We start from the raw sequence: 44,477 nt of genomic DNA on the forward strand, positions 1-44,477 counted from the left end.
TCGTCTCTTAAAATAGGACTGTACGCGGAATTTAAACATTCACCTGATTTTGGGGTTGCAAAAACGTGATTAAATGAATATTTTTCATCATTCTTATGTTATTAAACGGTCATCAAGTCGTTTTTTTGCGTAAATTTGTAGTTCAGGATCTTTCATTACCCACCAAGTATCCCTACATTTAAGTCCGTGCAATTCCATTTTTTGAATGGTTTTGGTAGTTAATACTCAATGTTAATCGCACCGCCGAAGCGGTAGATTTTGAATGAACGTATTATTGATAATTGCGACGACATTACTGGCTTACCTGCTGGGTTCCATTCCAACTGCGGTTTGGTATGGAGAGGGTTTTTTTGGGTTAGATATCCGCAAATACGGCAGTGGGAACGCCGGTGCCACCAACACCTTCCGGGTGCTGGGCAAACGGGCCGGAACGGTTGTGATGCTGATCGACGTGCTGAAAGGCTATACGGCGACCATCCTTTCTTCGCTGCTGTGGTATTTCGACGTCATCGGAACCCACGAAATTCTGACCTTCAAGCTGGTTTTTGGTCTTGTGGCCGTCATCGGACACTGTTTCCCGATCTGGGCTGATTTTAAAGGCGGTAAAGGTGTTGCTTCGCTGCTGGGCATGGTGCTGGCCATTCACCCGGAGGTAGCCGCCGTCTGCATCGGTATTTTTCTGGTGGTCGTAATTGCGTCGCAGTATGTTTCGCTGGGCTCCATGATGGCCGCGCTGGCATTCCCGGTTTTGCTGCTGCTCCAGGCTTTCGGCCAGAAAGAACATCCGTTGTTGATTGTTTTCGGGGTTGTGGTGTTTCTGTTTGTGGTGTTGACGCACCAGAAAAACATCACCCGTTTGCTGAATGGCCAGGAAAACCGGACCCAGTTGATTAAATTCCGGAAGAAAGAAGACGACGAATAAGTTTCAGGATATTGCGATTGCAGGACGCCCCGAAGTGATTAACTTCGGGGCGTTGTTTTTTATAGCTTTTTCTTCGCCCAGCCGGCGAAAAACCGTTAATTCTATGTTATCGACCTATTTTGCTGACCATAAAGAGCGGTTTCTGAACGAACTCCTCGACCTGCTCCGGATTCCGTCCGTGAGCGCCGACTCCCAATTCAAACCGGACATGCGCCGGACAGCCGAGTTTGTCAAAGAAAAACTGACCGCGGCCGGTCTCGACAAGGCCGCCCTCTACGAAACCGCCGGGCATCCGGTGGTGTACGCCGAAAAACTGATCGACGAATCGCTGCCGACGGTATTGGTGTACGGCCACTACGACGTGCAGCCCGCCGACCCGTACGAACTCTGGTACACCCCGCCTTTCGAGCCGACGATCCGCAACGAGCGCATCTACGCCCGGGGCGCCTGCGACGACAAAGGCCAGTTTTACATGCACGTGAAAGCCCTCGAAGCCATGCTGGCAACCGACGGATTGCCCTGCAACGTGAAGGTCATGATCGAGGGCGAGGAAGAAATCGGCTCCGAACACCTGGGGCAGTTTGTGACTGAACACCGCGATATGCTGAAATGCGACGTCATCCTGATTTCGGACACCAGCATCATTGCGAACGACGTGCCGTCGATCGAAGCCGGTTTGCGGGGATTGTCGTACGTCGAAGTCGAGGTGGTCGGACCCAACCGCGACCTGCATTCGGGCGTTTATGGCGGGGCCGTACACAATCCGGTCAACGTGCTTTGCCAGCTGATCGCGTCGCTGCACGACGAAAAAGGTCGCATCACGATCCCCGGTTTTTACGATAAGGTCGACGAACTGAGCGCCGACGAACGGGCTGCCCTGGCCGAAGCACCGTTCGACGAAGAAGAATACAAACGGGATCTGAACCTGAAGGCGGTTTTCGGCGAAGAAGGCTACTCGACCCCCGAACGGGCTTCGATCCGGCCCACGCTCGACGTCAACGGCATCTGGGGAGGGTATACCGGCGAAGGCGCAAAAACCGTCCTGCCGAGCAAAGCGCAGGCCAAAATCAGCATGCGGCTGGTCCCCCGTCAGGACCCCGACGAAATTACGGCGCTGTTTACCAACCACTTTAAAGCCATCGCTCCGCCGACCGTCACCGTAACCGTAACGCCCCACCACGGCGGGCAACCGTACGTAACGCCTACGGATTCGGTGGAATTTGAAGCGGCCCGGCGCGCCTTCCGCGAAGCCTGGGGCAAAGAGGCCATTCCCACCCGGGGTGGTGGCAGCATTCCGATTGTCGCGCTGTTTGAAAAAGAGTTGGGTGTCAAATCCATTCTGATGGGTTTTGGGCTGGACATCGACGCCCTGCATTCGCCGAACGAAAGCTACGGTTTGTTCAATTTCTACAAGGGAATCGAAACCATTCCGTATTTCTATAAACATTACGCGGACTTGAAAAAAACCGTGGTGGACGCCTGACGGTTCTTTTCGCCGACTACCACAACGCAGAATGGCGGGAAGCTGGTCTGGATTTACCAATCCAGACCAACCCTGCTTCAGGATTTGTAATCCGAAACGCCCAAACAGCGTACTAACCGGAGGTTTTACTGCATGATGAACCGTTTCTCACTGCCTTTTCTCCTCTTCCTTTGTTCCCTCGGTGCGCTGGCGCAGGATGTGCCCGACACGTTGGTGATCCGCCAGTCGATGCCCGTTCAGACCCAATACCCGCGCCGGGAATTTCTGCCGAAGGGACACCTTTTCGAGCCGATTCTGCTCGACCCTCTCGAAGCGCAAACGAGCGTCAGTGTGCTGCCCGGCTACTGGATGGATGGCAAAAAATACAACGGTTCTCTTGTTCCCTTCACGTTTGGATTGCGAAAACCGATCATCCGCTGGTATAAATCCGCCGAACGAAGCAGCGAACTTTCGTTCGATGTGGCCTCGTTCACGCAGTTCGAAGTATACCACGATCCGGTTCAGAACAAACAGCGCCGTCAGTTGATGAACACGGATTACCGGCTGAGTTTCCTGTATAACCTCAAAATCCGGCAGCACAGCTGGCGGTTTCGGCTCTACCACCTGTCGTCGCACCTCGGCGACGATTACCTGTTTCGGAATCAGATCAACTATTACCTGCCGAATCCGGTCAATTACGAACTGGTGGATGTAACCTACAACCACGAACGGCAGGGATTGCGAAAATATATTGGGGTCGGCATCGGCCTGCGAAAACCGGAAGAGCGCAAGCGACTCAGCGCCGAAGCCGGTTTTTTCTACCGAAAACCGTCGCAGGCTTTCGCCCGACTAGCCGGTGGCATCGACCTGAAAGTCTGGCAACAAACCGATTTCCGGCCCGGCATCAAAGCCGGTATTGGCCTGGAACTGGGCCGTACGGCCAACAACTTCACCTTCCTGCTCGAAAGTTATACGGGTTTCCGGCCCTACAGTGTGTATGAGAGCCAGAAAACCCGCTGGTTTGGAATCGGTGTGTACTTTAATCCAATTTAAAGTTTTCGGTATTAATACAGTCCCATTGCAAGATCGTTTTAGATTCGGTTTATGACCTTTGCTTCTGTTTTGTAAATTCGAAACCATGGGCTGTTTTTTAATGGACAGAGGAACCGGTCAGGCCAGTCGAGCGAACCCCAACTGATTTTGCCCATCATGGCGGCTATTTTCCAGCCCACCCAGAATTTCCGGTTCCAATTCCTTTAAAGCCTGCTCAAATGCTTCCAGAAACGCCTGGATATGCTGGTCTTGATGGGCAACCATGAGGTACAGCGCGGATGAAGCCAAAATTCCTTTTTCCAGCATTTTAGCGATGAACCTGGTCTTCACCAACCCAGAATGCTGCCCCAACTGAAACTGAAGCGAAGGTGACACAGGCATCCCACCGACCAGCAAACCGCAGCCCGGATAGCGCGCGGCAATCGTTTCCAGCGCTTCTTTCCAGGCCACTCCCTTGTTCCAAACGGTTTCGTGGGCATTCAGCGCCTTCATTTTTTTGAGCACCGCGAGTGCCGCAGCCGTACCAACGCCGTCGGTCCAGTAACTGGAAGAGATGAAGCTTGCATCGGCTTTCTGCATGATGTCGTCGCGGCCAATCACCACCCCGAACGGAAAACCGTTGCTCATGGCTTTGGCGTACACCGCCAGATCAGGCTCTACACCGAGTTTGGACAGCGCCCCCGGAAAACCGTAGCGTAAACCGCTGGTCACCTCGTCGACCACGAAGACGGCGCCTGATTCCCGGCAGCGGGCTGCGACGCGGTTTAAAAAATCATCCTGCGGATATTGCGAGCGCATCGGTTCCATCACCACTCCGGCCAGGTTATTTCCGAGTTTATTCAAAGCCGCTTCAAAGGATTCGAAATCATTGTACCGAAAAGGAACCGAGGTTCCGCGAAGCTCCCGGGGCACCCCTTTGGGTTCCAGACCCGGTAACAGGTGCCCATCCAGCGCCGTATCATCGCTCAGGTTGGCAGCCAGGTACCAGTCGTGCCAGCCGTGATAGCCACAAAACGCGATACCGCTTTTACCCGTGGCCGCCCGCGCGATTCGTACCGCCTGAACCAGGGCATCACCTCCTCCCCGGGCATAGCGTACTTTTCCCGCCCAGGGGTGCAGTTCCAGCAGGAGGTCGGCCAACTCGACTTCCTGCGGATTGACCAGTGAGGAGTAGGAGCCTAACAGTACTCTTCGTTGTACCGCTGCATTGACATCCGGATCCGCATAACCCAGCAGAACCGCCCCAATTCCGCCGGCAAAATCAAGGTAACGCCGACCGGCCATATCCCACACCTCGCAACCCGATGACTTGGAAAAATAAGCAGGCCACTGGTGCTGATCAAACATTTCGGCCCGCTTGGAAAGGAGCCCGGTTCCGCCGGAAATCACTTCGCGCGCGTGTTTCCACAACGCTGGCCCCGTTTCTTCCTGCGGTACGGCTGCTTGGGGAAGATGCGGTTTCAGTAACCGAAGGGCATTGTTCAAAAATAGATCGCTGACATCCTGTTGGGTCAAACCGGCATCCTCACAGGCTTCCCGGAGGGTCAGCAGCGACTCGATGCCTACCAGGGTCATTTCACTTGTCGTCGGCGGTCGGTGTTTGGGATCAATTAGCTCGGGGTGGAGCCAGAAGAAATAGGCGCCCGTCGTAACACATCTGCCCCGCAGCTCGCTGACGGGAAAATCAGATCCCCAAAGCACGCGTCGTGGCCCCAGAATGCGCAGTGCGGCAGCGAATGACTCTGATTCGGTTACGGCGGAGGTATCAATTACCACGTTGTCGAGATCCACCACCGAATACAACCCGCTGCGGGCGTTGCGGTAGTTGAAACTGCGGCCAACATGGGCCAGGATCAGTTTTACATTGGGGTACGTTCGGCAAAGCCGTCTTACTTCCCGCTGGTTGTCCGGGTCCTCCATGGCTCCGTCCCGGACAATATGCAGCAAGAGAACCCCGTTGATTTCATGGAGCAATTCCCAAAGCCATTCGGGGACATACTCCGTCAGGGAAGCGTTCATGGTATCGGGGCGGCTGGCATAGCAATGGTACACCTTGACCCCGCAAAACAACCCGCTCCGTAGATCACGGGCGACCTGTTCGGGTGCATCCTGCGGAGAGACCACCATCAGGGCCCGGCTCAGTGCAGTCCCGTTTTCCTTCACTTCGGTGCCAACCCAGCTATTCATTGCCGGACGAGCGGCATTTTTATGGGGCATTCCAAAATAAAGACCGTAGATCGTCTTTACCGGCATATATTGAAGAAGAGCGTCCCGGTGTTGTTGACAAGCTAAAACCCCGGTGTCTTTGAGAAACGGAAACGTGTCCGGAGCAAAGTGAGCAGGATGATACGGATGGGTGTGAATGTCATAAATTTCGTCGGGCATAAAGCCTTGTAACGAAGACACACTTAATTGATGGTCGGTAGCAGTGAGTTCAGAATTGTATTTCATAATTTTTACAAGGCTGATTCCTTTTGATCGTTTTGTTGGACCGTGATGGATTCCGGGGTCGGTTGTATTCTGTATAATAGAAAGGCGCACAACGCCAGCAGTACGGCACCCGTTTGAAATACCGTAGACAGGTCAACCTGGGCATCCCGCAGCGCACCGCCGGCATACAGTCCGATGCCTCCGATAATGCAGCTGAAGAAGTTCAATATCCCGTAGGCGGTTGCCCGGTAGCGCTCATCGGTGATCAGGCACAGAATGGGCATCATGTTGCCGTCGGTGAAGATGCGTGTAAACGAATACAGCATAAAGCAGCCAATGGCCACCGACAGGATGGAGGTATGACTAGCCAGAAAAATCGCGGGAGCCGCCAGGCATAAACCGACTACCGGCACTAAAATTCGCCCTCGGGGGTTTTTACGGGCCCAGCGGTCCGCCAGGATACCGCCCGTGATCACGCCAAGGAGCGAGGCCGCGTGAAAATAGCCGGTTGAGTAGACACCCGCCATGGTTTGGGAAAGGTTGAAGTTTTCTTTAAAATAAGTAGGGAGCCATCCTACGATCATCCATCCGATGATTCCAAGCAGACTCCAGCAGGTTAAAGCAAGAATAAAACCACGACGCCCCAGGAGGTCTTTGACGGCCGCCCGAAACTGTACCTTTTCGGGTTGCTGAAGGCCCTGGGCTAGGGTTGACGGTTGTTTTGGCGCATCTTTAAGCGAAAAGAGAAGAATCACCGCGTATCCGATTCCGATCATCCCGAAAATGAAAAAGGGATAGTTCCAGCTATGATCGGTGGCCAGCCAGCCACCGACAAAGCCCATGCTTTGACCGACCATAATACCGGCCATGTGAATCCCGTTAGCCAGCGAGCGGGTGGAGCCTCGGTGGTAATCCATGATCAGTGCGACGGCCGCCGGGGCATAACACGACTCGCTGATGCCCATCAGGGCCCGGGTGACCAGCAGCGATTCGAAACTGGTGGCGTAGGACGTAAGCCAGGTTACCGCCGACCAGACAAAAAGGCTTCCAATAATGACCCGGCTCCGGCTAAACCGGTCGGCCAGGAAGCCCGCAAACGGACTCAGGATTCCGTAGATCCACAGGAATACCGCGGTTAGCAAACCAAACTGGGCATCGGTCATCGGAATGGCTTCCACGAGCGAGCTGCGCATGGTGGTAAGCATCATTCTGTCCAGATAATTCAAGGCCCCCACCACGCAGAGCAGGGCAACGATCAGCCAGGGATAGAGTTTATGAACTTTCAAGGGTAAAAGGGTAAAGACGAATTGTCTATTTTAAACGTATCGAGCGAGGCATCTGTCCGCCGGTTCAATCGACGAAAACATCACCTTGATTTGCTATTTCGTCAAAGAATCAACTAATTAGCGCCAACCATGATGGTCAATCACCGCTGGCATGTCGCTTCCTTGTAAAAGTATAAATTGCGACCGTGCCGGTCTTATACTTCTTTATTTAATACTGATACAATTTTTCGATCAACCAGGAACCTCACCGAAGGTTGAGGCCATGGTTTACCATTGACGGTTTAGGGGCTTGGGGTAAAAAAGATGTAAGGTTTTGCCCCCCTCTCTCAACTGAAAACTGACCACCGTAAACTGAAAACCGCAACCCGTAAACCGCCCCCCAATGATCGACGTCCGGCACCTGAGCAAACGCTACCCAAATCACACCGCCGTTGACGACGTTTCGTTCACCGTGCAGGAGCAGGAAACGCTGGTGTTGCTGGGCACGAGCGGTTCGGGCAAGACCACCACCCTGAAAATGATCAATCGTCTGATCGAACCGACCACCGGGTCGGTGGAAATCAACGGCGTTGACACCCGCCGGCAGGTGCCGCACGAATTAAGCCGCAGTATTGGCTACGTCGTTCAGGAAACCGGGTTATTTCCGCATTATACCGTTCGCGAGAATATTGCTATTGTGCCCCGGCTGCTCCACTGGGACAAAAACCGCATTCAAAACCGGACGCTCGAACTGCTGGCGATGCTGCGACTGCCCGAAAAAATCCTTACGGCCTATCCCGACCAGTTGAGCGGAGGACAACGCCAACGCGTCGGGCTGGCCCGGGCGCTGGCCGCACATCCTCCCATTCTGCTCATGGATGAACCGCTGGGAGCACTCGACCCCATCACCCGGGCCGAGATTCGGCAGGAGTTCCGGAATCTGGACGAGTTACGTCAAAAAACCGTTATCCTGGTCACTCACGATATCCGGGAGGCCCTTGAACTGGGCGACCGGATTGCCGTGATGGACGACGGGAAAATCCGGCAGATCGGGACACCGAAAGAGTTAGTGCTAAAACCGGCCCATGCGTTTGTGCAGCGTTTTTTGGGCGATCAGTGGCTGGCGTTGCAGCTGCAGGTCGTCACCATCGGCGATCTGGAAGCCCATCTCCCTGACGAACCGGCAGAAATTGAGGACCGTGTTCTACCGCGCGAAACCAGCTTGCACGACGCCCTGGCTCACCTGACCAAAACCGGGTCGGTCCGTTTGCCGGGAGCAGAAAGGTCGATCCGCATCCGGCCGGCCGGTCTCTGGACAGCCTTTCATCAATTCGTTCGACAGGCATCTTTCTGACCGGCCGATGGCTTTTAAAACCGCCCTTTTGACCGGATTATAAAAGCCGGACAACTTTCGTGTCCGCACGATTTTTTCGGCTTGACTTCGTTTCGTAAAAAGGGTACCTTGTCTATCATTTCAACTAGCCCCCATCGCCAGAACGCATTCGTATACCTGGCCGTTTCCCTGCTTTTCGACGCAGCTTATTTCTCATAAAATACTGAATTACTGAGCCAGGCCTATCTTATAGCTCTATACGCTTAGTTTTTCAAGTATTGGTCGAAAGTGCCTCTGTAGTCTCCGTTCATATCTGCTGGCGTACGAAGTAGTATTTTGAAAATCCAATCCTGCTATGAGATGAAAAACATATCCGTTCTTCTGATTTTACTACTGCATTTTTTTATCGCGAACGCGCAGATCAGCCACTATATACTTTGTCATGAAAACCCGCTTCAGCAAGGCAGTTTTGGCGCTGGTTTTACGAACCCCGATACCCTTGATGCCTCATTAAAACAGCAATTAATCAGGTGGGATCAGAATGAGGATTTCCAGCGAACGATGGTTGTTCTACAGGAACCTTCTACCGTGACAAGTCTGGCAACCTGGACTATCATGGATCTAGGATACCAAAAGAAGAATTTTATCCTCGATTCCGATTTGCAATTGCCCATTGCCATCGGCGGCAAGCGGTTTGGCCTCAATCATGTCCAGGTCATTCCCCGGTTTCAGGTACGAATTTTCCAGGACGACATCCAGGTGCCTTTTGGGCCCAAAGGTGATTATTCGCTCCCGGTCCGAACGCCCAGCGCCATGCCCGGAATTGCTTATTACCGCTCTTTTCGCCAGTGGTGGAAGAATGTCAATGCGCCCCGCTGGTTTACCGGACTGTACGTATTTCATCATTCCAACGGCCAGGATGGTTCCGAAATCGATACGGTTCGACGGCCCGGCGAGGTAAACATCTACAACGGCAATTTTTCTGAAAATGTAATTGCTGAATTCATTGTCGGTGGCAAATGGACGCTGGGCCGAACCGACCTCCTGATTTCACCGGAAAACCGGGCGCTGCGAAATGCTGCCAAACCGGGTGATTTGCTCTATTTTAAAACGCAAAAAAAATGGGATTTATACTGGCGAATAGGGTATGAATGGCATCCAAAATCATTATCGAATTCGGTTTTTGATTCATTGGGTATGTACGGGAGGCACCGGATTAATGTACGCGTGGGCCTTATCCGAATCCGAAATTTAATGGAATACATAAAAGGCACTGACACGTTTTGTATGCTAAAGCCGGAAACGGCTTTTGAGCAATTCCGGGTTACGTTGAACATGAATTATATCGCCGACACACGCTATAACCGGGGTAATACTTTTTCCCTGGATCGAATTGCGCAATTCAATCTGAAGCGCCGACTGAATCTGTGGGCTTCATTTTATTACATTCTTGGCAAATCAAAACATTCGGCCTTGTTTGCCCAGGCCGGGTATTTTGGATCGGATACTTATAACATCTATTTCAACCAGAGTATGTGGCACGTCAAAGCCGGTTTTTCATTTGCCTTTTTCGACCAGCATTACGAACCATTGATCACGAATTAACCCATCATCCCCATGGCTAAAAGCAAGTTTCGTTTCGAAAATTCAAAACCTGTTACTTTTGTACAGGCTACCACTACCGATTTTTTTCTATGCAATAGCCTGGAAGAGAAGAAAAAGTATATTTACTTCAAACGAGGGCCGTTTGGTACCGGCAATTTTCAGTGTGGCACTGAAAAAACCAGAATGCTGAAAGACGGACTAAAATGGGATCAAACCGGGCAGATCTGCGATAGCGGAGAAGCCGTTTGGAAGGTAGAAGCGACCTAACAGAATTCATGCAGGATTTTTTCGATTTCGTGGTTCAGCAACGCGGCAAACTGGTCGAGCAAACCCTGACACACCTTGGTCTGACGTTTCTGTCGCTTTGTCTCGCCCTGCTGATCGGGCTTCCGGCCGGAATTCTGATCACGTATCGGCCCAGAATCGCGGTAATCGTTCTGGCGGTTATCGGCGTTTTTCAAACCGTGCCGAGCATTGCGCTGCTGGGCTTTCTGATTCCGGTCTTGGGGATTGGTGTCGGTCCGGCGTTGGTGGCGCTGTTTCTGTACGCCCTGTTGCCCATCGTCCGCAACACCTATGTGGGCATTCAGGAAGTCAGCCCGGCGCTGAAGGAAACCGCCCGGGGCATGGGGATGACGCCCCGTCAGGTGCTGATGAGCCTGGAGTTACCCCTGGCCTTACCGGTTATTTTTGCCGGCATTCGCACGGCCACGGTAATTAATGTTGGCGTTGCCACGCTGGCGGCTTACATTGCTGCGGGCGGTCTGGGCGAGTTTATTTTCGGCGGTATTGCGCTCAACAACACGAACATGGTCTTGGCGGGGGCCATTCCTGCCGCCCTGCTCGCCCTGCTGTTCGATTTCCTGCTGGCGCGGCTGCAACAGTTGCGGGGGCTTCGACTCCGCCGGGTAGCCGCGGTTTTTCTGCTCCTGCTGCCTTTCCTGTCCGCTTTTTACTGGTTACCTACTGACCCGAAAGCAAAACTGGTAGCGGGTTTTGCCCACGAGTTTTACGGCCGGTCCGATGGGTATCCCGGCCTGATTCGGGCCTACGGTTTGCAGGTAAGGCCCCGGCTCATCGACCAGAATCTCATGTACGAAGCGGTTTTTCGCCAGCAGGTCGATCTCATCAGTGGGTATTCGACCGACGGACGAATCCGGGCCTTTCAACTGCGGGTTCTGGAGGATGACCAAAAAGCGTTTCCGCCCTACGAAGCCGCTCTGGTTGCCCGGCAGGCTATTCTGGACCACTATCCGGAACTAACACAGACCCTCAATCTGCTCGCCGGACGGCTTTCCGACGCAGCCATGACGGACCTCAACTACCGCGCGGATTACCTTCACGAGTCGCCGAAGGAGGTAGCCCGGCGGTTTTTGCAGCAACACCGGCTCTTACGCCCGCCCACCGCTGCGAAACGGCGGGGGCAGGTCGTGATCGGCACCAAAATTTTCACGGAACAATACATTCTGGCCGAAATCCTCCGGCAATTGATTGAAAACCGGACCTCATTGCAGGTGATTACCAAAACCGGTCTGGGCGGCACCAAAATCTGCTTCGATGCACTGAACGCCGGCCAAATTGATCTCTATCCCGAATACACCGGCACCGGTCTGCTGGTGATTCTGCAACCCCCACCGGCGCAGGCCGACTCGCTCAAAGCCAATCGGCAGGCGGTTTATCAGTATGTCCGTCGTGAATTTCAGAACCGGTATCAGTTGCGCTGGCTAACACCCCTGGGATTTAACAATACGTACGCGCTGATGATGCGCCAGGCGCAGGCCAATCAGCTCGGCATCCAGTCTATTTCGGATTTGAAACGCTACCTGGATCAATGACCCTTAAAACCCATCGAAATCGGGCGCTTTCTGGATCCGGTAAGCCTTCAGCCATTGTTTCAGGAATGCATTATCCTGAAACGTTGCCATATCATTTTTGAGGTTCTTAAGGCTTCGTTTCAAATTCTGCACATCGGTTTTGAAACTATGTTCCAGGCTGAGGGAGGATGCGACGAAATACAGCGGTTTTCCGCTCACCGCCGAAAGCTGCGATTGCAGATCGTATAATTGCTCATCCAGTTCCTGCGCCTGTTGTTTCAGAATTTTGTTGTAATACTTCAGCTGCTCCTCGGCCAGTTTTTCGAGGTGGTCCTGATCGATTCGGTTATATTCCAGTTGCAACCGCAGCAACCCCAGTAAATCACTCTTTTCGTAGGCTTCCGTAATCCGGTGCATCACTTCCGTTTTGCGCTGTTTTTCGGCTTCAACAGGCTCGCGGTCGGGGTGAAAAGCTTTCACCAGATCCATATAAACCGCCCGGACGGCTTTCGTGATGCTGCGCTCCTCCAGCTGCTTCCGGGTCTCGCGGTCCTGCTGTTTGGCCGTTTTGGGGCGTTGAGCCCGGTGTTCTTTGGTCTGCCGCTGGGCTTCTTCGCAGGCCTTCTGCTGCTCTTCGAGCTTTTTCCGCAACTGCTCCTGCAATTTTTCGGGTGAGCTTCCCTCCGCATCCTCGAACTCAATCCCGAACATTGCGCTATAGAGTTGCCTCATGGCATCCGAAGCGTTCTGATCCGCTTCGGCGTTGGTGCTGTCAAAACCGCCGGGGTCGTATTTATCATACACCGGTTTCAGTTCATCCAGCCCGTGTTCGGAAATGAGATCGAACGCCAGGTTCAGGATCAAATCGGCCAGCTTTTTGCGTTCATTGGCTTTGAACAAACCGGATTCGTAGGCCCGGTCGAAAAGCCGAACCAAGGCTGCCCTCTGCTGGTGGTATTCCGTCTGCAACGGATTCAGTTCCGTTCGGATACGGTCCTGAATCCGGCTTATAACCACCCGGTAGTCGGCCAGTTCTTTCTCCAGTGTTTCGATTTTCCGAATCAGGCGGTTAAACTCTTTCTGCGGTTTTGATAATGTGTAGTTGTCACTTCCGATTCGAATAAGTTGGGGGGGTGAGTCAGGCATAGAGATGGCAGGGCATTGAATACGGCAAAAATACAACTAGAATTGAGGTAATAAATTTATTTTCAAAGCCTACTGCCTATTTATATTCCGGATAGCCGTTCCATAATCCAGCCCCTGCCACCCCGGCGATAAAAGGGGCCGGACCAGGGCGTTAAAATCATTTTGGCAGCGCTACAAAATGTCCAATTTCTACTTATTTTTGTTTCGTTCCCTGGTTTTAGCCCGCGGCCCGTCTGAACGGTGTTACTAAGCACTCTCTTCCCGTTACAGGCCACGGTATGCGCCTTTTCTTATCTCATTCCGGACACAATGAACGATTCCCGTTTTACGCATAAGAACATAAACCGGTTCTCGCTGTTTATTGTACTAATTCCCATGGCGGTCTACCTGGCGGTCCTGATTCCCTCCTTAGTTAATTTTCCTTATTACGACGACTATTTCTGGTACAATAAAGTATTTCTACGGGCGCAGGGCCGGTCGTTTATCGATCAGCTGGTTTTAAGCACGCACCAGGAAAGCGATCACCGGATCATTTTCCTGAAAGGAACGGGTTTGCTGCTGGCTGCATTGGGGCCTTTTGATTTCAGGGTACCCATCGTGCTCAGCAATGGTCTGTTTTTTCTCTTCACGGCCCATCTGACGTTTAGCCTATACCGTGTTACCCGCAACTGGGTATTCATAATTCCCATTGCGTTTCTGCTCTATCAGTTTTTGCCGTATACCGTCGCATTTTCCTACGGGATACACGATCAGGCCGTGATACTGTTTTTCTATATCGCCTTCTTTTACGTCTGGAAAACGGATCGACTGGCCGTAGGGCTAACCGGTCTGGCCGCCATTTTGTGTGTCCTGAGCAGCACGAATGGCCTGATTCTGCCGCCCATCCTGGCGGTCATCTACGGGCTGACCCACCGTTTTCGGCTAGCCATTGGCTATGGGCTGCTGACGGTTCTGTCTTTTGGGGCGTATTTTCACAACTATCAATGGAACGTGGGTACCATCGCGAGTGTCCCTATTCAGGATCGAATCGTTGCGTCCTATCTGTTTCTGGCCGAAATCATGGGCTCTTACGCGAATAACAACCTGGCTTTCGGACGGGTCATGGCACAAGCGGTGGGTTCGCTGATCATTGGGTTTACGGGCTGGTTATTGTGGCGATTGATCACGCAAATTGACTGGAAACGGTGGTATCTCCCGCCGGTTTCGTCCCAATCAGCCGATGCCAGGCGCCACCTTCTGCTGACGGCGGTTTCCATGCTCGGTTTTATCCTGTTGACGGGATTGCTGATTATTTACAATCGCTACAGCGGGATCGATCGGCAGAATAACATTGTGGCGCATTACCGGCAGTATTCCTCGTTTGCGCTTTCGTTTTGCTACCTGGCCGGACTGTTGTTTGCGCGGGAACGCACATGGAAAAGATCGTATGTGTTGGGGAGTATTTTACTGGCGGTTCTCAGCAATCTGGCTACGTATGCATACATTCATCACGACCTTCGTTCCTATACGCTGTCCTTACAAGCCGACACCTACAACTGGCAAACCAATCGCTCGATACTTTTTTTGCCCCCGATTATCGGTGAGCAGGCCTGGCAGACGCTGACCAACGAAATGGAAGTTTCCTATGACTGCCATATACTCGCCCCGCCCCCGGCGATTCAAGAAGCTCGTAGTGTTTCCGGGGTTTTACCCGCCACCGTCTGCCCGGTTTTCGATGGCCTGCTGGTCACGGTGAACGAACCCGACCAACGGTTGTCGTACTTGCGAACCGCCTTCCTGGTTCTTCGTAACGCCCAAACCAGTTATTATCTTCCCTACATCAATCCCCTCCATACGCTCCGGGTAGCCCTGCGAAAACTGGCGTTGATGAATCCGGTCGGTCATGCACTGATCAGCCGCTCCATCCCTGATTTCGTGTTGCCGCCCGGTCGTTACGAAGCCTTTTTACTCGATGACGATCAGCATACGATTCAGCCGCTCAGTACGTCCATAACGATTCCTGAAAATTAATCCGGGAGCCAACCGGTTTCAGCGCCCGCGATCAGGATTTATACTTGAAGCCCGACTGAAAAATCCGATCCCAAAAATCGGAACTCACCCCATACCCGTGCGCCGGATCGGAATAATGATGTAGCATGTGGTGCTTTTTGATGTTCTTCATCAGGGCACTTTTAAAATTGTAATGATGAATGGCGTAATGCATCATATCATAGATCAAATAACCCGTAATGAACCCCGTGAAGAAACCGTAATTGTACGTTGCGGGCAGTAGCCAGTCAAATAGGAAATAAAACGCAGTAGCCAGCGGAATACTGGCCGAGGGCGGCATGACCAATCGTTTGGCATCGTTGGGATAATCGTGATGCACCCCGTGGAAAATGAAATGCAGACGTTTGCCCATCCTGTTTTTCGGTTCATAATGAAACACAAACCGGTGCAAGACGTATTCCGTCAGTGTCCAGATGAACAGACCCGCAGCAAAAAGCTCGGGAAACCGCCAACCCAGTCCAACAACGAATAACCCCTGGTACGTTAGAAACAAAATGATCGGAATGTAAAGAACCAGCGGTACCCAGAAATGAACTTTTGAAAACACTTCCAGGAAATCACTTTCAAACATCCGGCTCGATTCCTGGGAATTGGAGACATAATTTTTAGCCATGTCAGGAAGGTTTGATACGTTGGATGACGGTTTTACCCGTGGCCGGATTAACGCCCCTCAGTTCAATATACAGGACGTTCGGATGCCAGAAAGTTCCGCCGTCAATACGAATAAAAATACGATTTAAAATGCACTCCGTTTTGTCAATATCAACGTAAATATGATATTGATTATCCGGGCTTTTCCGCAAAAAAAGCGGTATTTTATTGTACGCGACCGAGCGTAATTCGTAGCTATCAGTCCCAATGGATTTGGAATTAATACCGTAAGCGAACTTCCGCTGAATAAAGTTTAACTCTTTACGCTGCCCCCCTTCAGGATACCGAATCCAGTAGCCATGAACGGGGTTATTTTTATCAAGTTTTCCTTGTTTGTCGACATTCAGTTCGTAGCAAATGGTATTAGTATTGGGGTCCCGCTGAATGTAAAACAGCAGCCCGGGCGTTTTCTTCGGAACCGGAAACGCGTCCGGACTCATCAACGGTGTCCGGGGGCGGGGTTCATCTTTTTGGGCCACGGCAGCATTGCCATTGAACAGGACCTGAACGTACGTAAAAAGTAAAATGAGTATTCCCGCGTTTTTCATTGTTGCCGATCTAAAGAGTCTTTTACTGAAAAGTAGACACCGTAGAGGCCATTTTGTTTTTGGAATTACCCGCCCGCCGTTTTTTCAGCACGTCATTCACGGTTTCGGCGGCTCCGGAAAACGGACCGGACGATTCGATTTTGAGCGTGGCCATGGCCGCACCAAACTCACCGGCTTCCTGTACCGAAGCCCCCTTTATTTTTTTCCAGAGATACCCCGCCATGTAGGTATCCCCGCAGCCAGTGGCATCCACCACGGCGGTCGGTTCGAAAGCCGGAATGCTGTAAAACTCATTTCCCGTGTAAACAATCGACCCCTTGCTACCGAGCGTAATAATCACTTCCCGAACGCCCAGATCGGCCAGGTAGCGAGCCCCTGCATACGGATCGTCCAGCCCGGTCATGACCTCCATCTCGTGCTCATTCGCCTTCAGAATAGCCACGTGGGGCAAGGCTTCCCGCTTGTCAATCCAGTCGCGGTACAGCACTTTTTTGTTACTCACATACCGCAAATAGCCCTGCGCGTCCAGCGACACCAGCCCTTTTTGCGCCAGGGCTTTCAGCAGCTCCACGGAAATATCGTCGGCGAGCAACGGTCCCAGGTGGTAGATCCGTGCGTCGACCGCGGGCATTTCCTCCAGCCCGAAAGGCGCGGCCGTGTGGTGAACATTCTGCTCCCGGTAGTCCTGATCGAGGCTGTAAATGTTCTCGAAGAAAACCGTATGCTCGCTGGGCAACACGTCGACATCCATCCCATCCCGGCGAATATCGTCCACCACGGCCTGCTGTTCAACGGCCAGGGCCGTAATGAGCTTGTAACGCACCTCAAACTGCCGCAGTGCTTTGGTAAAGTAAAAGGCCGTCCCCCCCGGCATATAGGTAACCGACTGGCCGGTAACTACCTTGTCCAGTGTTATGTGTCCAATCGTGCAGATATCATACATGCTTCTTTCCAATTTGTGTCGCTCTTCTTTACGTACTACTTCTTACCGGACTACCGACGCTTTCCACTCGGCAAGCACCTCGGGGAGCCGGGCAAAATCCTTGATTTCGGCATCAGCGGAGAGACGGTTTGCTCCGGTTTCGGAGGTCTCCTCCCAGCCAAGGCCATTCAGCCAGACCGTTCGGCAGCCCAGTTCGCGGGCCGGGCGAATGTCTTTGGTATAGGAATCCCCGATTACTACCGTTTTTTCGGCGGGCAGGTTCAGAAAATCCACCCCCAGTTGGTAAATGGCCGGATCGGGTTTGCGAACGCCCACCACGGCGGATTCAACAACCGTTTGGAAACAGGAACGAATGCCAAAATCCGCCAGCACCGTATTCAGGTTCCCGTAAAAATTAGAAACCATTACCAGCGGATACTGGTTCGCCAATTCCAGCAAAACCGGCTTGGCCTGCGCCACGGTTTGCCGCGCAAACGCATTACCATCCGACGCAATGGCTTCGATGACGTTGTTGTCCACCCGATAGCCGTTTTCGGCCAAATACTTGAATTGTTGCTCGGTTTTGAACACCAATACCTCATAAAACGAATGTTCCGGTTTTACGATGGGATTGATCGCCAGCGCCCGCTCCCCGAACGCAAACGCCTTCCGGAAAGCCGCCTGATCGACCGGTACACCGTGCCGCTGGTAGTAGGTCCACAACACCCGGCCCCAGTGCAGGCCGTTGGTATCGATGGTTCCGCCGTAATCAAATAACAATCCTTTTATCATCGTTTCCGTGGGTAAATCAGTCGTTGGGAATCAATTCGGCCGGTTGCGGTACGGTTTTGGGTCGGGCGGTTTTCAATAACGCCAGCCCGATCAGAATCCAGACAAACTCCCGGATCCGCATCACCACGCCGATAAAAACACCGCTGGCCGCCGGAAAGCCAATCCACCGCAGGGCCAGGGCCAAACCGCCTTCCCGCGTCCCGAGTTGCATGGGAAAAAAGAAAATCAGGTTGGCAAACAGCGACGAGCCGGAGCTAATGATCAGCGACTCGACCACCGACATATCCAGCTGCATGGCCCGGGCAATGAAATAAATTTCCAGACAGCCCACCACCCGGCCCGCAAATTCCAGCAGCAGCGACGCGTAGAAGCGCGGCTTGCGGTCGGCATACAGCACCCGAATCTGGTGATCGATTTCCAGCAGCGTCTCCGCCTTGTCGTGCGCCATGCCCTGCACCTTCCGTCCTACGATCGGCAATTTTTCGAGCAGTCGAACCGTGCTGACCGTGAAGCCTTTCTGATAGACGCGAATGAACCAGTAGCCCAGCCCCAGCCCGACCGTCAGCAGAATACCGCACCCCCAGAGCATCAGGTCTGTCAACGGCAGGAAGGCGACAATCAGCACAATGGAAACCAGCCAGAACACAATGTGCGAAAACATGTGCATCAGGCTGTACAGAATCACCGACGAGCTGGCTTTCCGCACCCCCAGCGCGGGTTTTAATTCCATGATCCGGTACGGTTCCCCGCCCAGCGCCACGAAGGGCGTGATGTAGTTGATGGCGTACCCGGCGATGGTGATGCGCAGCACCTGCCCGAACGGCAAGCGGGTTTCCGGCCGCTGTGGTTCCTGAATGATGGCGTGGAAGGCCAGCGCGTTCAGCACGTAGATCACGAGCCAGCTCCCCACCACCGGCAAAAACCAGATGCCGGTCTTGGTGATGTTCAGCCAGATCTCCCCGAATCCCATGACGTACATCATGTAGACCAGCGTACCGACCCCAATCGTGAAAAACAGGGCCTTATAGAGCTTTGTACTCATTCGCGCGGGCGGTTTGAATCTGCTGGTAAAAATAGCGGCTGACACCTTCCTGCTTCACGCACATGTAAATCAGAATGGGGTTCAGAACAAAAATGTCAAACATAAAATAAATCCAGGCCTGGTCGATAAACAGCCACAGAAACAGAAATAGCACCCGCGTATTGAACTGAACGATGTTGGTGTATTTCATCAGCGGTTTGTTCTGCGCCCGGAAATCGGTCACCAGTTTGGTCGGCAAACCGTTCGGGTATTTCTCCCGGATGACGGCCAGCAGCTTTTGCAGATTGGGCGAAAACCGCTCCTGCAATTTGGTATAATTGAGGTAGTTGCGGGCCACCAGTTTCATGCCGAAGTTGCGGCTCCACGAAAGCTGGTCGTACTCCCGCTGCAAATCGCGGCTGTTGTCCAGCTCACTGCCCGACGTGCCCTTGATGAAAAACAGGTGCACGTTCCGGTAGTAATCGGCCATAGCCGACTGCACCACGTGCGAGGCTCCCGCCAGCACGCCCGGTACCCAGATCAGCGCCGACCAGCCTTCGTTCATGCTCCGCAGACAGATGGCGACGTGAATGGAAATAAACCAGAAATCACCCGCGACCCCGTCCAGAATCCGGCCCAGCCGACTTTTGTTGTTGGTCATCCGTGCCAGCTGACCGTCGGTACTGTCGAGCATATTGGCAAACACCAGCGACAGCATCCCGATCACGTTGATCGTCAGCGACTGGTCGTAAAACAGAATCCCGGCGGCTACCCCGAAAAAGATACTGATGATGGTAACGGTATTGGGCGTAATACCGACCCAGGCGCAAAACCGGGCAATCTGATACCCAATCGGGCGGTAAAACCAGATATCAATCGTTTCTTCGGTATCCGACGACTTCAGGGTATTTTGAAAGGCGGTATTCGTGGGTTCCACGGTTTCGGGCGTTGCGGTTTTCTTGCTCACGGTGTTCATAACTCGGCTTGGGTAAAGGTCTGATGCAGTACGTCCGCAATCGCGTCGGCAGCCTCTTCGCGGCAGGGTGCAAAACTGGGCCAGTCGTTCAGGTCGATGATGTGAAACGAACCGTCTTTGCCCACAATGGCATCTCCGCCGTAAATTGAAACACCCACCGCGGCCGCCGAAGCCGTTGCCACCTTTTGCAAATCCGCTTCGTCGAACGCATGATGGTGCGCCTTGCCGTTGATAGCCTCATACTCAACGTACTTATGGTGATTATGTTCATACGGGTAAAACCAGTAGAAGAAATCGGTTCCGCGCACGCCGTAGAACTTGACCAGATCGCCCGCCAGGTGTTCGGAAATCAGCACCTCAGCAATGTCGCGCCGGGCGTATTCCCGCAGCATTTCGCGGCCTTCCTTCCGGCTTCTGACAAACGTTACATCCTCCCGGTGAATGGCGTGAAAATCGCCCCGCTTGATCCAGAAGCCCTGATCCGTCCACTCGTTCAGGGGGTCGTTCTCAGCCGTAGACATAATGATGCTGCGCGGTACGGGAACGCCGTTTTCTTCCAGAGCCCGGTGCATGTTGATCCGAAAACAGTTCTGGATGCCAAAACCGGAATTGACCACCACAGCCCCGGCGGTTTCGACAGCCTGCAACTTCTGCACCACCGCCTTCTGCCGGGCCATCGTAAAAATGCGCTGTTCCGCAACGGTAGTCTGTTCTAAAAAATCGTCTTCACTGCAAATACGGATCTGGTTCCCCCGCTTTTCGAGGGCCTGAGCCGTTAAAGAGAAAATGGCATCATCGTTTCCAATATGATTCGGTGAAAACTTCTGATTCCGGTGTATACCAAGTAATTTCAATGTCTTAGGTAGTAAATGAAAAATTGAACTTAATGGACTTCGCTCAAAAAAAGCTCCGCCGTCCGGATGTCCTGCACATGGTCCACATCCACTATTTTCGAGAACGGAAAGGCCTTGATCGTTAAGCCACTTTCGAGCAGAAACCGCTGGTAATTCCGCATCCGGCTCGTTCCCTTTTCGATCACCTCCGCAACGGCCTCCAGCGCTTTCCGGCGCAGGCAATAAATCCCGCCCGACACAAAGGCGGTTTGTGGCGTTTTCTGATCCGTAAAAGCGGTGATCATCCGGTTGGAATCCGTCGAAATGAACAACGGACTTTCGTCGTCGACGAACGCGGTAACCGCCATCAATCCATCGAGCTCGGGCTGGTTTTCAAATTCGTCAATGAATGCCCGGAATTCGTCCTCTTTAAAAACCGTATCCGTCGTGGTCAGGCACACGGATTCCAGATCGGGGGCGGTTTTCAGCAATTCGTGAAAACTATGCAGGGAGCTGGGCGTGGATTGCCGGACGATGGCGATCGGAAACGTTTCGCGCAAGGCCGACAAATGCTCGTCCAGCGGAGCCGACTGCTCATTGATGATGATCCGGATGGAAGCCGGGCGGTTTTGACCGAAAATACCGATCAGCCGGTCAATCAATCGTTCGCCGTGCAGGCTGACCATCGGTTTGGGCAGCGGAAACCCTTCCTGTGCCAAACGTGAGCCCTCTCCGGCGGCTATTATCGCGTAATTCATCGTTTCATTCGTTGGTGTCTGATCAAACCCCGAAGGGTCAGACCGTTAAAAATCAAATTTAAACCGTGCCCGGATGCCCCATTCCGAAACATTGGGCTGATTCAGGTACGTAAACCGCTTCACCAGATCGACCCGCAGCAGCTTGAAAATGTTCGCAATGCCCACACTTCCTTCCACATACGGTTCTTTCCCCAGCGTATAGCTGACGGAACGGCCCTGTTCATCGACGGGAAAGCGGTAAACGTCCGAGGCTTTGTCCGGATGGTTTTCATCACGCAACCCGCCCGCCAGCGCTTTGAAACTGAAAACCTCCCGGAGCTTCAGGTGTTTGAGCAGCGGTATTTTATTGAACAAAAAACCGTTCATATAATACTGGACGTTGATGCTCGCGTAGTGGTCGCTGACAAACTCCAGAAAGTTCATCAGGTTGTACGAGTTCAGCTGGTACGCATACGTCTGGTTGGCCCGGTGAATGGTCAGCAGCGGGAACGGAATATGGCTTCCCAGCGTGTAGCCCCCTTCGGCCGTGGCGTCGAGGTAACCAAACTGCGACAGGTAAAACCGTTTCTCCACATTGCCCGAAAACGTATGGTAGCGGTTTTCTCCGCCCAGAATTCGCACGCCCGTGCCGTACCGCAGGGTGAAAATCGGGTATTTGTTGACAATGGGAACGCGGTACAGCTTTCCCTGATAGAACTGCTCCTGCGGGGCATACCGCAACTCCAGGTTCAGTTCGGTATTGGTCAACCGGGTTGTTCCCCGGGTATTCTCGCCCTGGCTGACCGGGATATACTCCAGAATACCGGCCGGTGTCTGCGTCCACTGGTTGAAGCCGACTTTATAGGAAAAGTGGTTCTCCAGTTCCCGAATGTATTCCACCCGGTAAATATCGTTGTACAGCCAGCGGTTGTTCTGGCCGCGTTTGAACGACAGCAGAAAGTTGTCTTCCTGCACAAACTGCAAATCCTGGCCCGGAATTTTGGTATCCCGCTGAAAACTGGCCCGGACGTAGTGCAGGGGAAACGCATAGACGGACTGGTTATTGATCGAATAAGTGCCACTCAGAAAGTACTTCCATTTCTCGTCCTTAAAACCGTACGCTGCGTAGCTTTCCAGGTACATCCGTTTGCTGAAATCGGTCGTGGTGCGCCCCCCGAACCGCAGGCGGAATCCTTCGATGGGGTTGAAGCTATAAAACGTATTGACCGGTCCGATTTCCACCGGCCCCACCGGCTTAAAACCGGCAATGAACATGGTGGCATAGCTCATCGTCCGGCGGAACGATGGAATCGTTTGCAGCGTATCAATGTTCCGGTAAATCCGCACTTCACTTTTTTCCAGCGGAACGGGCCGGATGGTATCCCAGTCCGCTTCCGGTTGCCTGGCGCTCACCGGACGGTCAGCGTCCTCTAACGAACCCGTATATACGTAATCCGGAACCTCTTTATTGATCAAATACTTCGCGTAATTGACCACGCGTTGCCCGTAAATGCCGGGGGTATTGCCGCCCAGCGAGAACTCCATTGCCAGGGTCGTTTTACGGGGGTGATAACGCCCATCGGGGCTTTTCTCAAACTCCAGCCGCGCTTCCAGATCCTGCAAGTAATTCAGGTTAATATCCTTATTGACAGTGAGGTACGCATTCTGAACGGCGTAATTGCCGTCCAGCGTAATAAAGAGCTTGCCTTCGAACAACAGATCCGTTTTGTTGCGGGGCACAAACCCGAGTTCAATCAGCCAGGGATTCTCGGTTTTGACCGTATCCCGGATAAAAAATTTGTAAAAAGTAGGCGCACTGTTGGCAATGGGACTCAACAACTGATTCGTCGCAATGGAGACGTTGTTATCGTAAAGATTGATGTCTTCGTAGAGCCGGTTAAAATACTTGCTCAGCCCCTTGTTATCGACAAACCGGGGGTCGAATTCGGCCCGACGCTGCGCCTTGACCTGCTGCTGACGGGCCTGCGGATTTTTCCGGTAATAAACCTGCGACAGTTTCTCCTCCAGGTACGCCGGCAGGCGGTTTTTGCCACTGGCTGAGTCCGGTTCGGTGAACAGAAACTGGTAATTCCGGAAAATGCGCCGACTACGGAAACGCTCGGACAGATTGCTCAGGGCGATCGATATTTTCTCGTACTGCTCGTATTCCACGTAGGCATAGTTGCCCATCTGGTTTTTCTCCTTATTGGCAATGACCTGCCGGATGAGCTGCACCGCCGGATTATCCCGGTTTCGGTAATGGGCCTTCCCCTTCACCGTCACCTCATTCAGGAGCGTAGCGTCCACCGCCAGCTTGATATTGATCACCTGCGTCGTTCCAGCGGTGACGGTTTTTTCCACACTGAGGTAGCCGACATACGTAAACTTGATGCGGTTCTGGCTACCCGACAGGGTCAGGCTGTATTTTCCGTCGGTATCGGTGGTCGTCCCCACGGTGGTTCCCGGAACCACGACATTGACGAAGGGCAGTGTCTCTCCGGTTTTAGCGTCGGTGACAATTCCATTCACCAGCGTCGTCTGGGCCGTTGCGATTCTACTGATCACTACGAAAAGACCGAGTAGCAGGGGTGCCCATTTCTTCCTATGTTGTAACATCGTTGTACTGATTTCGGCAGTGGCCTTGGCCAGTCACTTCCAGGTATGTATTCATTGTCTTAAAGCCATTGATTGGTTCGGTACCAGCGCAGCGTTTCGTCCAGTCCCCGCTGCAACCCATACTGAGGTTGATAATTCAGGTCCCGGCGGGCGGCTTCAATGCTACAGATCCAGTTGGGAGCCATCAGCTCCCGCAATTTTTCCGGATTCAATACCGGTGTTGATTTTGAAAATAAAGACCCGACCTCCAGCACTCCGGCCACCAGTTTCATCAGACTGGTGGGCAAATGCAAGCGGTAGGCGCGGGTATTGCTTACCGTTTGGAACAGGTCGGACAACGCATACCGACTGTAGGCTTCGCCGTCCGAAATGTTGTAAACCCGGTTTTCGGCATGATTTTGCAGGAGCGCGGCCATCGTTGCATCCACCAGGTCTTTGACGTACACAAAACTCAATCGTTGCGGATTGCGACCGATATAAAGGTCGAAGCCTTTCGACAACGTTTTAAAAAGGATGAACAGGTCCTTTTCCCGGGGCCCGTAGACCGCCGTGGGGCGGATAATGGTAATGGGCAAGCCCGGTAAACCGGCCAGGTATTGCTCGGCGGCCAGCTTACTTTTTCCGTAACTGGTCAGTGGCTGCGGCCGCGTGGTTTCCGTGATCGGCTGCTGTTCCGTGTACGGCAAAGGGCCGAGAGCCGCCAGGCTGCTCATGAAAACAAACCGCTTCGGCGGTACCGAAACCCGCTGGGCCGCCTGAGCCAGCCGCAGCGTATAGTCCGCGTTAATTTCCTGGTACGTTTTTTCATCCTTCGCCCGGGTTGCCCCGGCGGCATGGATAATGTATTGATACTGACCAGCCTCCAGCAGATCTTTTAAGAGTTCCGCGGAACGAAAGTCGGGGTAAACCAATACGGGATTCAGCGCCTTCAGGTACGTCAGGTCACTCGAAGCCCGCACCGCAGCGTGTACTTCCAGACCGGCTTTCTGGGCCGCTTCGACCAGGTGATACCCAATAAATCCGCTGGCCCCCGTAATGAACACCCGCTCTTTCATAGGTCTTTTTCGTATAGGCGATACCGTTTATAGAGTACCCCGTTAATTTGTTCGATGGCGTGGTTCATCAGGTAGTTATCTTCCAGCATCCAGGAACATTCTCCGCCCGTGATGCGGGTTCCGTAGGTGTTTTTAATCACCGACGCATACAGACAGGCTTCGATGCCCATTTTTCGGTACCCTTCCAGCACCCCGAGCGTCAACACCCGGATGCGGGTGATGCGGCTGCGTTGCGTCAGTAACCGAATAAGTCCCAGCGGAAACAAACGCCCCCGTTTGTTCTTGATCAGAATCTGGTTGATGTCCGGAATCCCGATGATGAAGCCCACGATCTTATCCTCTTTTTCGGCGACCAGGCAGAAATCCGGATTCAGAATCAGCTTCAGATCCTTGGCCAGGTAGTCGAACTCAGCGTCGGTCATCGGCACGAACCCCAGATTTTTATCCCAGGCGCGGTTATACACCTCCCGAATGCGGGGCACTTCGTTTTTGAAATCCTTCAGATTCACCTTTCGTATGGTGATGCCGCTCCGCTTCAGGCGGTTTTGCAACGTATCCAGCAACCGCAGCGAACGCTCATTGGCGGTGGCTACGTCCAGTTCATACGCCAGCAGGTCGGTTTTTTTCCGAAGGCCGGTATTCAGTAACAGTTTCTCATAATAAGACGCATTGTACGGCATCATGGCGATCGGCGGCCGGTCAAATCCGTCGATCAACACCCCACAGACATCGTTGGTGGTGGGGTTGGTCGGCCCGATCAGGCGGGTAAGGCCCTGTTTTTTCACCCAGTCCGATGCAGTTTTCAGCAGCAGATCGGCGGTTTCCTGGTCATCGATGCAATCGAAAAAACCGAAAAAACCGTCCGTTGCGCCCGTAAAGGCATTGTGGTTGCGGTTATGGATGGCCGCAATTCGTCCTGTGATGGTGTTGCCCTGATAAGCCAGAAATAATTGAAGCGTTGAATGCTCGAAAAAGGGATGTTTTCCCGGGGTCAGCAAATCCCGTTGACCAATAAAGATTTCCGGAACATAGTTTGCATCGTTCTGATATAAATTATGGGGAAAATCGATAAACTGGGTTAACTCCTTTTTCGAGCGGACCGGTACAACACGCTTCATACGTTTTCGGGAACGGGTAAATGATTCACTGCCCGATAAGCCCGGGTTAGTTTATCTACGGCTTCTTCAATCTGGGCAAATGTGTGGGTTGCCATGATGGAAAACCGAATCAGGGAATCCTGCGGGGGCACGGCCGGCGAAACAACCGGATTGACGAACACGCCCTGGTCCTGCAACATGCGGGTGATCATGAACGTATGTTCGTTGTTGCGGATATACACCGGCAGAATGGGGCTCTCGCTGCTTCCCAAATAAAAACCGTTGTTCAGCAGCAGTTCGCGGGCGTAGCGGGTATTGTCCCACAGGCGTTCGATATGTTCCGGCTCCGACTGAATGATCTCCAGAGCCGCCAGCGTACTGGCTACCGATGCCGGCGTCATGCTGGCGCTGAAAATCAGCGAGCGGGCACGGTGCCGCAGGTAGTTGATCGTTTCGGCATCACTAGCGATAAAACCGCCCAGGGAAGCCAGCGATTTGCTGAACGTCCCCATGATGATATCCGTCGTTTCGGTAAGCCCGAAATGGGATGCGGTTCCGGCTCCCATTTCACCGATGACGCCCAGGCTGTGCGCATCGTCGACCAGGACGGAGGCATCAAATTCGGTGGCGATCTGGTTCAGCAGCGGCAGCCTGACAATGTCGCCCTCCATACTGAAAATACCGTCTGTGGCAATCAGCTTGATACCTTCTTCCGGCAACTGGCTGAGTTTTTTCCAGAGGTCGTCCATGTCATTGTGGGCGTATTTAATCACCTTGGAAAAGGACAACCGGCTACCGTCGATAATGGAGGCATGGTTGCTTTCGTCCAGAATCAGGTAATCATGACGGCCTGTCAGGCAGGAGAGTGCGCCCAGGTTGGCCTGGTAGCCCGTACTGAACAGCACCGCAGCCTGTTTGCCGGTAAAGGCCGCCAGGCGGCTTTCCAGCTCTTCGTGAATATCGAGCGTTCCGTTCAAAAACCGGGAGCCTGCGCAGCCCGTACCGTATTTTTCCGTTGCTTTTTTGGCGGCTTCCACGACCGCCGGATGGTTGGTTAACCCCAGGTACGAATTGGATCCGAACATCAGAACCCGTTTGCCATTGATGAGGACTTCCGTATCCTGTCCGGATTCGATGGGGCGGAAATAAGGGTAGATTCCCTTTGCTTTAGCCACCGCTACGTCCTGATAAGCAGCAACTTTCGTGTGCAATTTTTTTCTCATGAATTCATTGGTGTCAGAAATGAGCCATTCTCTTTTACATCGGAAGGGTAATTTATGTTTCGGAAACTATACAGTGGGTGGTGCCCGAAATCAATGGCGTTTCAACATGCATTTTTAAACGTGATGAAGGACTTTCCTGAACGCTTTGACCGGTGCAAGCTAGCAGGAGGTCCTAGTTTTTTTATGATTAATAGACTGAACCGGAGAAGCGGCACCGTCAACCGCCCGTTTTACCGGATTAATCAACAATCCTTTTTATACAAATACGTCAAAACCATATCCATGAAATCCCGTTTGCTTTCCTGGGTGTAGGCCACAAACTCTACTTCCGTAAGACCGAATACGTGGGTATACAGGGCTTTAGCGGCAAATAGTTGTTTGATGAACGAAAACACCATCGATAACAAAAAAAATGGATTGACCGCCCGGATCTCTTTTTGCTGAACCGCTTCTTCAACCTGCTGGAAGAAACAGCTTTCGTGCAAAGCGGGCGAAATACACATTTTCTGAACCATGCTTTCCGGGTCGCGTTCGGCTTCGTTCATCAGGAACAAAATAATACCCGGGTTCTGTTGATGAAACTCGAATTGTTTTTCGATCAATTCAACAATTTTTTCTTTCAACCCGACGGGTTTATCCAGCGTGTACCGAATAACCTTGAGCCACTCTTTCAGCAGGTCTTCAAACACAACCCAGAACAGTTTTTCCTTGCTACGGAAATAGTAATGGGTCAGGGCACTGTTCATCCCGGCCACAACCGCAATATCTTTCATCGTGGCTCCGTCAAAGCCTTTCTCCAGGAAAACCTCCTTGGCGGCTTCCTTGATCCGTTCTTCCGTTCCGATTTCATTTATATTTTTGGCCATGGCACAAAGTTGAGGGATAGAATTGTAATAAACAATTATTTGATCGATTAATTTAATCGTTTAGTTAAATCATTCAACCAACCCTTGCTTTAAGACAAATCATCCCTTATGAGCTTATTATGGCTATTCTTACGTTCCCATTAGCTTATTAACCTATATAGGCTTATTCTAACAGGCTGAAAAAAGAATCGAGAAAATTGAATTATTTTACTATGCAATTCTACTAAAGAAGGATGCATTATCCGGGATTGGCCCACGTTATCCAGCCGATCGGGTACCTTATAGCGGGAGGAGGGCTGTAGGGCCAGGCGTGACAAACCGCCACCGCTGAAGTGAATTGTACGGAACGCTGCTAAAAACCGGGTAGGCCGGTTGGCCGGAATTCCCGGCGTTTCGCATCAATGAGGTGGGATGAAACCCGCAGCCAGGCCTGATGGGCGTGCCTGGTCAGATACTGACAAAAAAACTCACGGTTGCCCAAAACTGGTGCGCTTGCTGGGGCTGGTTAAATTCATTCACGCGGTATTCCAGACCCAGCTCGATCTTATTCGTATCGGTCGAGTTATACCCGAGAGCTAAAGCGCCCCGAATCTCCAGGTCGGTGGCAGGGCTCGACCAGGTTCCCAGGTATTCATTATTAACTTTTAAATACAGTTCTTTCGGGTCGATCTGCCGGCCATTCAGGGCTTTTTCCATTCCCAGCCGGTACCGAAGCCGGACTTCGATGGGCTCGCCCGGCTGGAAGGTCTCGTCGGTTACCACCCGATGGGCCATTATCACCATATCAAGATTTCTAACATGGTTAAATTGCTGAATCAGTCGGTGGGTCAATTGACCGTCTTCTAACCGAATGAAGTACCCACCGCCCAGCGTATTATCAACGGATAGTTTCCGGGTAAGAACCAGGGACAAATCCGTACGCTCATACCGAAACTGGCGATTCGCCACTTCATTTAGTTCTTTCTCCCTGAAGATTTGCCGCGACTCCAGTTTCGTATTGAGTTTAAATTTTTTGAAAACCGGGAAGTTGACATTGAGCTGCGTCAGCGTGCCGGTCATATACTTGTGTTGAGAAAAAGCAGGAAGGAGACCCAGAAATAACAGGCAAAAAGCGACCAGAGACGGATACATCAGTAAATCAGGTTATCAGTATTACGTTGTATAATCTCATGAATGCTCACCACCTTCCCATTTTTTTCACAAAGGACTTCATAGTAATTGGTATTCCGGTTTTTGCTGGCCTTCAGGATCAATTCATAGCGGACCTGCACGGCGTTGGGGACGGTTTCTGCTAAAAGCGCCTGCTGTAACATCCGTTGATTGGCCTTCCACTGGATTTGCGTTTTAACCACTTTGTACTTTTCAAACTCCCGGCTTAGCTCTTCATTCAAAACCGCCCTGGTGTCGGAGGGAATGGTCTTAAAGCTGCTGCCAATTTCCACGTCCTGAACCTCCCCGGAAGGGTCAAACTCAATGCTGTAACTTTTGCCAGATGCCTTGAATTTAGCTTCGATGGAGGTCTGCGTCAGGCTTTCCTCCCCGTACCAGTGAATTTTTGCCTCCTTAAAGACCGATCGGATAAACTCCATGGCTTTTACCGGAACAGCACTTGCTTTAATCGTGTATTCCCGTTCATACTTTTTCTGGGCCACGGACGGAATGGCCACGGACAGAACGAAAATCAACGAAAATAAAAACCGAATGAACACTGCCATATTAGCTTGGTTTCTAGGACCCTAAACGTTCAACAAGCCCGGTCTCCAATCTGTGGCTTGCCGAGAAACGGGACTTACTTAAAGCTCATGACTTCCGGAGTAGTAACCAATAGCTCATTCATGTGAAGCAAATACTGCTTTTTACCGGAAATCAGCCAGACAACCGTAATGATATCCCGGTCCTTACTTAACTGAACCTGTTCAATTTGTAGTTGTTTGGCGCTTAAATGCGCTTCCAGGGCTTTAATTTGATTAAAATTAGCGTTTTTGAACGTAACAGTCACCATTTTCTGTCGTTGCAACTTCCCGATCAGCCGCTCAATCCGGCTCACCATCAACAGGATCGTTAACGTAAGGATGGTAAAAACAAAAGCCAGGGCATGGTATCCGATACCCGTCGTCATCCCAATAGCCGCCGAGGTCCAGATCACCGCAGCGGTGGTTAGCCCCCATACCGAAAACTGGTCCTTAAAAATCACCCCGGCGCCAATAAAACCAATCCCGGTAATGATATTGGCGGAGATACGGTCGTCGGTGCCGGTTCCGTGGCTGGAGACAATGGTAAAGATCGTGGAACCCAGCGTAATCAGAACAATGGTCCGGAAGCCGGCGGCTTTGTTTTTGTACTCTCTTTCAAAGCCAAGAATCCCTCCGCAGAGAAGCGACATCAGCATGCTGACTATATCGTCGGTTTCGATGAATAAATCCATTGTAATAAAACCGTTTAGTATTCCGAAAGAACGTGTAAATACTGTATCTATAGTAGATTGTCAGACAAAGAAAAAAAGCCAGGAGTAGACGACGGCGTCTTAATCAATTAATCACTTGTCTCTTCCCATTCCCCGTTTGTCTACGTATAGACTCTAGTGAACTGAAATAGTTTGCCACTGGGCGGTAAAGCTATGCAATTGCCGTATCCAGACCGGTAGCAAGGCATCCCACTTACGCCCGAGGGCGCACCAGCTATTGCTAGTGCGCCCTCGGGCAGAATTAGCATTGTTGTTACTGTAAGGAGGCAGGGACTTTTACTGAATGGCGATCATTCGGACGGCTGTTGCGTTCTTCTGGCGGGCCAGCGTTACGGTTTTTGACTTGACCTCGCTGCCGTTTGAAACAACGACCTGGTAGTCACCATCGGGCAGGTTGCTCATATCCAGCCGCAACCGGGCCGCTTGCTGGTTTTTGGCGATCGGTTCCACCCACATCGCTTTTCCTTCCGAATTCGTTACCTGGACCACGACATGACCACCCGCTTCTTTATTGACAGCAATCTGAAGTTTTCCTTCCATCGTGGTATACATACTCGTTTGAAAAGCGGCTGCTTTCTTAGGACGAGCAACCGGTTTGTTCGTTTCGGCCTGAGAAACGGAGACGGTGGCAAACGTTAGGGTAAGAGCCACGAACAGGGAGTTGAAGAGCGTTTTCATGATTATACAGTTGATTTGGCTGTCTGTTTTTGATGAGTCAAAGGTCGGCACCCAATCGGGGAAAGGCTGTCACAATTGAGTCAATCCCTGACACTTTTGGGAAATTGCCGCTACCGCAAACCGCCCGACCGAAAAGCCGAACAAGCGGAAGAAAACCACCCTGGCCGTGCCGCCTTCCCGCTCCCTAATTCCGGTCGGACAGGGCCGTTACCCTTCCGACCGGAAAATCTTGGTCAGCGCCAAGATTTGGTACGGAAAAGGCGCGCAATTTTGTGCGATCAATCAACAGATACGAAGAACATGCAATCGCAAAACATCCTGAAACGGGCCGCCCAGGGCTTTATCTTACTCTCCGCGCTGGCCCTTTTATCCGTTAGTATCATGGCCTTTTCCAATCCCCAGTCCGTCATGGATCTGGTCCACGTGCAGCTAACCAATACGGACGCGTTCAGCTCCATCCGGGGCGTATACGGCGGAGTTGGTTTAACCATTTTCATCAGCCTGCTCTACCTGATGGTCAGGGATGTTACCAAAGGGCTGGCCTTTCTGAGCCTGTTGTGGGGTTTTTACGCCCTGTCGCGCGCTATTACCATTTTTGCCGAAGGAGCATTGGGCGCGTTTGGCCGCCAGTGGCTTGTGACCGAATCCGTTCTGTTTGTGCTGGCGGTGGGCCTGTGGTGGGCTACTACCCGAAACCGGATCGCTTCCCTATCCCTGCAAGCGGAAACCGGATCGTTTTAAGGCGGAACCCTCTGGTTGGACGACGACCGGGCCAAGGCCTGGCGCCAGGCCTTGGCCCGGGAACCCTTACGGATTAAAAACCGGGCCCTGGACTATCGGCTTACCGACCAGCCCGAGCCGTTTGTTTTGGACGCGCATCACTAGACGACTACTGGTGTTGGGGAAAATCGCGGAGCTGTGCCGCTCACTTATGAATTATCTTTCTGAAACCATGTGTTTTACCGGTTTCGGCGCTTCGTTCCATTCCTGGATCGGTTGCACGCGGTATTGCATCAACGCAATGATTTCCTGCTCGTTCTGAAAGGTTCCGTTGACGTTAATCACGTGCTTCGCCAGCCGATCGTAGCGTTTTTTCATCAGCAGAAAAAAGATTTGCCCAAAATCCAGTCCATCAAAGATGATGGCTTTGTTGGCAGCATACTGGTCGATGGTTTTCATGAAAAACCGGGGGTGTTCGCTCCAGTGCATCGACGGGCGACAGTGGTGGCTGATGTGATACCCGTCATTCCAGCACAGGTGATTGTATTTCACGTTAATGCAGGTAATGCTGTTCTTATAGGCATTGGCCGGATCGCTGCCATCGACAAAGGCGTGCTGGGTCCAGTTGCCAATCATACTGATGATGCGCGTGAAAACAAACGGAATCAGAAACACCACAATCGTGGCCGGGGCATTCAGCCAGAGCAGAAAACCGCACATCACCGCGAAGGAGATTTCCCCGCTCATCGCTTTCAGCGCCATTTTGGAGCGGTTTTTCCGGAACAGATAGGTAATCAGGGTAAAAACGCCCGTAAACAGAAAAACAGTCAGGTAATGCAGAAAACCTTTCACGCTATCGCGCTGGTAGGGCATGGTGGTGCTCAGGTCTTCGGGCATGTTGTTTTCGGGATGGTGCATTCCGATATGGTGCCCCCGGTAGGTTTCCGGTGTCATACCGAAAAACAGGGCCAGGATCGTCGGCATGTAATAACTCAGCCAGTCGTACTCCCGCTTGAAGAGGGGCCGGTGGGCGGCACAATGCCCCATCAGCCCAAACGGCCCTTTATACAGCATATAAAATCCGAGATAGGCCACCGCTACTACCCACCAGACCCAGCCGGAAACCGCCGGAATAAAGAGAAGGACCCCGAGTGGCACCAGGGTGAGCGTGATCCGAAGCGTCAGATGCATAAACGGCAAGTCGCGCGGATCACGGATGAATCTCAGTAAAAAGCGGTCAAAAGCATTGGCAGGAGGGGCAACAGAAGTCGGGTCTTGAAGGGCCGGAAGTACGCGCATCAGCAGTTGGTTAAGGTGATTTCTTTAGTAAGGTAAGAATTTTCTCCATAGACTCCAATCTGGTATTGCCATCCGCTCCGGTGTTATCCCCGTTTTCCGTCGTCGTTCGAGATCTTTTTCTTCTCCCGGTTTTGGCCGGCATTCATTTTTCCAAAGCGCCAGTTGACCGACAGCCGAATGTTCCGAATCACATTGTAGCTCGAACCGTCGGAGATAAAGGTGGCCGTCCGCATCAGCGTTTCGATGGTGTTATCCCGCCGGAACGGGTTTTCGAAATTGGCCGTTAGCGTCACTTTCTGCTTCTTGAATTCCTTCCGGCCCGAAAAACCGTAGTAATAAAAACCCGACGACTGCCCCTGCAACAGAATCCGGCGCGAGTTGTAGGACCCATTGGCCTGGACGCTGAAATTATTGGGTAATTGCACCCAGGTATTCAGATTAAACCGGTAACTCCAGTTCTCATTCTTAACCTGTAAAGCCGTACTATTCAGGATGTTGTAATTCAACCCGAACGAACCACTGATGTTCCACTGTTTCACGGGCCGCGCCGACCCGAACAGATTCAGGCCATAGGTCGCGTTTTGGGCAATATTCCGGTACGTACTGCTCGATACTCCGCTCGTATCGACCGTGGTGACGCGTTCGATGGCGTTGTTGGTTTGCCGGCCAAAGATCATGGCATTGATCGACGTTCCTTTTTTCGAGAACGTACTGTAGGTCAGCTCCACCGAATGGGCCAGTTCGGGGTCCAGATACGGATTGCCGGACTGGATATTTTTCGGATCGGAATAATTCACGTACGGATTCAGGTAAAAAATTGACGGCCGCTGAATCCGCTGGCTGTAATTGATTTTCAGGCGTCGCTCTTCCCCCGAACCGAAGCGTTTCATGACGGTGATGTTCGGCAGAAAATTCTGGTAACGATCGTTGAACTTGGTACTGGTTGAAATAAAATTGGCGTTGATATTCGTCATTTCAAGGCGTCCGCCCAGGCTAAAGCCCCAGCGTTTGCTGGTTCGCATCCGGAACGATGCATACGACGACCAGACCCATTGCTGGTAGTCGAACGTATTGGCCCGCCGGGGGTCTTCCTGAAAATCCAATGACCCATCGCGGGCATTTTCCAGGCGGTATTCGCTGCCCACGTCGCGCAGAATGGCTTTTGTTCCCACTTCCAGAATTCGCCGTTTGACGGTCGACAACGGATAGGTCAAATCCGTCTGGAGCGTAAATTCATTTTGCTGGTTATCGTTGTTATTCCGCTCCCGGTAATCGATCACCTCACTCTCCGGCAACGGAAACTGATTGAGTGAATAGTTGCTGTGGTTGTTGTTGCGGTTATACTGGGCCAGAAAGGTGTATTCCTGCTCACTGCTGCGTTTGAACGTCTTGGTATAGTTGAAATTGACGTCCATGTTCCGGTTGCGGTTCCGGGTATTGTTATACCGCCGGAAATCCTGCGGATCGTCGGAGGTCACGCGCGTATCCCGCGTCGAGTTGGTGGTCCGGCCTTCTCCTCCAAAATTGGCATCGATGCCAATCCGGTTCAGGGTATCCAGGTCATAATCAATGCTTACCGAGCCAAAACCGGCCTGGCCTTTATTTTTGTAGGCATTAATCTGTTCGATGGTGCTGGCGACCTGCCCCCCCCTGAGGTTCTGCCGAAACGACTCGGACCCGCCGAAATAATTGCTGTTGTTTCCCCCTCCGTAGGCGGTAACGCTCAATTTGTCACGTTTGAGATTAAAATTTCCGCCGAGGTTATTCCGTCGGCTGCCAACCGACGCATTCAGACCGCCCGTCAGTCCCTGTAACTGGTTTTTCGTGATAATGTTGATCACCCCTGCCGTTCCTTCCGAATCGTATTTGGCCGAGGGAGCCGTAATGACTTCCACGGACTTGATCAGTTCCGCCGGAATCATCTGCAGGGCTTCGCTAAGGCTGCGGGCCATAATGCTCGACGGTTTGTTGTTAATCAGCACCTTGATGCTGCTACTGCCTTTGAGCGTCACCGTACCGTCGGGATCGACCGTCAGCAAGGGAACCTTTTTCAGCACATCCACCGCCGTCCCCCCCGTATTGGTCAGGTCTTTATCGGCATTATACACAATCCGGTCATCTTTGTCCTCGACCAGCGGTTTTTCCGCCGTCACTACCACTTCGTTCAGCGTCCGCGAGTCGGTTTGCATCTGCACAATACCCAGCGCGACCTCAGTGCCCTCCTGCCCCACTGTGACGTTGTTGATGGTTTTGTTTTCGTAGCCGATAAAACTGATCACCACCCGGTACGAACCCGCATCCACCCCGCTGATCACAAACTGCCCGTTGTCGCCGGTAGTGGTGCCGCCCACGATTTTTTCGGTGTTCGGATTCAACAGCGCCACCGTGGCAAACTCGACGGGTTTGTTCTGCGAAGCATCCATCACCGTGCCGGTAATTTTCGCTTTCAGACTCGCCTTGATGTTAGCCTGAATGGGCGGGGTTGACGGCATTATTGCCGGATTTTGAGCCCGAACGTTACCAACAGCACATATGAATAGCAGGAGTAGGATTTTTTTCATACTTCGAACAACACCTTCGGGCAAAAAAACTGGGATTGATTACGCTGATAAGGAGATGGGTCGCCTAATTTACTAATTGATTTCTATTTTTTATACAAAAGTGAGTAATTGGGACTTATAATAATAAGCCTTTTTAGATTTTGAACTTTAACACGGCTCCGGTTTTTGAAGTAATCACGATTTAGTTGTCAGAAACCGTGATTTGGTTTTTTACGGAGCCAGAAAACCGCTGTCGGCCAGCCAGTGGCGAATCCGCCCGAACCACTCCTCAAAGGCCGGTCGTTTCAGATACCCGTGCTCGCCTTTGGTATACAAATGTAAATCGGCCGGAACGCCGTTCTGCCGGAGGGCTTCGTAAAAAATCAGGCTGTTTTTGACCGGAACCACCGTATCGTCACCGGCATGCGTCAGGAACGCGGGCGGAGTTGTCTTGTCAACCTGCAATTCATTGGAATAAAGCGCAATCTGTTCCGGTTTTGGCGAAGGGCCCAGGAGATTTTTCCGGCTACCGGTATGCCCGATTTCGTCCCGAAAACTAATAACCGGGTAAATCAGAATCATAAAATCCGGCCGAACGCTGGCCGGGTCGGCATTGTCGATCACCGGTTTTTTGAAATGCGTTCCGGCCGTGGCCGCCAGGTGGCCACCCGCCGAAAAGCCCATGATGCCAATGCGTTTGGGATCGACACCCCACTCAGCCGCCCGTTTCCGAACCGTCTGGATGGCCTGCTGCGCATCCTGCAAGGGCCCGATCGACGGATCGACCATTGTTTTTTCGTTCGGCAAACGGTATTTCAGGACAAAAGCAGCCACCCCCATTTGGTTGAACGCCTGGGCGACGTCGTAGCCTTCGCGTTTCATGACCAGCACGCCGTAGCCACCACCCGGACAAATGATAACGGCGGCCCCGGTTGCTTTTTCCTTCGGCGGCAGAAAAAGGGAGAGCGTGGGTTCAATGACCTGGGAGACAACCTGGTTGTCGCGTTTGATTTCTTTGACGTCCGACCCTTTCGCGTTCGGCACCGCGCCGGGATACAGCGAAATTTCTTCCTGAGCCAGGCTCACGAGGGCCGAAAGGCCGCACAAACCGCTCAACAGCAGTTTTCGAATCATTTTGGTACGTATGGTTAGGATTTAGGAGAATGCAATATTGAGCTTCCGGGGCGGTTTTCCTAATAAAAACGGGGCCTTCAGCCGTGGGATTGCGGTAAAATCGATGGACTGGAAAAACCGCCCCAGCGACCAAACTGTTAAAACCACGGCCTGGCCTGTAATGGAATCCGGGCGATCAGCCAAGTTTAATGGCCCGCAGCACTTCCCGTTTGCGCGCGGGGCCGGGGTGTTTTTCGACCCGAAAACCGGCGGCCTGCAAATTGCGTTTTACGTAGCCCTTGGAGCAATAGGTCGTCAGCAAACCGCCCGGATGCAGCATAGCAGCCAGTTGTTCAAAGATTTCGGGGGTCCAGAGTTCGGGCTGGGCTTCCGGCGCAAAGGCATCGAAATACACCAGGTTGAACCGGTTTTCCGTCCGGAAATCCTGCAAACGGCCTTCGTATTTGAACAGATCGAAAACCGGCGACACCGCAATCCGCTCGTTCCAGGGCGCTTCGTGGAGAGCCGGCAGAAATTGACTGTCGAGTAGCTGGTCAAAATTAAGCCGACGGCTCTCATCCAGCGGCAACGGAAAGGCTTCCACCGCCGTGTAGGAAACCGGGCGCTGCGCTTTTTCGGCTTCCAGCAGTGTCAGAAGCGCATTCAAACCGGTACCGAAACCCATCTCGAAAACCGTAATCTCACTAAACCGCTCAAAAGCTGTTTGCAGACCTAATTCAATAAAAACCCGCTGTGATTCCTGCAAAGCACCAAAAATGGAATGGTAATGCTGGTCAAAGTCAGAATTATACACTGAACTAGAGCCGTCGGCCGTCAGAACGATGCGTGATTCTGTTTTCTTTTCAGGGTTCCTCATAGTATCTTCGCAAGCTCAAATTTTTCAATTCTATGCTTCAACGCATTCAAACCATATTTCTGTTCCTGATTGTCGTCTGTATGGCGCTGGTGCTGGGTTTTCCAATCTGGGAAAAAACCAGTACGGTTCCAACCGAATCGGCCCGACTGACGGCGCTCCAGCTAACGTATACCCAGGGAATTAGCTCCCAGATCACGCCGGTTTATTACCTGGCGGTTCTGGCGGTGGCCGTGGCAGGGGTTTCGTTGTTTACCATTTTCAAATACCGGAACCGGTTGCTGCAAATGGGCCTGTGCGCCGTCAACGCCATTCTGCTGACCGCCCTGATGGGCTTTATCCTGTATTTAACCCTGTACAAAGGCAAGGACTATTTCAATCCGGACGATCAGGGCAATTTTGTGTTCGGTTTTTACGCCATCGTGGCCGCACTGATTTTCAACATGTTGGCCAACCGTTTCATCCGCCGGGACGAAAAACTCGTCCAGGAATCGAATCGCCTTCGCTGACGCGAGTTAGGAGTGAAGAGTTAAGAATTAAGAGTTGGCTGACGCATTTTATTTAACTCTTAACTCATAATTCTTCACTCCTAACTCTTCACTAAACAAGTCCTTCCTTCAGCAGGTCGTGGAGGTGGACGAAGCCTTTGATGCGGTTATCAACGGCGACGATGAGTTGGGTGATGCTGCGGTCCTGCATAATTTTGAGCGCGTGGGTGGCGTATTCGTCGGGGTGAATGCAAAGCGGAGAGGGCGTCATGATGTCGCGGGCGCAGAGCTGTTCGAGTTGGAGCGTGTTGAAACGGTTGAGCATCCGGCGCAAATCGCCGTCGGTGATAATTCCTGCCAGGTCGCCGTTTTCATCGGCCACGGCCGTTGCGCCGAGCCGTTTGGAGGTCATTTCCAGAATCACTTCCTGCATGGTTGCCCGGAGTGCAACGGTTGGAATTTCGTGATGCGGGTAAATATCGCTAACTTTTAGGTACAGCTTTTTGCCCAACGAACCGCCGGGATGAAACCGGGCAAAGTCCTGACTGGTGAATCCCCGGGCGTTGAGCAGGCTAACCGCCAGAGCATCGCCCAGCGCCAGGGCCACGGTGGTGCTGGTGGTGGGCACCAGGTTGAGGGGATCGGCTTCGGTTTCGGCGGAAGCTTTCAGGACGAAATCCGCCTGGACAGCGAGGTACGAATTAGTCTGCGAAACCAGGGCAATGAGGGGGATTCCGGTTCGTTTCAGCAGCGGAACGAGTACTTTAATTTCGGGCGTGTTACCGCTTTTGGAAAGGCAGATAACCACGTCATGGGTCTGAATCATGCCCAGGTCGCCGTGGATGGCATCGGCCGCGTGCATAAAAAGCGCCGGGGTTCCGGTTGAATTGAGCGTAGCAACTATCTTTTGTCCGATTATTGCACTCTTGCCAATACCGGTCACCACAACGCGGCCCGAACTTTGCAGAATGGTTTCTACAATTTGTTCAAACTGCTCGTCGATGGCCCCGACCGCTTGCCGGATGGCCTCCGACTCGGCCAGCAAAACGGCCCGGGCTGTCGACTGAATATTTTTTTTTACTAATTTCAATGTTGCTTTTGTCAATCGGTTTTTAACTAATTTTATAAAGGCAAAGATACAACCAAATCATGTGTAGTAACCTTCCGCAATTTTGAGATGACGACGCAGATAGACCCATCGGTAAAGCTATCTCTGAAAGAGAAACTAAAAGAGATATTTGGATTTAGCCAATTCCGGGGCGACCAGGAAGCGATCATCCACAATATCCTGGCGGGGATCAATTCTTTCGTAATTATGCCTACGGGAGCCGGCAAATCCCTGTGCTACCAACTTCCGGCCATTGCTTCGGAGGGAACCGCCATTGTCATTTCACCCCTGATTGCCCTGATGAAAAACCAGGTCGATCAAATGAACGCCTTTGGGATCAACGCCCAGTTTCTGAATTCGACGCTCAGTAAGGCCGAAATGAGCAAAGTCAAAAAAGACACCCTGAACGGTACGCTCAAACTGCTCTACATTGCGCCCGAATCGCTGACAAAAGAAGAGAATCTGGATTTTCTGAAGAAAGCCAATATTTCCTTTGTCGCTATCGACGAAGCCCACTGTATTTCGGAATGGGGGCACGATTTCCGGCCCGAATACCGCAAAATCCGGGGTATCATCGACAACATCGGCAACCTGCCGGTGATTGCACTGACGGCCACCGCAACGCCCAAAGTCCAGCAGGATATTCAGAAAAACCTGCAAATGGAGGACGCCCATATTTACAAAACCTCGTTCAATCGCAAGAACCTCTACTACGAAATCCGGCCGAAAACCGACGCTAAAAAACAGCTCATCCGGTATATCAAGAATAACAAGGGCAAGTCGGGAATCGTCTATTGCCTGAGTCGGAAAACCGTCGAAGAAATCTCGGAGCTGCTGAATGTCAACGACATCAAAGCCTTGCCTTACCATGCGGGGCTGGATTCGCAGACGCGGATGGCGAACCAGGATGCGTTCCTGAACGAAGACGTCGATGTGGTGGTAGCCACCATTGCCTTCGGGATGGGCATCGATAAACCGGATGTCCGGTTTGTGATTCACTACGATGCGCCCAAATCGCTGGAAGGTTATTACCAGGAAACCGGCCGGGCGGGCCGCGACGGGCTGGAAGGCAACTGTCTAATGTTCTACAGCTACGATGATATTGTCAAGCTGGAGAAGTTCAACAAGGACAAATCCGTTACGGAGCGCGACAACGCCAAACACCTGCTGATGGAAATGGTGTCGTACGCCAATCTGGGGGTTTGCCGCCGTCGGCAATTGTTAAGTTATTTTGGGGAGTATCAGGACAAAGACTGCGGTTTCTGCGACAACTGCATGAAGCCGACCGAGCGGTTTAAAGCGCAGGATGAAATTGTGCTGGCGTTACAGACGGTTTTACAAACCGATCAGCGGTTTGACGCACCACACTTGGCTGACGTTTTAACTGCTACTGAAAATCAGTACATTACCAGTTACGAACACCATAATTTGCCGGTTTACGGTGCCGGGAAAGAGTTCAACGAAACCGTAGAATACTGGTGTTCGCTGATCCGGCAAATCACCATTTACGGCCTGCTCGATAAGGATATTGATAACTACGGCGTCCTGAAATTATCGCAGAAGGGCCAAAGTTACATTGAAGATCCTTATCCGGTTACTCTTTCGAAGGACCACAATTACGAGATCGACGAGGAAAAAGCCGAAGACGAAGACAAGGAAACCAACATTTCGTCGGGCAATGCCTATGATGAAGCCCTGTTAGGCCTCCTCAAAGCCCTGCGGAAGAAGGTTGCCAAGGAGAAAAACCTGCCACCGTACGTTATTTTCCAGGACCCGTCCATCGAGGAAATGGCCACGACCTACCCGACAACCCGGGAAGAAATGGCCCAGATCAACGGCGTCGGAATGGGCAAGGTGGTCAAATTCGGCAAACCGTTTATCGACCTCATTGCCAAATACGTCGAAGAAAACGACATCGAAACCGCCAAGGATGTGGTGGTAAAATCGATGGTTAATAAGTCGAAGGTCAAGATTTTCATCATTCAGCAAATCGACCGGAAAGTCGATCTGGAGGAAATCTCGGAGTCGAAAGGTCTGTCGATGGAAGATCTGATTGAGGAAATCGAACACATCTGTTACTCCGGCACCCGCCTGAACCTCGATTACTACATCAACCAGATCATGGACAGCGACCGCCAGGACGATATTTACGACTACTTCATGCGGGCCGAAACCGACAACATCGGCGTGGCCATGCGGGAGTTTGCCGGTGACGATTATTCCGAAGAAGAATTGCGGTTAATGCGAATTAAGTTTTTATCAGAAGTAGCTAATTAAGTTAAGAATTAAGAGGTAGGAGGTAAGAGTGGCTGACGCATGAAACCGCATACCGCTTTTAACCCTTAACTCTTAACTCTCAACTCTTAACTCAGAGAATGAATATACTTATCCTCGGTTCGGGCGGAAGGGAACATGCATTTGCCTGGAAAATGGCGCAAAGCCCACTGTGTACGAAATTATTTGTTGCGCCCGGAAACGCCGGGACGGCGCTGGTGGCCACGAACCTCCCCATTGCTTTTAACGATCAGGAAGCCATCGCTCAGGCTCTGCTGGACCACAAAATCGACCTCCTGGTGGTTGGGCCGGAAGAACCACTGGTAAAAGGGCTGGTCGATTTTCTGCGGTCAAAGGAAAAACTGGCTCATCTCCGGATTGTCGGCCCCGACCAGCGGGGTGCCCAACTCGAAGGCAGCAAGGATTTCAGCAAGCAATTCATGCAGCGGTACGGTATTCCGACGGCCACATCGCGAACCTTCACGACAGACACCCTCGAGGAAGGGCTGGTCTATCTGGAAAGTCATTCGCTGCCGATTGTCCTGAAAGCTGACGGACTGGCGGCCGGCAAAGGCGTCATTATTGCCGAAACCCTGGCCGAAGCCAAGTCGGTTCTGACCGATATGCTGGCCGGCGGGCGGTTTGGCGAAGCGGGGCATAAAGTCGTGGTGGAGCAATTCCTGCGCGGCATTGAATTGTCGGTGTTTGTCCTGACCGACGGCGTTAATTACAAGATTCTACCGGAAGCCAAAGATTACAAGCGCATCGGCGAAGGCGACACCGGCCCGAATACGGGCGGCATGGGCGCGGTTTCGCCCGTAAAATTTGCGACTACCAAGTTTTTAACGAAAGTAGAAGAGAAAATTGTCAAACCGACGCTAGCCGGTTTGCAGCAGGAAGGCATTCGTTATCAGGGTTTTATTTTCGTCGGTTTGATCAACGTCAAGGAAGAACCGTACGTTATTGAATACAACGCCCGGATGGGCGATCCCGAAACGGAGGTGGTGCTGCCGCGGATTCAGACTGATTTTGTCGAACTGATGATGGCCACGGCGAACGGTGACCTCGACAAAATTCAACTCCAGGTTTCGCCCCAAACCGCCGTCACGACCGTCGTGGTATCGGGTGGCTATCCGGATGCGTACGAAAAAGGCAAACCCATCACGGAACTCTCCGCGCTGGAGGACGTCACGGCTTTTCATGCGGGCACCAAACCGGGTTTCAACGGGCACGTGCTGACCGACGGGGGGAGGGTACTGGCGTTAACCGCCGTGGCCAACTCCCTCGAAAACGCCGTCATGAAATCACAGAAAGCCGCCCGGGCCGTGCAGTTCGAAGGTAAATATTACCGCAAAGACATCGGCCTGGATCTGATCCGGTATCCGGATTAATAAGACAACGGAAAAGTCTCATTTGATTCACATTTCGGTTAACCGCTCCACTCCAGAGCGGTTTTTTTTATGCTTTTTATTTTTTTCTACCTGATGGTCACCAACTTATTTTTGGGTACAACTTTGGGTGCACCCCAACCCATTTAGGTACAACCGCGCGTCTGTTAAGTTTGAAGGTTGCATATACAAACATGTAACCTAAATCAACTAAAATGTTTACAAAAAAAGAATGTCCATTTCAGTGCGTTTCAAGTTCCGTACCCCAAAAAAAGACAAACAGGGTGTGCACCAAAGCCCAAAAAATGCGCGTACGCTGCAGATTCAACTCCGTGTGAATGGAATTGCCAGTCTGTCCTTGGCGAAAGTTGGCAGAATCGGTGAATTCTGGATCGAAATGATTAACGCTTTGCAGGTGTTCTGGTTGATTCGAATTCGAGGAAAGCGTTCGTCGAGCTCGATCAATAGCTTGTCAATGAGGTTGAACTTGTCAACGTGTTCAGGGTTAGTCTTCAGGATCCGGTCGTATACCTTCCAGCCCGCGCGCTTCAGCACACTGCGCACCTGGTCGAAGAAGGTCTCATTTGAACCGGCTGATTTAGACTCCCCGTAGGCATCTCCGTACAGAAAGACCTCCTTCTTACTATGCCCACTATACGTGGCCAGGATTCGATGGGCCAGGGTTTCCACCAGCGACCGCCCCTGATCAGCCACCTTGGCATAGAGGCTGTTGATAAACCGCAGTTCTTTTTGACCCTCCTGGCAAACCACCACCGAACAAATCGCTGCGTTAAAGTCGAAGCTCAGCTCCAGCGCCTTGGTTGGGTTGTAGTCACTAAACGTTGGTACCCACACGCCCGACTCGTTCTGGTCGTAGCGGTAAGTGTCCGAATGTAAGTACCCCTAATTTCAGACAGTAGCAATTAGAGTTTTTTCATTTTCAATCACCCTGTTTTTCCACTCTTCGGGAGTGAGATTACCCAGTGATTCATGGGGCCTTCTTAGGTTATATTCCTCCATCCAGTCGCATGTCAATTGTCTTACCTGGTCAAGCTCAAAAAATAGATAAGCATCTAAAACAGCTTCTCGATACAGCCGATTGAATCGTTCAACGT

At 52.0% G+C, this 44,477-nt stretch carries 38 protein-coding genes; 11 read left to right on the top strand and 27 right to left on the bottom strand.

Annotated features, from left to right (window positions below; genetic code table 11):
• Positions 1–262 precede the first annotated feature (262 nt).
• From plsY to ACFPMF_RS26320, 3 genes are all read left to right on the top strand, one after another.
• The gene (gene plsY / locus ACFPMF_RS26310) at positions 263–922 is read left to right on the top strand and encodes a glycerol-3-phosphate 1-O-acyltransferase PlsY (RefSeq protein ID WP_379850820.1); all 660 of its coding nucleotides are present in this window, start codon (positions 263–265) and stop codon (positions 920–922) included.
• Between the two features lie 103 nt (positions 923–1,025).
• Complete coding sequence (locus ACFPMF_RS26315) at positions 1,026–2,405, top strand: dipeptidase (RefSeq protein WP_379850822.1); 1,380 nt, start codon at positions 1,026–1,028, stop codon at positions 2,403–2,405.
• Between the two features lie 132 nt (positions 2,406–2,537).
• A complete protein-coding gene (locus ACFPMF_RS26320) occupies positions 2,538–3,437 on the top strand; it encodes a DUF1207 domain-containing protein (RefSeq protein WP_379850824.1) in 900 nt (299 codons plus the stop codon).
• 117 nt (positions 3,438–3,554) lie between these two features.
• On the opposite strand, the gene ACFPMF_RS26325 is transcribed toward ACFPMF_RS26320, so the two are convergent.
• Together ACFPMF_RS26325 and ACFPMF_RS26330 are read right to left on the bottom strand one after the other, a co-directional pair.
• Positions 3,555–5,888: an aminotransferase class III-fold pyridoxal phosphate-dependent enzyme gene (locus tag ACFPMF_RS26325; protein ID WP_379850826.1), complete on the bottom strand. Its 2,334-nt coding sequence runs from the start codon at positions 5,886–5,888 to the stop codon at positions 3,555–3,557.
• Between the two features lie 5 nt (positions 5,889–5,893).
• Positions 5,894–7,153 carry an MFS transporter gene (locus ACFPMF_RS26330; protein ID WP_379850828.1) on the bottom strand — a complete coding sequence of 420 codons (1,260 nt, stop codon included), beginning with the start codon at positions 7,151–7,153 and terminating at the stop codon, positions 5,894–5,896.
• A gap of 382 nt (positions 7,154–7,535) precedes the next feature.
• Here ACFPMF_RS26330 and ACFPMF_RS26335 point away from each other — a divergent pair, with 382 nt between their 5' ends.
• The 3 genes from ACFPMF_RS26335 to ACFPMF_RS26345 all read left to right on the top strand — a co-directional run bounded on the left by ACFPMF_RS26335 (position 7,536) and on the right by ACFPMF_RS26345 (position 11,905).
• Positions 7,536–8,486 (top strand): ABC transporter ATP-binding protein, encoded by a 951-nt coding sequence (locus ACFPMF_RS26335; RefSeq protein WP_379850830.1) that lies wholly within the window; start codon positions 7,536–7,538, stop codon positions 8,484–8,486.
• Between the two features lie 339 nt (positions 8,487–8,825).
• On the top strand, positions 8,826–10,070 hold the full coding sequence (locus tag ACFPMF_RS26340; RefSeq protein WP_379850832.1) for a hypothetical protein: 1,245 nt from the start codon (positions 8,826–8,828) through the stop codon (positions 10,068–10,070).
• 275 nt (positions 10,071–10,345) lie between these two features.
• Positions 10,346–11,905, top strand: coding sequence for an ABC transporter permease/substrate-binding protein (locus tag ACFPMF_RS26345; RefSeq protein WP_379850834.1), 1,560 nt, complete (start codon positions 10,346–10,348; stop codon positions 11,903–11,905).
• Between the two features lie 3 nt (positions 11,906–11,908).
• On the opposite strand, the gene ACFPMF_RS26350 is transcribed toward ACFPMF_RS26345, so the two are convergent.
• The gene (locus ACFPMF_RS26350) at positions 11,909–13,030 is read right to left on the bottom strand and encodes a hypothetical protein (protein ID WP_379850836.1); all 1,122 of its coding nucleotides are present in this window, start codon (positions 13,028–13,030) and stop codon (positions 11,909–11,911) included.
• 309 nt (positions 13,031–13,339) lie between these two features.
• Between ACFPMF_RS26350 and ACFPMF_RS26355 the strand changes: the two genes are divergently transcribed.
• Positions 13,340–15,040, top strand: a complete 1,701-nt coding sequence (locus ACFPMF_RS26355) for a hypothetical protein (protein ID WP_379850838.1) — start codon at positions 13,340–13,342, stop codon at positions 15,038–15,040.
• A gap of 31 nt (positions 15,041–15,071) precedes the next feature.
• Here ACFPMF_RS26355 and ACFPMF_RS26360 read toward each other — a convergent pair whose 3' ends face one another.
• From ACFPMF_RS26360 to ACFPMF_RS26440, 17 genes are all read right to left on the bottom strand, one after another.
• Positions 15,072–15,692, bottom strand: coding sequence for a sterol desaturase family protein (locus tag ACFPMF_RS26360; RefSeq protein WP_379850840.1), 621 nt, complete (start codon positions 15,690–15,692; stop codon positions 15,072–15,074).
• A gap of 1 nt (position 15,693) precedes the next feature.
• Positions 15,694–16,278 (bottom strand): DUF4833 domain-containing protein, encoded by a 585-nt coding sequence (locus tag ACFPMF_RS26365; protein WP_379850842.1) that lies wholly within the window; start codon positions 16,276–16,278, stop codon positions 15,694–15,696.
• Positions 16,279–16,300: 22 nt separating this feature from the next.
• Positions 16,301–17,221 carry a PfkB family carbohydrate kinase gene (locus ACFPMF_RS26370; protein WP_379850844.1) on the bottom strand — a complete coding sequence of 307 codons (921 nt, stop codon included), beginning with the start codon at positions 17,219–17,221 and terminating at the stop codon, positions 16,301–16,303.
• 42 nt (positions 17,222–17,263) lie between these two features.
• Positions 17,264–17,992, bottom strand: a complete 729-nt coding sequence (locus tag ACFPMF_RS26375; RefSeq protein WP_379850846.1) for an HAD family hydrolase — start codon at positions 17,990–17,992, stop codon at positions 17,264–17,266.
• Between the two features lie 16 nt (positions 17,993–18,008).
• On the bottom strand, positions 18,009–19,034 hold the full coding sequence (locus ACFPMF_RS26380) for a lysylphosphatidylglycerol synthase transmembrane domain-containing protein (RefSeq protein WP_379850848.1): 1,026 nt from the start codon (positions 19,032–19,034) through the stop codon (positions 18,009–18,011).
• On the bottom strand, positions 19,015–19,989 hold the full coding sequence (locus tag ACFPMF_RS26385) for a CDP-alcohol phosphatidyltransferase family protein (protein WP_379850850.1): 975 nt from the start codon (positions 19,987–19,989) through the stop codon (positions 19,015–19,017). Before ACFPMF_RS26385 ends, ACFPMF_RS26380 begins: the two co-directional genes overlap by 20 nt.
• Complete coding sequence (locus ACFPMF_RS26390) at positions 19,986–20,843, bottom strand: ATP-grasp domain-containing protein (protein WP_379850852.1); 858 nt, start codon at positions 20,841–20,843, stop codon at positions 19,986–19,988. Before ACFPMF_RS26390 ends, ACFPMF_RS26385 begins: the two co-directional genes overlap by 4 nt.
• 29 nt (positions 20,844–20,872) lie before the next feature.
• On the bottom strand, positions 20,873–21,580 hold the full coding sequence (locus tag ACFPMF_RS26395) for an NTP transferase domain-containing protein (protein ID WP_379850854.1): 708 nt from the start codon (positions 21,578–21,580) through the stop codon (positions 20,873–20,875).
• Between the two features lie 45 nt (positions 21,581–21,625).
• The gene (locus ACFPMF_RS26400; protein ID WP_379850856.1) at positions 21,626–24,175 is read right to left on the bottom strand and encodes a DUF5686 family protein; all 2,550 of its coding nucleotides are present in this window, start codon (positions 24,173–24,175) and stop codon (positions 21,626–21,628) included.
• 59 nt (positions 24,176–24,234) lie between these two features.
• Positions 24,235–25,230 (bottom strand): NAD-dependent epimerase/dehydratase family protein, encoded by a 996-nt coding sequence (locus tag ACFPMF_RS26405; protein WP_379850858.1) that lies wholly within the window; start codon positions 25,228–25,230, stop codon positions 24,235–24,237.
• Entirely contained in the window at positions 25,227–26,348 is a 1,122-nt protein-coding gene (locus ACFPMF_RS26410) for a hypothetical protein (protein ID WP_379850860.1), read from the bottom strand. The genes ACFPMF_RS26405 and ACFPMF_RS26410 overlap by 4 nt, the downstream gene beginning before the upstream one ends.
• On the bottom strand, positions 26,345–27,550 hold the full coding sequence (spt, locus tag ACFPMF_RS26415) for a serine palmitoyltransferase (protein ID WP_379850862.1): 1,206 nt from the start codon (positions 27,548–27,550) through the stop codon (positions 26,345–26,347). Before spt ends, ACFPMF_RS26410 begins: the two co-directional genes overlap by 4 nt.
• Before the next feature lie 242 nt (positions 27,551–27,792).
• On the bottom strand, positions 27,793–28,416 hold the full coding sequence (locus ACFPMF_RS26420; RefSeq protein ID WP_379850864.1) for a TetR/AcrR family transcriptional regulator: 624 nt from the start codon (positions 28,414–28,416) through the stop codon (positions 27,793–27,795).
• Positions 28,417–28,863: 447 nt separating this feature from the next.
• Complete coding sequence (locus ACFPMF_RS26425) at positions 28,864–29,547, bottom strand: DUF2490 domain-containing protein (protein ID WP_379850866.1); 684 nt, start codon at positions 29,545–29,547, stop codon at positions 28,864–28,866.
• The gene (locus tag ACFPMF_RS26430) at positions 29,547–30,131 is read right to left on the bottom strand and encodes a hypothetical protein (RefSeq protein WP_379850868.1); all 585 of its coding nucleotides are present in this window, start codon (positions 30,129–30,131) and stop codon (positions 29,547–29,549) included. Before ACFPMF_RS26430 ends, ACFPMF_RS26425 begins: the two co-directional genes overlap by 1 nt.
• A 74-nt stretch (positions 30,132–30,205) precedes the next feature.
• On the bottom strand, positions 30,206–30,841 hold the full coding sequence (locus ACFPMF_RS26435) for an MgtC/SapB family protein (RefSeq protein WP_379850870.1): 636 nt from the start codon (positions 30,839–30,841) through the stop codon (positions 30,206–30,208).
• Between the two features lie 315 nt (positions 30,842–31,156).
• Complete coding sequence (locus ACFPMF_RS26440; protein WP_379850872.1) at positions 31,157–31,558, bottom strand: hypothetical protein; 402 nt, start codon at positions 31,556–31,558, stop codon at positions 31,157–31,159.
• A gap of 300 nt (positions 31,559–31,858) precedes the next feature.
• On the opposite strand from ACFPMF_RS26440, the gene ACFPMF_RS26445 reads away from it, so the two are divergent.
• On the top strand, positions 31,859–32,299 hold the full coding sequence (locus ACFPMF_RS26445; protein ID WP_379850874.1) for a DUF4345 domain-containing protein: 441 nt from the start codon (positions 31,859–31,861) through the stop codon (positions 32,297–32,299).
• 195 nt (positions 32,300–32,494) lie between these two features.
• Here the strand turns inward: ACFPMF_RS26445 and ACFPMF_RS26450 are convergent, their stop codons facing one another.
• The 4 genes from ACFPMF_RS26450 to mnmC2 all read right to left on the bottom strand — a co-directional run bounded on the left by ACFPMF_RS26450 (position 32,495) and on the right by mnmC2 (position 38,107).
• Positions 32,495–33,577 (bottom strand): fatty acid desaturase family protein, encoded by a 1,083-nt coding sequence (locus ACFPMF_RS26450; protein ID WP_379850876.1) that lies wholly within the window; start codon positions 33,575–33,577, stop codon positions 32,495–32,497.
• A gap of 83 nt (positions 33,578–33,660) precedes the next feature.
• The gene (locus ACFPMF_RS26455) at positions 33,661–36,069 is read right to left on the bottom strand and encodes a TonB-dependent receptor (protein ID WP_379850878.1); all 2,409 of its coding nucleotides are present in this window, start codon (positions 36,067–36,069) and stop codon (positions 33,661–33,663) included.
• 279 nt (positions 36,070–36,348) lie between these two features.
• A complete protein-coding gene (locus tag ACFPMF_RS26460; RefSeq protein ID WP_379850880.1) occupies positions 36,349–37,251 on the bottom strand; it encodes an alpha/beta hydrolase in 903 nt (300 codons plus the stop codon).
• Positions 37,252–37,426: 175 nt separating this feature from the next.
• Positions 37,427–38,107 carry a tRNA (5-methylaminomethyl-2-thiouridine)(34)-methyltransferase MnmC2 gene (gene mnmC2 / locus ACFPMF_RS26465; RefSeq protein ID WP_379850882.1) on the bottom strand — a complete coding sequence of 227 codons (681 nt, stop codon included), beginning with the start codon at positions 38,105–38,107 and terminating at the stop codon, positions 37,427–37,429.
• Between the two features lie 32 nt (positions 38,108–38,139).
• Between mnmC2 and ACFPMF_RS26470 the strand changes: the two genes are divergently transcribed.
• Entirely contained in the window at positions 38,140–38,613 is a 474-nt protein-coding gene (locus ACFPMF_RS26470) for a DUF4293 domain-containing protein (protein WP_379850884.1), read from the top strand.
• Between the two features lie 91 nt (positions 38,614–38,704).
• Here ACFPMF_RS26470 and ACFPMF_RS26475 read toward each other — a convergent pair whose 3' ends face one another.
• Positions 38,705–39,682, bottom strand: coding sequence for a KpsF/GutQ family sugar-phosphate isomerase (locus ACFPMF_RS26475; protein ID WP_379850886.1), 978 nt, complete (start codon positions 39,680–39,682; stop codon positions 38,705–38,707).
• 87 nt (positions 39,683–39,769) lie between these two features.
• On the opposite strand from ACFPMF_RS26475, the gene recQ reads away from it, so the two are divergent.
• A complete protein-coding gene (gene recQ / locus ACFPMF_RS26480; protein WP_379850888.1) occupies positions 39,770–41,977 on the top strand; it encodes a DNA helicase RecQ in 2,208 nt (735 codons plus the stop codon).
• A gap of 98 nt (positions 41,978–42,075) precedes the next feature.
• Positions 42,076–43,365 carry a phosphoribosylamine--glycine ligase gene (gene purD, locus ACFPMF_RS26485; RefSeq protein WP_379850890.1) on the top strand — a complete coding sequence of 430 codons (1,290 nt, stop codon included), beginning with the start codon at positions 42,076–42,078 and terminating at the stop codon, positions 43,363–43,365.
• Between the two features lie 321 nt (positions 43,366–43,686).
• Here purD and ACFPMF_RS26490 read toward each other — a convergent pair whose 3' ends face one another.
• Positions 43,687–44,217 carry a hypothetical protein gene (locus tag ACFPMF_RS26490; RefSeq protein ID WP_379850892.1) on the bottom strand — a complete coding sequence of 177 codons (531 nt, stop codon included), beginning with the start codon at positions 44,215–44,217 and terminating at the stop codon, positions 43,687–43,689.
• Between the two features lie 54 nt (positions 44,218–44,271).
• Positions 44,272–44,477, bottom strand: a 206-nt coding sequence (locus ACFPMF_RS26495) for an integrase core domain-containing protein (protein WP_379850894.1), incomplete at its 5' end; no start/stop codon positions are given.

The organism is Larkinella bovis (genome assembly GCF_042655385.1).
GTDB lineage: Bacteria > Bacteroidota > Bacteroidia > Cytophagales > Spirosomataceae > Larkinella > Larkinella bovis.

Bases quoted from the DNA above. Each gene is read 5' to 3' on its own strand.
- plsY (WP_379850820.1), top strand. From the start codon at position 263: ATGAACGTATTATTGATAATTGCGACGACATTACTGGCTTACCTGCTG.
- ACFPMF_RS26315 (WP_379850822.1), top strand. From the start codon at position 1,026: ATGTTATCGACCTATTTTGCTGACCATAAAGAGCGGTTTCTGAACGAA.
- ACFPMF_RS26320 (WP_379850824.1), top strand. From the start codon at position 2,538: ATGATGAACCGTTTCTCACTGCCTTTTCTCCTCTTCCTTTGTTCCCTC.
- ACFPMF_RS26325 (WP_379850826.1), bottom strand. From the start codon at position 5,888: ATGAAATACAATTCTGAACTCACTGCTACCGACCATCAATTAAGTGTG.
- ACFPMF_RS26335 (WP_379850830.1), top strand. From the start codon at position 7,536: ATGATCGACGTCCGGCACCTGAGCAAACGCTACCCAAATCACACCGCC.
- ACFPMF_RS26340 (WP_379850832.1), top strand. From the start codon at position 8,826: ATGAAAAACATATCCGTTCTTCTGATTTTACTACTGCATTTTTTTATC.
- ACFPMF_RS26345 (WP_379850834.1), top strand. From the start codon at position 10,346: ATGCAGGATTTTTTCGATTTCGTGGTTCAGCAACGCGGCAAACTGGTC.
- ACFPMF_RS26350 (WP_379850836.1), bottom strand. From the start codon at position 13,030: ATGCCTGACTCACCCCCCCAACTTATTCGAATCGGAAGTGACAACTAC.
- ACFPMF_RS26355 (WP_379850838.1), top strand. From the start codon at position 13,340: ATGAACGATTCCCGTTTTACGCATAAGAACATAAACCGGTTCTCGCTG.
- ACFPMF_RS26360 (WP_379850840.1), bottom strand. From the start codon at position 15,692: ATGGCTAAAAATTATGTCTCCAATTCCCAGGAATCGAGCCGGATGTTT.
- ACFPMF_RS26365 (WP_379850842.1), bottom strand. From the start codon at position 16,278: ATGAAAAACGCGGGAATACTCATTTTACTTTTTACGTACGTTCAGGTC.
- ACFPMF_RS26370 (WP_379850844.1), bottom strand. From the start codon at position 17,221: ATGTATGATATCTGCACGATTGGACACATAACACTGGACAAGGTAGTT.
- ACFPMF_RS26375 (WP_379850846.1), bottom strand. From the start codon at position 17,992: ATGATAAAAGGATTGTTATTTGATTACGGCGGAACCATCGATACCAAC.
- ACFPMF_RS26380 (WP_379850848.1), bottom strand. From the start codon at position 19,034: ATGAGTACAAAGCTCTATAAGGCCCTGTTTTTCACGATTGGGGTCGGT.
- ACFPMF_RS26385 (WP_379850850.1), bottom strand. From the start codon at position 19,989: ATGAACACCGTGAGCAAGAAAACCGCAACGCCCGAAACCGTGGAACCC.
- ACFPMF_RS26395 (WP_379850854.1), bottom strand. From the start codon at position 21,580: ATGAATTACGCGATAATAGCCGCCGGAGAGGGCTCACGTTTGGCACAG.
- ACFPMF_RS26400 (WP_379850856.1), bottom strand. From the start codon at position 24,175: ATGTTACAACATAGGAAGAAATGGGCACCCCTGCTACTCGGTCTTTTC.
- ACFPMF_RS26405 (WP_379850858.1), bottom strand. From the start codon at position 25,230: ATGAAAGAGCGGGTGTTCATTACGGGGGCCAGCGGATTTATTGGGTAT.
- ACFPMF_RS26410 (WP_379850860.1), bottom strand. From the start codon at position 26,348: ATGAAGCGTGTTGTACCGGTCCGCTCGAAAAAGGAGTTAACCCAGTTT.
- spt (WP_379850862.1), bottom strand. From the start codon at position 27,550: ATGAGAAAAAAATTGCACACGAAAGTTGCTGCTTATCAGGACGTAGCG.
- ACFPMF_RS26420 (WP_379850864.1), bottom strand. From the start codon at position 28,416: ATGGCCAAAAATATAAATGAAATCGGAACGGAAGAACGGATCAAGGAA.
- ACFPMF_RS26425 (WP_379850866.1), bottom strand. From the start codon at position 29,547: ATGTATCCGTCTCTGGTCGCTTTTTGCCTGTTATTTCTGGGTCTCCTT.
- ACFPMF_RS26430 (WP_379850868.1), bottom strand. From the start codon at position 30,131: ATGGCAGTGTTCATTCGGTTTTTATTTTCGTTGATTTTCGTTCTGTCC.
- ACFPMF_RS26435 (WP_379850870.1), bottom strand. From the start codon at position 30,841: ATGGATTTATTCATCGAAACCGACGATATAGTCAGCATGCTGATGTCG.
- ACFPMF_RS26440 (WP_379850872.1), bottom strand. From the start codon at position 31,558: ATGAAAACGCTCTTCAACTCCCTGTTCGTGGCTCTTACCCTAACGTTT.
- ACFPMF_RS26445 (WP_379850874.1), top strand. From the start codon at position 31,859: ATGCAATCGCAAAACATCCTGAAACGGGCCGCCCAGGGCTTTATCTTA.
- ACFPMF_RS26450 (WP_379850876.1), bottom strand. From the start codon at position 33,577: ATGCGCGTACTTCCGGCCCTTCAAGACCCGACTTCTGTTGCCCCTCCT.
- ACFPMF_RS26455 (WP_379850878.1), bottom strand. From the start codon at position 36,069: ATGCCGTCAACCCCGCCCATTCAGGCTAACATCAAGGCGAGTCTGAAA.
- ACFPMF_RS26460 (WP_379850880.1), bottom strand. From the start codon at position 37,251: ATGATTCGAAAACTGCTGTTGAGCGGTTTGTGCGGCCTTTCGGCCCTC.
- mnmC2 (WP_379850882.1), bottom strand. From the start codon at position 38,107: ATGAGGAACCCTGAAAAGAAAACAGAATCACGCATCGTTCTGACGGCC.
- ACFPMF_RS26470 (WP_379850884.1), top strand. From the start codon at position 38,140: ATGCTTCAACGCATTCAAACCATATTTCTGTTCCTGATTGTCGTCTGT.
- recQ (WP_379850888.1), top strand. From the start codon at position 39,770: ATGACGACGCAGATAGACCCATCGGTAAAGCTATCTCTGAAAGAGAAA.
- purD (WP_379850890.1), top strand. From the start codon at position 42,076: ATGAATATACTTATCCTCGGTTCGGGCGGAAGGGAACATGCATTTGCC.